The sequence below is a fragment of the Silvibacterium bohemicum genome (genome assembly GCF_001006305.1).
Lineage (GTDB): Bacteria > Acidobacteriota > Terriglobia > Terriglobales > Acidobacteriaceae > Silvibacterium > Silvibacterium bohemicum.
This window is the reverse complement of sequence record NZ_LBHJ01000012.1, coordinates 57,672-98,153: the sequence shown is the minus strand read 5'-3', so window position 1 is coordinate 98,153 and position 40,482 is coordinate 57,672. Positions and strand designations below refer to the sequence as shown.

Annotated in this window: 43 protein-coding genes (1 of these 43 cut by a window edge); 24 read left to right on the top strand and 19 right to left on the bottom strand. The window is 60.6% G+C overall.

The window, feature by feature from the left end; translation table 11 throughout:
- Both XX99_RS16835 and dcp read left to right on the top strand, forming a co-directional pair.
- The coding region (locus XX99_RS16835) for a hypothetical protein (protein ID WP_197081899.1) at positions 1-1,057 on the top strand (1,057 nt) is incomplete at its 5' end.
- 76 nt (positions 1,058-1,133) lie between these two features.
- On the top strand, positions 1,134-3,287 hold the full coding sequence (dcp, locus tag XX99_RS16830; RefSeq protein WP_050061110.1) for a peptidyl-dipeptidase Dcp: 2,154 nt from the start codon (positions 1,134-1,136) through the stop codon (positions 3,285-3,287).
- A 128-nt stretch (positions 3,288-3,415) separates the two neighbouring features.
- Here the strand turns inward: dcp and miaA are convergent, their stop codons facing one another.
- From miaA to XX99_RS16815, 4 genes are all read right to left on the bottom strand, one after another.
- Positions 3,416-4,417: a tRNA (adenosine(37)-N6)-dimethylallyltransferase MiaA gene (gene miaA / locus XX99_RS16825; RefSeq protein WP_231581447.1), complete on the bottom strand. Its 1,002-nt coding sequence runs from the start codon at positions 4,415-4,417 to the stop codon at positions 3,416-3,418.
- Entirely contained in the window at positions 4,411-4,545 is a 135-nt protein-coding gene (locus XX99_RS28415; protein ID WP_260315396.1) for a hypothetical protein, read from the bottom strand. The genes miaA and XX99_RS28415 overlap by 7 nt, the downstream gene beginning before the upstream one ends.
- Before the next feature lie 343 nt (positions 4,546-4,888).
- Positions 4,889-5,782, bottom strand: coding sequence for an RluA family pseudouridine synthase (locus tag XX99_RS16820; protein ID WP_050060579.1), 894 nt, complete (start codon positions 5,780-5,782; stop codon positions 4,889-4,891).
- Positions 5,783-6,125: 343 nt separating this feature from the next.
- On the bottom strand, positions 6,126-7,202 hold the full coding sequence (locus XX99_RS16815) for an energy transducer TonB family protein (RefSeq protein WP_050060578.1): 1,077 nt from the start codon (positions 7,200-7,202) through the stop codon (positions 6,126-6,128).
- A 162-nt stretch (positions 7,203-7,364) separates the two neighbouring features.
- Between XX99_RS16815 and XX99_RS16810 the strand changes: the two genes are divergently transcribed.
- Positions 7,365-7,943 carry a MogA/MoaB family molybdenum cofactor biosynthesis protein gene (locus XX99_RS16810; protein ID WP_050061108.1) on the top strand — a complete coding sequence of 193 codons (579 nt, stop codon included), beginning with the start codon at positions 7,365-7,367 and terminating at the stop codon, positions 7,941-7,943.
- Positions 7,940-8,566: a YqaA family protein gene (locus XX99_RS16805; RefSeq protein WP_050060577.1), complete on the top strand. Its 627-nt coding sequence runs from the start codon at positions 7,940-7,942 to the stop codon at positions 8,564-8,566. Before XX99_RS16810 ends, XX99_RS16805 begins: the two co-directional genes overlap by 4 nt.
- Before the next feature lie 277 nt (positions 8,567-8,843).
- Here XX99_RS16805 and XX99_RS16800 read toward each other — a convergent pair whose 3' ends face one another.
- The 6 genes from XX99_RS16800 to XX99_RS26785 form a co-directional block, all read right to left on the bottom strand.
- Positions 8,844-9,179: a cell division protein ZapA gene (locus XX99_RS16800; RefSeq protein WP_050060576.1), complete on the bottom strand. Its 336-nt coding sequence runs from the start codon at positions 9,177-9,179 to the stop codon at positions 8,844-8,846.
- Between the two features lie 36 nt (positions 9,180-9,215).
- Complete coding sequence (locus XX99_RS16795) at positions 9,216-9,581, bottom strand: hypothetical protein (RefSeq protein ID WP_050060575.1); 366 nt, start codon at positions 9,579-9,581, stop codon at positions 9,216-9,218.
- Positions 9,582-9,716: 135 nt separating this feature from the next.
- Positions 9,717-11,843 (bottom strand): phenylalanine--tRNA ligase subunit beta, encoded by a 2,127-nt coding sequence (gene pheT / locus XX99_RS16790; protein WP_050060574.1) that lies wholly within the window; start codon positions 11,841-11,843, stop codon positions 9,717-9,719.
- Positions 11,840-12,955, bottom strand: coding sequence for a phenylalanine--tRNA ligase subunit alpha (pheS, locus tag XX99_RS16785; RefSeq protein ID WP_082125656.1), 1,116 nt, complete (start codon positions 12,953-12,955; stop codon positions 11,840-11,842). Before pheS ends, pheT begins: the two co-directional genes overlap by 4 nt.
- 56 nt (positions 12,956-13,011) lie before the next feature.
- Positions 13,012-13,227: a type II toxin-antitoxin system HicB family antitoxin gene (locus tag XX99_RS16780; protein WP_050060573.1), complete on the bottom strand. Its 216-nt coding sequence runs from the start codon at positions 13,225-13,227 to the stop codon at positions 13,012-13,014.
- A complete protein-coding gene (locus tag XX99_RS26785; protein ID WP_156186046.1) occupies positions 13,224-13,394 on the bottom strand; it encodes a type II toxin-antitoxin system HicA family toxin in 171 nt (56 codons plus the stop codon). Before XX99_RS26785 ends, XX99_RS16780 begins: the two co-directional genes overlap by 4 nt.
- Positions 13,395-13,531: 137 nt before the next feature.
- Here XX99_RS26785 and XX99_RS16775 point away from each other — a divergent pair, with 137 nt between their 5' ends.
- Positions 13,532-14,056 (top strand): gamma carbonic anhydrase family protein, encoded by a 525-nt coding sequence (locus tag XX99_RS16775; RefSeq protein WP_050061106.1) that lies wholly within the window; start codon positions 13,532-13,534, stop codon positions 14,054-14,056.
- A 3-nt stretch (positions 14,057-14,059) separates the two neighbouring features.
- Here the strand turns inward: XX99_RS16775 and XX99_RS16770 are convergent, their stop codons facing one another.
- Both XX99_RS16770 and XX99_RS16765 read right to left on the bottom strand, forming a co-directional pair.
- Positions 14,060-14,470 (bottom strand): PIN domain-containing protein, encoded by a 411-nt coding sequence (locus tag XX99_RS16770; RefSeq protein WP_050060572.1) that lies wholly within the window; start codon positions 14,468-14,470, stop codon positions 14,060-14,062.
- An 8-nt stretch (positions 14,471-14,478) separates the two neighbouring features.
- A complete protein-coding gene (locus tag XX99_RS16765; RefSeq protein WP_184085014.1) occupies positions 14,479-14,712 on the bottom strand; it encodes an AbrB/MazE/SpoVT family DNA-binding domain-containing protein in 234 nt (77 codons plus the stop codon).
- 82 nt (positions 14,713-14,794) lie between these two features.
- On the opposite strand from XX99_RS16765, the gene hemL reads away from it, so the two are divergent.
- The gene (gene hemL, locus XX99_RS16760; protein ID WP_050060570.1) at positions 14,795-16,114 is read left to right on the top strand and encodes a glutamate-1-semialdehyde 2,1-aminomutase; all 1,320 of its coding nucleotides are present in this window, start codon (positions 14,795-14,797) and stop codon (positions 16,112-16,114) included.
- Between the two features lie 31 nt (positions 16,115-16,145).
- On the opposite strand, the gene XX99_RS16755 is transcribed toward hemL, so the two are convergent.
- Complete coding sequence (locus XX99_RS16755) at positions 16,146-16,592, bottom strand: hypothetical protein (protein ID WP_050060569.1); 447 nt, start codon at positions 16,590-16,592, stop codon at positions 16,146-16,148.
- 347 nt (positions 16,593-16,939) lie between these two features.
- Here XX99_RS16755 and XX99_RS16750 point away from each other — a divergent pair, with 347 nt between their 5' ends.
- Both XX99_RS16750 and XX99_RS16745 read left to right on the top strand, forming a co-directional pair.
- Positions 16,940-17,164: a hypothetical protein gene (locus tag XX99_RS16750; RefSeq protein WP_050060568.1), complete on the top strand. Its 225-nt coding sequence runs from the start codon at positions 16,940-16,942 to the stop codon at positions 17,162-17,164.
- Positions 17,161-17,625 (top strand): putative toxin-antitoxin system toxin component, PIN family, encoded by a 465-nt coding sequence (locus tag XX99_RS16745; protein WP_050060567.1) that lies wholly within the window; start codon positions 17,161-17,163, stop codon positions 17,623-17,625. The genes XX99_RS16750 and XX99_RS16745 overlap by 4 nt, the downstream gene beginning before the upstream one ends.
- Positions 17,626-17,651: 26 nt before the next feature.
- On the opposite strand, the gene hisS is transcribed toward XX99_RS16745, so the two are convergent.
- The gene (gene hisS / locus XX99_RS16740) at positions 17,652-18,929 is read right to left on the bottom strand and encodes a histidine--tRNA ligase (RefSeq protein WP_050060566.1); all 1,278 of its coding nucleotides are present in this window, start codon (positions 18,927-18,929) and stop codon (positions 17,652-17,654) included.
- 137 nt (positions 18,930-19,066) lie between these two features.
- On the opposite strand from hisS, the gene XX99_RS16735 reads away from it, so the two are divergent.
- A complete protein-coding gene (locus tag XX99_RS16735) occupies positions 19,067-19,330 on the top strand; it encodes a hypothetical protein (RefSeq protein WP_050060565.1) in 264 nt (87 codons plus the stop codon).
- Positions 19,331-19,346: 16 nt separating this feature from the next.
- Here XX99_RS16735 and XX99_RS16730 read toward each other — a convergent pair whose 3' ends face one another.
- Positions 19,347-19,610 (bottom strand): antitoxin, encoded by a 264-nt coding sequence (locus tag XX99_RS16730; protein WP_082125655.1) that lies wholly within the window; start codon positions 19,608-19,610, stop codon positions 19,347-19,349.
- A 146-nt stretch (positions 19,611-19,756) separates the two neighbouring features.
- Here XX99_RS16730 and XX99_RS16725 point away from each other — a divergent pair, with 146 nt between their 5' ends.
- Positions 19,757-20,311 carry an RNA polymerase sigma factor gene (locus XX99_RS16725; protein WP_156186045.1) on the top strand — a complete coding sequence of 185 codons (555 nt, stop codon included), beginning with the start codon at positions 19,757-19,759 and terminating at the stop codon, positions 20,309-20,311.
- Between the two features lie 55 nt (positions 20,312-20,366).
- The gene (locus XX99_RS16720; protein ID WP_156186044.1) at positions 20,367-21,326 is read left to right on the top strand and encodes an energy transducer TonB; all 960 of its coding nucleotides are present in this window, start codon (positions 20,367-20,369) and stop codon (positions 21,324-21,326) included.
- Between the two features lie 4 nt (positions 21,327-21,330).
- Here the strand turns inward: XX99_RS16720 and XX99_RS16715 are convergent, their stop codons facing one another.
- Entirely contained in the window at positions 21,331-21,987 is a 657-nt protein-coding gene (locus tag XX99_RS16715; RefSeq protein WP_050060563.1) for a deoxynucleoside kinase, read from the bottom strand.
- A gap of 148 nt (positions 21,988-22,135) precedes the next feature.
- Here XX99_RS16715 and XX99_RS16710 point away from each other — a divergent pair, with 148 nt between their 5' ends.
- From XX99_RS16710 to XX99_RS16690, 5 genes are all read left to right on the top strand, one after another.
- Entirely contained in the window at positions 22,136-22,909 is a 774-nt protein-coding gene (locus XX99_RS16710; protein WP_156186043.1) for a hypothetical protein, read from the top strand.
- A gap of 231 nt (positions 22,910-23,140) precedes the next feature.
- Entirely contained in the window at positions 23,141-23,899 is a 759-nt protein-coding gene (locus tag XX99_RS16705; protein WP_231581446.1) for a polysaccharide deacetylase family protein, read from the top strand.
- A gap of 163 nt (positions 23,900-24,062) precedes the next feature.
- Positions 24,063-25,529, top strand: a complete 1,467-nt coding sequence (locus tag XX99_RS16700; protein ID WP_050060560.1) for a DUF418 domain-containing protein — start codon at positions 24,063-24,065, stop codon at positions 25,527-25,529.
- Between the two features lie 164 nt (positions 25,530-25,693).
- Positions 25,694-27,565, top strand: coding sequence for an aspartate--tRNA ligase (gene aspS, locus XX99_RS16695; protein ID WP_050060559.1), 1,872 nt, complete (start codon positions 25,694-25,696; stop codon positions 27,563-27,565).
- A gap of 455 nt (positions 27,566-28,020) precedes the next feature.
- Positions 28,021-29,781 (top strand): M20/M25/M40 family metallo-hydrolase, encoded by a 1,761-nt coding sequence (locus XX99_RS16690; protein ID WP_050060558.1) that lies wholly within the window; start codon positions 28,021-28,023, stop codon positions 29,779-29,781.
- A 191-nt stretch (positions 29,782-29,972) separates the two neighbouring features.
- On the opposite strand, the gene XX99_RS16685 is transcribed toward XX99_RS16690, so the two are convergent.
- The gene (locus XX99_RS16685; protein WP_050060557.1) at positions 29,973-30,863 is read right to left on the bottom strand and encodes a LysR family transcriptional regulator; all 891 of its coding nucleotides are present in this window, start codon (positions 30,861-30,863) and stop codon (positions 29,973-29,975) included.
- Between the two features lie 79 nt (positions 30,864-30,942).
- Here XX99_RS16685 and XX99_RS16680 point away from each other — a divergent pair, with 79 nt between their 5' ends.
- The gene (locus XX99_RS16680; RefSeq protein ID WP_050060556.1) at positions 30,943-31,563 is read left to right on the top strand and encodes a hypothetical protein; all 621 of its coding nucleotides are present in this window, start codon (positions 30,943-30,945) and stop codon (positions 31,561-31,563) included.
- A 191-nt stretch (positions 31,564-31,754) separates the two neighbouring features.
- On the opposite strand, the gene XX99_RS16675 is transcribed toward XX99_RS16680, so the two are convergent.
- Positions 31,755-32,258, bottom strand: a complete 504-nt coding sequence (locus XX99_RS16675) for a TspO/MBR family protein (protein WP_050061104.1) — start codon at positions 32,256-32,258, stop codon at positions 31,755-31,757.
- 138 nt (positions 32,259-32,396) lie between these two features.
- Between XX99_RS16675 and thrS the strand changes: the two genes are divergently transcribed.
- From thrS to XX99_RS16655, 4 genes are all read left to right on the top strand, one after another.
- Positions 32,397-34,439, top strand: a complete 2,043-nt coding sequence (gene thrS, locus XX99_RS16670; RefSeq protein ID WP_050060555.1) for a threonine--tRNA ligase — start codon at positions 32,397-32,399, stop codon at positions 34,437-34,439.
- A gap of 273 nt (positions 34,440-34,712) precedes the next feature.
- Positions 34,713-35,084 carry a hypothetical protein gene (locus tag XX99_RS27320; RefSeq protein ID WP_156186042.1) on the top strand — a complete coding sequence of 124 codons (372 nt, stop codon included), beginning with the start codon at positions 34,713-34,715 and terminating at the stop codon, positions 35,082-35,084.
- A 162-nt stretch (positions 35,085-35,246) separates the two neighbouring features.
- A complete protein-coding gene (locus XX99_RS16660; protein ID WP_231581445.1) occupies positions 35,247-36,884 on the top strand; it encodes a trehalase family glycosidase in 1,638 nt (545 codons plus the stop codon).
- A gap of 117 nt (positions 36,885-37,001) precedes the next feature.
- Positions 37,002-37,439 carry a peptidase inhibitor family I36 protein gene (locus tag XX99_RS16655; RefSeq protein ID WP_050060552.1) on the top strand — a complete coding sequence of 146 codons (438 nt, stop codon included), beginning with the start codon at positions 37,002-37,004 and terminating at the stop codon, positions 37,437-37,439.
- Positions 37,440-37,562: 123 nt separating this feature from the next.
- Here XX99_RS16655 and XX99_RS16650 read toward each other — a convergent pair whose 3' ends face one another.
- Positions 37,563-38,186: a thymidine kinase gene (locus XX99_RS16650; protein WP_050060551.1), complete on the bottom strand. Its 624-nt coding sequence runs from the start codon at positions 38,184-38,186 to the stop codon at positions 37,563-37,565.
- Between the two features lie 195 nt (positions 38,187-38,381).
- Between XX99_RS16650 and XX99_RS16645 the strand changes: the two genes are divergently transcribed.
- The 3 genes from XX99_RS16645 to secD form a co-directional block, all read left to right on the top strand.
- Positions 38,382-39,521: a tRNA guanosine(34) transglycosylase Tgt gene (locus XX99_RS16645; RefSeq protein WP_050060550.1), complete on the top strand. Its 1,140-nt coding sequence runs from the start codon at positions 38,382-38,384 to the stop codon at positions 39,519-39,521.
- Positions 39,522-39,924: 403 nt separating this feature from the next.
- Positions 39,925-40,233: a preprotein translocase subunit YajC gene (yajC, locus tag XX99_RS16640; protein WP_221302493.1), complete on the top strand. Its 309-nt coding sequence runs from the start codon at positions 39,925-39,927 to the stop codon at positions 40,231-40,233.
- A gap of 37 nt (positions 40,234-40,270) precedes the next feature.
- Positions 40,271-40,482 carry the 5' end (the start) of a protein translocase subunit SecD gene (secD, locus tag XX99_RS16635; RefSeq protein WP_050060548.1) on the top strand. It continues 1,402 nt past the right edge of the window, so only the first 212 of its 1,614 coding nucleotides appear in the window; its start codon is at positions 40,271-40,273; its stop codon lies off the right edge, out of view.

The window sequence follows — 40,482 nt, the reverse complement described above, 5'->3', positions numbered from 1 at the left end:
AACTGGCACCGGCTCGGGCTCTGATAAAACCGCCAGCAACGCGCCGCCTGTCGATCCCGACCGTCCTACGCTGCATAAGCGAACGGATTCGGGCAGCGGGTCGAACTCGGGAAACACGTCCAATGCTGGCGGCAGCTCCGGTTCGAATAGCGGCTCGGGTACGGGTTCTGCGTCTGGAAGCGGTTCGACTTCAGGCAGTGGCGATTCCGGAAGCTCCTCGGGCAGCGGCAATGCTCCTTCGGTCGATCCTGATCGTCCCACGCTGCACCGTCATGGGAGTTCCGGGAGCAATTCCAGCGACAACGGCGCGCCGGTCTCGGCCACCATGGATGTCGATCCCGATCGACCGCGCCTGCGCCGGGGCGTCCCGACGAATCTCGAATCGCTCGACGTGCCGTCCAATGTCGAGATTGCCAAGCTGGCCGGGAAGCCGGAAAATCTTGAGCAGATGGTCGCGGTCTCCGACATAAAGACCCGGGAGCCGCATAACTTTGTTTATTCCTGGACCGATCCCGACACCGAAAAGAAGATGCAGTCCGCGCTCGAGGACATGGCGAAGAACCTGCTCGCCGGGAAGCCGATGCAGCCTGCCATCTCCAGCCAGCCTGCCCCGGCCAAGAAAACAACCACGGCGGCTGCAAGTCAGACCGCGACTCATCCTGGGACCACGCACCGGACGGCGAAGAAGCCTACTGCGCCGGCGCTGCCCGAGCTTGCGAACGAGCAGTTCAAGGCCTACGCGCTGACTTTTGGCGGCGGCGCCACGCTGGTCTTTTCGGCGCAGAGCACCATGCCTGACGGCAAGGTGAAATACGTCCTGCTTATCGCGCAGCCGGACTTCAACGGCACGCCGCAGGTGATCTACAAGCAGGTCACCAGCGAAGATGAACTCGATGTAATCCCGCGCATGCAGCTGGTCGATGCAGCCGACACCGACGCCGACAATCGCGCCGAGCTGATCTTCGAATTGGCCGGAAAGAAAGACCGGCAATATGCCATTTATAGGGTCGCCGGTGGCTCGGTCGAGCAGGTCTTTTCCACCGCGGGAAGTAGCTGACGGCTGGATTCGAAGCCCGCTACAATCTGCTGCAGTGAAATTCATGCTCAATTCAGCCTCGCAGGATAGACCTGGCATGGCACATCTCCGCATTCTGACCGCCGCTGGCGTGCTCGTCGCCGGCATACTCTTTTCCGCTCCCTCCCCCGCAATGGCGTTTACCACTATGGACTTCGGCCCCAGCAATCCCTTCTACGCTCCCAGCACGTTGCCTTTTCACGCGCCGCCCTTCGACAAGATCAAGGACAGCGATTACCAGCCTGCCATCGAGGCCGGCATGGCGCAGCAGCTTCGTGAGATCGAAGCCATCGCCGACAATCCCGCGCCTCCTACCCTCGAAAACACGCTGGTGGCCATGGAAAAGAGCGGCGAGCTTTTCAACCGCGCCACGCAGGCCTTCGATGGCGTCACTGGCGCGAACACCAACCCCACGCTGCAGGAAGTGAAGAAGATCGAGGCGCCCAAGCTGGCTGCGCACGACGACGCGATTTACCTGAACGACAAGCTCTTTCGGCGTGTCGAGGCGATCTACCAGCAGCGCGGTTCGCTGCATCTCGATGCCGAATCGCTGCGCCTGGTCGAGATCTACTACCAGAGGTTCGTCCACGCCGGCGCGAAGCTCTCCCCGGCCGACAAGGCCACGCTGAAGAAGCTGAATGAGGAGGCCTCATCGCTGTCGAATGCCTTCTCCTCCAAGCTGCTCGACGCCACCAAGGAAGCTGCGTACTTCACCCCGGACAAAGCTGCGCTCGCCGGCCTCAATGACGCCCAGATTGCCGCCGCGGAGCAGGCGGCGAAGGGACGCGGCAAAGAAGGCTACCTGCTGCCGCTGCAGAACACCACGCAGCAGCCCGATCTCGCCGGGCTGAGCGACCGCGCCACCCGGCAGGCGTTGTTCCAAGCTTCATGGACACGCGCCGTACGCGGCGACGCGAACGATACGCGCGATACGATTGCGCGCCTGGCCCAGCTTCGCGCCCAGAAGGCCAAGCTGCTCGGCTATCCCAGCTTCGCGGCCTGGAAGCTCGAAGACCAGATGGCCAAGACGCCCTCGGCCGCGCTTGCCTTCATGGATGGGCTGGTGCCGGCGGCAACCGCCAAGGCTGCCGGCGAGGCCAAAGACATTCAGGCTCTCATCGATAACCAGCATGGCGGCTTCACGCTCCAGCCCTGGGATTGGAATTTCTACGCTGAGCAGGTACGTAAGGCTCGTTACGATCTCGACGAGTCCCAGGTGAAACCCTATTTCGAGCTGAACAACGTCCTTGAGAACGGCGTCTTCTACGCGGCCGGCCAGCTCTACGGGATCACCTTCGAAGAGCGCAAGGATATCCCCGTCTATCACCCGGATGTGCGCGTCTTCGAGGTCTTCGACGCCGGCCACAAGCCGCTCGCGCTCTTCTATTGCGATTACTTCAAGCGCGACAACAAGAACGGCGGCGCGTGGATGAGCGAGTTCGTCGGCCAGTCCAGGCTGCTGGGCACGCTGCCGGTGGTCTACAACGTGGCGAACTTCACCAAGCCTGCGCCGGGCCAGCCTGCGCTCATCAGCTTCAGCGATGTCACCACCATGTTCCACGAGTTCGGGCACGCGCTGCACGGCATGTTCTCCGACACCGAATATCCGCTGCTCGCGGGCACCGACGTTCCCCGCGATTTTGTTGAATTTCCCTCGCAGTTCAACGAGCACTGGGCGCTCTATCCCTCCGTCTTCAGCCATTACGCCAAGCACTATCAGACGGGCGAGCCCATGCCCGCCGAGCTGGCGGCGAAGATCAAACAATCCTCCCGCTTCAACCAGGGCTACGCGCTCACCGAGCTGGTCGCTGCTGCCGAGCTCGATATGCAATGGCATACGCTTCCCGCCGATGCACCGCTGCAGCATCCGGACGAGTTCGAAGCCCAGGCGCTGAGCAAGACGCACTTATCGATCAGATATGTGCCGCCGCGTTATCGTTCTTCCTACTTTTCGCACATCTGGGGCAGCGGTTATGCGGCTGGTTATTACGCGTATCTCTGGAGCGAGATGCTGGACGACGACGCCTACCAATGGTTCGAAGACCACGGCGGACTCACGCGAGCCAATGGCGACCGCTTCCGCAAGATGGTGTTGTCGCGTGGCAACACCGAAGATCTCGAAGAGCTGTATGCCGCATGGCTGGGATCGAAGCCGCGCATCGAACCGATGCTGAAGTATCGCGGACTGGACCAGGCTCCGGAGTCGAAGTAGCGCCGTTTACTCTACATAGAAACCGTCATTTCGACGACCAACGGGAGGAAGAATCTCGGCGATGATGGCCCAACCACATCGCCGAGATTCTTCGCTACGCTCAGAATGACGTGGCGATTGAGCGGGTTTTAAGTGGTCCGCATTGCCGCTTCAACCGCCATCTCCGCAGCGCGAACAACCTCCGCCTCGTCGCCGAAGCCTTTGAGCCACTGCACCTCCGGCTCGCGGCGAAACCACGTGAGCTGGCGCTTGGCGTAGTTGCGATGCCCCTGCTGCGCGGCGGGAATCGCCTCCGCTACCGTCATCTCTCCCTGGAGAACGGCGCGAGCCTGCTTATAGCCGAGTGAGTCCAGCGGTCCCCGCACAGGTCCTGCGGGTGGTTCCCCGAATTTCTCGATGAGCCGGCGCGTTTCTTCGACCAATCCCTCGGAGAACATCTGCGCGGCACGCTGGTTGATGCGCGCGTAGAGCGCCTTCCGTTCGGGATCGAGGCCGATGCGGAGAATGCGATATCCGGTGAGCCGGTCGCGGCCCGCCTGCCACGCCTCGGAGATGGGCAGCCGCGAGGCCAGGCACACCTCGATGGCGCGGATCAGCTTCGGCGTGTCGTTTGAGTGAATTCTTGCCGCCGTCACCGGGTCCAGACGATGCAGGATGCGCCACAGCCATGCTCCCCCATGTAGCGCACGGCTCCGCTCCAGCCGCGCCCGCAGATCCTCGGAGCGCTGCGGTCCGGGGAACAATCCGTCGATCAGGGCGCGCAGATACAGCCCCGTTCCTCCGGTCACAATGGGCAGCCTGGACCGCGATGCGATGCCGGCGAGAGCGGCGCGCGCCAGCCGCGCGTAATCCCCGGCCGTGCATTGCTGGTTCGGCGCGAAGACATCGATGAGATGATGCGGGGCGCGTTGCCGCTCGGCCGGCGAAGGCTTGGCGGTGCCGATCTCCATCTCGCGATAGACGGCTACTGAATCGCAGCTGACGATTTCACCGCCGAAGCGCTCCGCCAGCGCGAGGGAAAGCGCGGTCTTGCCGCTGGCCGTGGGGCCGAGGAGTACTACGAGCAGCGGGGCGGGAAGCGAAGAACCGGGGAGCAAGGACTCGGGCGAAAGGGAGTTGGGATTTACCAAAAACGCCACCATCCCGGCGCAAACACGGAGTGCGGAGCTGCCCGCCACAGCGCGAAGATCGCGATCAGTGCGGCAATCACCAGCAGCCCGGTCACCTGGCGGCGCTTCAATCGTTCCCGTACGTCCACAGGCTTATTCTATTGCGGCTCGCAGCCGCATACGGCCGTTCATAAACAGCGCACATTACTCCCGGCAGAATGTCATGCAGCTCCCAGCCCGCCGATTTCAATCGGTTTCTTCCGGCAAGCAGGCTTCCGGGGATCGATCCGGCGGCGTGGAATTGATATTACCTCCGGACAGCGGTTGCTCCCCGGCCCCTTGTGTCCGGAAAAATTGGCTCCGCCGCTGCCAACCGCTTCGTGGAACAGACCTGAAACTCGCTTCGTCAGAATTCGAAATGGCGGGATCGCGCAGGTTTCAACGATCGCGCAGATTTGATTCGCGCCAGGATTTGATTGGCGCCGGGAGCGACTACTGCAATGGGAATCCAGACGGCAGCGCTGCCTCAAGATGGATTTGTTCTCCGGTGATGGGGTGCTGGAAATTCAGAAATTCCGCGTGCAGGAAATATCCTCCATCGCCGGGGAGGCCGGGGTGATTTTCAAGAGGCTGGCCGGTTACGCCGTATAGAGGATCGCCAACCAGAGGATGGCCAATGGAGGCCAGATGGATTCTGATCTGATGAGGGCGGCCCGAAGATAGAGTCACCTCAAATGTTGTGGCGCTTGTGGTGCGTGTGAGCACCCTTGCCAATGACTTGGACGGTTTGCCGTTGGGGCTGGCGGCCCAGACGGAACCGAGACGCGGGTGCGGTACGAGACCGATGGGGGTGAGAATTTCGTAGACGTCCTGCTGTGCAATGTTTTGCGCCAGCGCGCGGTAGATCTTTTGAACTTTGGCCGTGTTCCAGCTTGCGGTTAGATTCGAGGCCGCCTGCGGTGTCCTGGCAAAGAGGACGATGCCGGAGGTGCACCGGCCCAACCTGTGGACGGGGTTTGCGTTGGGGGCATGCTTTTGCACCAGACGCAGAAGGGTGTTTTCCATGAAGCCGCCGCCGGGGAGGGTGGGCAGCCCGCTGGGTTTGCTGACGGCCAACAGGTAAGCGTCATCGAACAGGACTTCAAAGTGTTGAGGGGCGTCCGGCTCGATCCAGGGCGGCCGGTTCCAGACAAGGGTCTGGCCTGCCGCGACAGATTCGCTTCCATCGGCGGTGATGTCGTTGAGAGCGACTTCGCCGTTGTTCAGTGCCTGTTGCCACTCTTGTGGGCTTGAGTGGGGGTAAAGGCTTGCCAGGTGTGCCAGCAGGGTTTGCCCATCGTATTTGCCGCCGATGATTGTGGTATAGGCATAGCCCCGATTGAGCATCTTGTTCGAGTGTAGGCTTTGTATCTGCGGCGGCAGTTGCCTGCTTTCCCAGCGACATGGGATTCAGGCACCAAGCACTCCCAATGCGCCCGCTGTGTGGAGAGGCCGGATTCCGCGCTCACCGCGCGGCAATCTCTTTCGCCGCAGTCCAGACAGACGCGCCTCTCGCCACCTATAACGTAAGCGCGAAACACAGTCGCGAACTCGCCTGATATTCAACCAAGGATGACGGAACGACATCCGGGCGATCCAGAGGGCTTCGCGTTCGTCAGCATGACGCTATCGAGTTCCGAACCGCCTCGGGATCACTTCCGGCCCGGGCAGTTACTTCCGGTCCGGGTAGTTACTCCTGGCCGGGCTGGATGTTGTAGAGGAAGTAGAAGCGCAGCTCGAGAAAGGGTCCTTTGAAGTTCTTGGGCAGCTGCGGATAGGGCGAGGCCCCGGTGATGCCGCCCCAGGCTGCGCGGTCCAGCGATACGTCGCCCGAGGGCAGCTCCAGGTGCATCTCCTTCACGCTGCCGTCGGGCAGGATCTTGAAGCGGATGCCCACGCGTCCCTGCTTGTTGAGCGGCGGCTGCGCGGCTTCGGGAATGATGGGGTACCAGGCCCGCTTGGTGTCGAAAATCACCCGCTGGATATAAGGCCCGAAGTCGACGCCCATGGTGTCGCTGAGCACATCCACGGCGCCGTTCATGCCGCCATGCTGGGACGGCGCTCCGGCACCATCGTCGCCGCTATACTCGCCGCCGTGGCTGCGCGCATTGCGGGCCAGGTCCTGCAGCTGCTGGCCTACGGTAGTCTGACCGGTCTGGAAATTGGGCTTGGTAGGAGCCGGTGTGGGCGCCTCGAGCTTGGCCTGCTGGTTATTGGGCAGCGGCTGGGCCGGAGGCGTGGGCTGCTGCTGCGCTACCTGGGGAGCCGGCGGGGCAGGCGTCTGCGGAGCGGGAGGAGCAGGCTGCTGGACGGGCTGCGGCGGTCCCGCTCGCTTCATCGCCTCCAGCTCGCGCAAAGTCTTCTTGTCCAGCGTCGGGTGCGGCGACTGCTGAACCCGGTTCTTATCCGAAATAGCTTTCGCGTCCTTCGGCTTGATCTGCTTCAGCGCATCCGGCGGCAGCTCGAGGAAGGTCATCTCCTTCTGCCGGTCACGCAGGACCAGGGAGGGATCTTTCACGCGGATATTGAAGAGGTATCTGGGCCCGTAGAAGAGGAACCAGAAGATGACCATGTGAACGATCAGCGCGATCCAGATTTTCTCGCGCAGAGCCGCCCAGTTGCGATCGCCCTCGAGCTCCTCGATGACGCTCAGCAGCTCGTGAGGGTTCAGATCCTCATAGCGGTTGGTCGGCCGGAGGCGCGGGGGCTCAGGCGCCGCGGGAGGCGGAGGGCCGGGAGGGCTGTTTGGAACTACTGAGATCGGCATTCTAGAACGTTGGGCCTGCCAGGCATCCGCAAAGGACGCCGAAATTCGTCGCCGAAACGCAGATGGTCACGCGGGTGAAGCTGAACATATTCTCTCACCCTTTACGCCGGTTCCGCTGCGTTGTTTTATTTCCGCAATGTGGTTGGCCCTACAATCGAAGGGATGATTGAAGCGGCAGTGATTACTGTGAGCGACTCCTGTTCCCTGGGACAGCGGGTGGATCTCTCCGGACCGGCGGTTGCGACGGAACTGGCGACGCATGGGTTTGACGTAAGACTGCGCTTATTAGTAGCAGACGAACAGCAGGCCATAGAAGACGCGCTTCGATCCGCCGCAAATCAGGTCCCGCTGGTGGTAACTACCGGGGGGACAGGCATTTCCCCGCGCGACGTCACCCCGGAAGCCACCCGCGCGGTCTGCCATCGCCTGCTCGAAGGTGTCTCCGAGGTGATGCGCGCCGAAGGCCGCCGGGAGACTCCGTATGCTGCACTGAGCCGGGCAGTCTGCGGGACCGTGTATGTTCAGCGCTCTCCTGCAAATGATGCTAACCGCTCTCCTGCAAACGGAAATCAGCGCGATTCAGGCCATGGCGAGAGCCTGGTTCTGAATCTCCCCGGCAGCCCGCGCGGCGCGCTGACCTCCCTGCGGGCCGTGCTGCCCCTGGCAATCCACGCGCTCGAGCTGCTGAGCGGCCGCACCGAACCCTCCCTCCATCATGCCCAAAATGAGGGATCGCATTGAAGAAGCTGCTAGTTCTCTCGAATAAGTACCGGTTGCTCCTCCTCGCATTTCTCAAGCCGCTCGGTTTCTGGGGCGTGGGACTGATCGCCGCGCTCGACTCCAGCTCAATTCCAGTGCCCATGGATCTCATCGTGGCCGGATATGTCTGGAATGACGCCCACCACTTCTATCTCTATGTATTGATGGCATCGATAGGATCTTCGCTGGGCGGTCTCGTTCCCTACTTCATCGGCCGCGCCGGAGGCGAACTTTTCCTGCTCAAGCGCATCGATCGCGCGAAGTACGAACAGCTCCGCGACCGCTTCGGAAAGCAGGAGTTCCTGGCCCTGCTCATCCCCTCGATGATGCCCCCGCCCACTCCCTGGAAGCTCTTCGTCTTCGCCGCGGGAGTCTTCGAGATGCGCGTGGTGAATTTCATGCTCGCCATCTTTGCCGGCAGGGTGATCCGCTTCACCATCGTCAGCCTGTTGACCATCCGCTACGGTCCGGAGATCGTCCACGAGGTCGGGGAGCTGGCGTCGCGGCATATCGTGCCTGTGCTGGTTGTTTTGGGAGCGATCTTCGGCGTGCTGGCGCTGGTTGCGGTGCGCAAGAGCCTGGGCAAACGTCAGGTCGCCGGCTGAAGTGGCGCCGCGCGGACGGGCATGCGCTGCACACGCTTAAGGGCTTTCACCACAGAGGACACTAAGAGCACAGAGGACTTCGCTTGTGCCTTGCATCTTCGGAGATGTCTGGGAAAAAAAGGTATCTTCTATTTTTGAAGAGATTTAGTGGAGCCGCGTTGACGGGTATTTACCGCACGCGCTTAAGGGCATTTACCCCAGAGGACACGGAGTGCACAGAGGTCTTTGCTTGTGCGCTTCGTGTCCTCTGGCGATCGGGCAGAGATTTTGGTGTTCTTTAGCCGATCTTGCGTTCATCGCTCAGTACGTCGTCGAGCAGACCGGCCAGGGAGTGGGCGCGGGTGCGCAGCGATCCCTGGCTCTGGGTGGCGTGTTCGAGTGTGGCCAGCTCGTCGGCGATATTGAGCGCGGCGAGCACGGCTACGCGCAGCGAGTCGACCGTCTTGCCGTGCGAGGCGACGGCGCGCATCTTGGTATCGACCATCTCGGCCAGACGCCGGAGGTACTCCGGGTCATGGCCGCGCAGATGGTAGGTCTGGTCGTAGATATCGACGGTGATGGCTTCCATGGATTCGGCGCCGTTCGCGCTCTGGGGCTTTTGGTTCTGGGGCATCGGCTGACTCCTTCCGATAGGTTTAAGCCCGATTGATTACGCCGGGATCTCGTCCAGCTGCCTGAGCAGGCGTTCCACGCGTCCGCGAACGGTCTCCCGCTCTTTCTCGAGCGTCTGGATCTGGTCGTTATTCTGCGTGGTCTCAGTCGTGAGCTCGCCGATTCTGTGCTCCGCGTCTCCGAGCTTCTCCTGGAGATTCTCGGCGCGCTGCTCGGAGTTGAGTCCACTCTCCTCCAGGCTGCGCACGGTGTTCTCCAGCGTCTGCACGCGATGCTCGGCGGCGATGCGGGTTTCACGTTCATGCTTGAGCAGCTCCACCATGCGCAGCACACGCTGCTCGAGCGCGTTGAAGTCATCGGCGGCAATGGGGAGTTGAGCTTCTTCGAGAGCAAGCGTCGACATCTGGGGCACCTCTAAAACGGGGAAAATTTTGCGTACAGCTCTTCGCGCAGTATAGCGCTCCTAAACCCGTGGAAACCCCAAAAAGGGGCGGTTCGCGGGCCGGGTGTTCCTACTTGTGTACAACTGGCAACTGGATCAGCTTCGCAGCCGTCCGCCGATGAATTCCATCGCGGCGATGATCTTCTGCGAGAAATCCTGCAGCTCCTCTTCGCGAAGTGTTCGCTCGTTCGACTGGAAGACGGTGCGCAGCAGCAGCGAGAAATTTCCTGCGGGCACGGCCTTGCTCTGGGAGTCGCGCAGGATTTCTTTTGGCGCGAAGCTGCGCAGCTCGGGAATGGCGAGCGCCTGGAGCGCGTTCTCGATGGCCGCGTAGGCGACGGAGTCGGGAAAAAGCAGCGAAAAATCACGGCGCACGGCCTGGAACCTCGAGAGCTCGCGGACCAGAGGCTGACGCAGAGCAAGCCGATACAAGCGATCGAGAGAAAGCTCTCCGAGAAAACAGATCTGCTTTAACTTGCGCCGCTCGGCTTCGGCGGGATGGAGCTGGCCGAAGTATCCAACGGTGATTCCATCCACGGCTATGCGCGCTGCACGGCCGGGATGCAGCCAGGACGGCAGCAGCAGCGCGTCGAAATAGACGGAGCGCGAAGAGAATTTGCCGAGCAGCTCTTCGATGGTTCCCTTGAGGTCGTAGAAATTTACCTCGGCGTTGCCGAAGGCGCGGCCCGAGGCTCCGATGGCGAGCGACGGCTTTTCTTCCACCCTCTCGGTAGTGCCGCTGAACGCCGTTCCGATCTCATAGAGCGCCACGTCTTCGACATCGCGATTGAGATTGAGCGACAGCATGGCGACCATGCCGGGCAGCAGCGAGGGGCGCAGCATTCCCGCCTCTTCGCTGAGCGGATTGCCCATGGCCACGGCCGATGCAGGCTGTGGCGCGAAGAGCTCCGCGTCAGCCGCGGCACAGAAGGTCGAGGCGATGGCTTCGTTCCAGCCCAGCGCGAGTAGTGTGCGGCGGATGGTGGCTTCCTTTTCTGCCCAGGAAAGTTCGACAACGGAGCCCGAGAAGGCGGGTAGCGTGTTCTGGAAGCGGTTGTAGCCGTAGAGGCGCGCGACTTCTTCGATGAGGTCGATCTCGCGCTCCAAATCCAGACGCCAGCTGGGCAGCGTGACGTTGTAGCTCGCGGATTCGGTCTTCTGCAGACCGCAGCCCAATCCGGAGAGGATGGTCTCCGCCGCCGCAGCCGTGATGCCTTCGGGATCCTCGGTCGCGCCGAGGATGCGCTTCACCTCGCCTACGCTGAAGCTGACGCTCGAACGCTTCGCGGTGCGCGCTTCGCCTTCGGGAATAAGGACATCGGCGAATTCGCCTTGCTGGTATCCACCGGATTCGAGGATGATGCGGCTCAGCAGCGCGGACGCGATGGGCGCAGCGTTGAAGTCGGCTCCGCGCTCGAAGCGATGCGAGGCGTCCGTGTGCAGCAGGTGCCGCTTGGAGGAGCGGCGAATGCTGGTCTGATCGAACCATGCGGCTTCGACCAGCACGTTTTTCGTTTCGGCCGTGATGCGCGAATCCCATCCGCCCATGACGCCGGCCAGGGCGAGCGGCTTCTTTTCGTCGGCTACGATGAGGTCGTCGGGATCGAGTGTGCGCTCGATTTCGTCGAGTGTCTTCAGCTTCTCGCCCTTGCGAGCGCGGCGCACGACGATACCGCCCTCGATCTTGTCGAGGTCGAAGGCGTGAGTGGGCTGGCCCATCGCGAACATCACGTAGTTGCTGGCGTCGACCGCGTTCGAGATGAGCTTCTGCTCGAGCAGGCGAAAGCGCTCAACGACGATGCCGGTCGAGGGCTGGATCTTCACATCGCGCAGCACGCGGGCGGTGAAGCGTCCGCAGAGCTTGGGTTCTTCGATGAAGATGGGGTAGGCGGTCGAGGAAACTGCAGGTCCCTCCACTTCGCTTCGCTCCGGTCGGGATGACAAATCTTCGAGGGAAGCGTTGAGCGGTTGCAGGGCGAGTCCGTAGATGATCGCCGCTTCACGCGCGATGCCGTAGTGATTCATGGCGTCGACGCGGTTGGTGGTGATGTCCATCTCGAAGAGCGAGTTGTGTCTTGCCTCATCGGGATCGCCGTCGTGTCCTTCAACAAAATAAACGCCTTCCACGGCGATGCCACGCAGGGTCAGATCGTTGGCGAGCTGGCGATCGTTTACGTTGAGTTGCGGAAGGTAGGAGCGAAGCCAGGAGCTGAGAATTTTCATGCGAACTGCTCCAGAAAGCGCAGGTCTCCCGAGTACATCAAGCTGATGTCGCTGATGCCGTATTTCATCATTGCGATGCGATCGATGCCCATGCCGAAGGCGAAGCCGCTGATCTTCTTGGGGTCGTAGGCCGGCTGTTTTTGCTGCGCGAATCCGAAGACCGCGGGGTCGACCATGCCGCAGCCGAGCAGCTCGATCCATCCCGAGTGTTTGCACTTGCGGCAGCCTTTGCCGCCGCAGAAGGGACAGCTGATCTGCACGTCGGCCGAGGGCTCGGTGAAGGGGAAGAAGGACGGGAAGAAGCGTGTCTTCACGCTGGAGCCGAAGAGCTGCTTCATGGCGTAGTCCAGCGTGCCCTTGAGGTCGGCAAAGGTGATGTTGGTGTCGACGCAGAGCCCTTCGAGCTGATGAAAGATGGGCGAGTGCGTGGCGTCGGCCGCGTCGTTGCGGTGCACCTTGCCGGGGATGACGATGCGCACCGGCGGAGGCTGCTGCTCCATCGTTTTGATCTGCACCGGAGAGGTGTGCGTGCGCATGAGAAGGCGGTCGCGCAATGGCCTGCGCTCCTGGTTCGCGATGACGAGCGTATCCTGGGTGTCGCGCGCGGGATGGCCGGGCGGGAAGTTCAGCGACTCGAAGTTGTAGTAGTCGGTCTCGACCTCGGGACCCACTCCGACAGAAAAGCCGATGCGGGCGAAGATGGCCAGCAGCTCATTCTGCGTTTTGATGAGAGGGTGCTCGGCGCCAAGCTTGCGCTCTGTGCCGGGGAGGGTGATGTCGATCCGCTCGGAATCGAGCGCATGCGTGTGGCTGGCCTGGCCCGCTGTCTCCAGGCGCGTTTCGATCGCAGCCTTCAGCACATTGAAGCGCTGGCCGATGAGCTTTTTGGCCTCGACGGGAGCGGACTTCAGCCACGCGTCGCTGATGGCCTTGAGACGGCCCTGCTTGCGGCCCAGCCAGTGGAGACGAAAGGCTTCGACGGCGTCAGGAGTCGCAAGCGCCTTGGCCGAAGCGTCTACTTCAGCGGCGACGGCGGCGAAAGCCTGGTCCAGCTCGGCTTCGTTATAGCCGGGCAAAAGAGGGATTGCATCCCCAGAAACGTGCTCTGACATGATCTCTTCGAGGATAAATGATCGGGAGGGGAAGACTGGCTCAGACGTGCGGCGCGTCAGGCAGGTACGGCAACTTCGATAACCCGCGTCGTCGGCTCGGGGATGGGTTCGCCATCGGCTCGCAGGCCTTCGATATGAAATGCGACGCCTTCGCGGACGAGCTGCTCGGTCTCTTCAAATGTCGATCCGGCGACGCCCAGTCCAGGAAGATCCGGTACGTAGGCGCTCCAACCGGTTTCGGCCTTCTCAAAGATAACGGCGTATTCCTTCATTTGAGGCCTGCCTGCTTCAGAATGTTATTGTACGTCCCCTTCGCCATATCGGCAGATGGATGACCCGCGATCGTCACCTTGCCCAGTTTCAATGCGTGCTCGAATTGGCGATGACTTCCTCGCTGTGCCACCTGATGCCATCCTTCCCGCTCAATCAAGCGAAACATCGCGCACTTTCATGTGTTGTCGTTCCTTCGCACATGACATTACGCTCCGCTGCAACGGAGATTGGCTCAATACGGCTGGGAAGTTCGTGCGGTGCAAAACCCAAGTCACTTACGACGTCCGGCGCTACACTAATTTCATGATCCGCTCTTACCAGGGACACACCCCCGTCATCCCCGACAGCTGCTATGTCGACGTCTCCGCGCAGGTCCTCGGCGATGTGGTGCTTGGCGAGCATGCCAGCGTGTGGATGAATGCTGTCATCCGCGGCGATGTGCATTCCATCCGCGTGGGCGCGCACTCGAATGTGCAGGACTGCGCCGTGCTGCATGGGATGCGCTATCTGTATCCGGTGATCGTGGGCGAGTACGTCACCATCGGCCACAATGCCACGGTCCATGGCTGCGTCGTCGAGGATGCCTGCCTCATCGGCATGGGCGCGACCATCATGAACAACGCCCGCATCGGCGAGGGCTCGATTGTGGCTGCCGGAGCCCTGATCCCCGAAGGCATGGTTATTCCGCCGCGGTCTCTCGTCGCCGGCGTGCCCGGCAAGGTGCGGCGCGAGCTCACCTCCGACGACCGGGACCTGATCCTGAAATACGCAAAGAATTATCTCGATTACACCAAGATTTATCTGGAAGAGCAGACAAACTGGAAGTAGGTTTTACTTTGTGGGCAGGAATTCGATGTTGACGAGGTGGGCGGCGGGGCTGAAGCCAAAGTCAGCCGTGACCACGGTATCTTGCGGCGAGTCCAAAGCGAGCTCAACGCAGAACGCATCGGCGTAGGCAATTTTCGTGGTTGCCTTAATGATTGCTGCACGCACTGCGCGCTCCGGCGACGCTGGCTCAATCAGCAGCCCTAATCCATAAAGGCCCGACATCATGTATTCGTAACGGGCGCGGTCATAGCATTGGAAGAGTTTGCAGGCAATCTCCCCCCACTGCACCGCAGAAATCACAATTTTGATTTGGGCATTGGCATATGAGTCCAATAACTCGCGGACGCGATCAGAACCTGGCTCTTGATCCAAATAGCGAAGCAGGGCGCTGGCATCGAGCACGTACGTGGTCATTTCTCAGGTCAGCGCTCCTGCCAGCGGCGCTCGTCTTCCCGGCGTTCCGCGATCAGTTCGTCCGCCATCGATGGGCCGCCCTTGGTGATGCCGTGCAGTTCTTCAATCAACTGCTTCACGGGCTGCAGAACGATCTTTGATCCTTCCACGGTCACGGCGATCTTTGTGCCCGGCTCGATTCCCAGCTGGGCGCGGATTTCCGCCGGGATTACCAGCTGTCCCTTGGTGCTTATGGTCGTCACTTGGGTGCTCATGTCTTACATTTTATCAGAGGTAAGACGTTCAAAATTCTGTAAGGCGCGCCGCGCTTCATATACTGGTTGCATGAAACTGACCCGCTCCCGCACCCTGCAGCAGCGTGCTGAAAAACTTTTGCCCGGCGGAGTCGATTCGCCGGTTCGCGCCTTTCGCGCTGTGGGTGGAGAACCGCCCTTTGTTGTTCATGGCGAGGGCGCTTTCCTGTGGGATGAGGACGGCAATCGCTACATCGATTACTTCGGCTCCTGGGGGCCGATGATTCTGGGCCATGCTTTTCCTCCGGCTGTGGAGGCGATTCAGCAGGCGGCCGGCCGCAGCGCCAGCTTCGGCGCCTCGACGGCGGCGGAGGGCGATCTGGCGGAGCTGGTGGTGAAGGCCTTCCCCTCCATCGAGAAGCTGCGCTTCGTCAGCTCGGGCACGGAGGCCACGATGTCCGCCATCCGCCTGGCGCGGGCGTTTACGGGACGCAAGTATGTCATCAAGTTCGAGGGCTGCTACCACGGTCACTCCGATGGATTGCTGGTGAAGGCCGGCTCGGGCGTGGCTACCTTCGGCATTCCCGGTTCGGCGGGCGTGCCGGAGGAGATTGCGGGTCTCACGCTGGCGCTGCCTTTCAACGATATCGATGCGGTGCAGGCGGCCTTCGCCAAGTATAAAAATCAGATTGCCTGCATCATCCTCGAGCCGGTGGTGGGCAATGCGGGCACCATCGCTCCGGCGGAGGGTTATCTCGAAGCGCTGCGCGCAATCACCACGCTCGAAGGCTCGCTGCTGATCTTCGATGAAGTGATGACCGGCTTCCGTCTCGCGCTGGGCGGCGCACAGGAGCTTTATCGGATTCTCCCCGACCTTACGACGCTGGGCAAGATTGTGGGCGGCGGGCTGCCCTGCGCCGCTTTCGGCGGGCGTGCGGAGATCATTAATATGCTGGCGCCGCTGGGGCCGGTCTATCAGGCGGGAACGCTGAGTGGGAATCCGCTGGCCATGGCGGCTGGAATCGCCACGGTCGGGCATCTCATCGCGCACCGCGCCGAGGTTTACTCGCAGCTTGAGTCGATGAGCGAAGCGGTGGCCGAAGGGGTCGCGGTTGAAGCTGCAAAAGCCGGCGTTGCGCTGACGACAAATCGCGTGGGCGCGATGTGGACCTGGTTTTTCACGGCGGAGCCGGTGACGGATTTCGCGACTGCTGCGGCTTCTGACACCGCTGCCTTTGCGCGATTCCATCGAGCGATGCTGGAGCAGGGCGTGTGGCTACCCTGCTCGCAGTATGAAGCTGTTTTTCTCAGCACCGCACACACGATCGAGAACCTTGAGCAGACGATACAAGCGGCGAAGGCGGCTTTCGCTGCCGTTGCCGAAAGCCAGGGCCAGTCCGTTTCCGCCTGAAGGCAGATGACGCCGGTCCCGGCAAACCTATTTACTGAGCCCCGTAGAGCTCGACCTCAGGCCGGTTGCGATCACGCTGGTCGGCGCGTGCATACCAGAGCTCCAGGCTGCGGATGTGGCGCTCGCCGCCGGGCAGCGCGATCCAGCGGCTGGTTCCTCCGGGGCCGATGTATTGGTTCACGGGCAGCGGCTCGGAATCGCCATCACCGTAGTGAATCAGCACGTGATCGAATTGGATCGGCGCGTAGCGCACCTTGAGTAGAACAAAGTGAAATCGTCCCGCGTAGCGATCGACGCGGATGTCGTCGTGATCGGTAGGGCCGTCGACGTGCGCTGTTCCCAGGATGAATGACGGGCGCTGCTCCGGAACGGCGGGCGCGTAGGGGCGCGGATAATATTGCGCCTGCGCTGCGAAGGGCAGCAGCATCGCGGCAGCGAGAAACAGTTTGGAAGTAGTGGTGAAGCGGCAAAGGCTCATGGGTTACATCTCCTTACAAGTGGCACATGCGGATGGACCCGGATGCGCAAGCGAAGTTGCGATAAGCCTCTGCAAAAGCGGGAAGAATAAAGTTGCGTTTTTTTTCGTGGGCGGGTGAGAGACGTGTAAACTCTGCCTCAATTGTGCGCATGGACGGTTACAAATAATGCCTGGAACCAGTTTCACCTGCCAGGATTAGGGAAACCGAACACATTGCTCTGCAGCTAGCGCTGTGCCCCGATACGGAACCGCTTGTACAAGCGGCTCTTGAGTCGCTCCCATTCAACTTCTGCATAGAGAGAACTTTTTGGCGGGTAAGGAATCCTTGTTTCCTTTAAAATGAACGAATGCTGGCGAAGAAGACATCGAAGAACCAGATCACTCTTCCGAAAAACGTAGTGACACATTTCAGCGGAGTCGAATATTTCGACGTTAGCACCGACGGGGAATGCATTGTGCTGCGACCGCTGCAGAGGAGCCGCGCAGATGAAGTCCGAGCGCGTCTGGAGCAACTCGGAATCGACGAGCAGGATGTGACGGCTGCTGTTTTGTGGGCGCGTAAAGGCAAGTGAAGCCGCGCGTTGTCTTCGACACAACGACGGTTATTTCCGCTCTGCTCTTTCGGAGCGGGAAGCTGAGCTGGCTCCGGGATCACTGGCGCGAGAACGCCTGTGTGCCCCTTCTATCCCGCGATACTGCAGCTGAGCTCACGCGTGTGCTTGCTTATCCCAAGTTCCACCTGCTACCTGAGCTCACGCGTGTGCTTGCTTATCCCAAGTTCCACCTGCTACCTGAGGATAGGCATGAACTGCTGGCCGAGTATCTACCCTGCTGCAAAATTGTCGATGTCAGGAAGACGTGCCCAGTGCTATGCCGGGATGCAAAAGATCAACCCTTTCTCGATCTGGCCCAGAGTGGAAAGGCAGATATCTTGGCGAGCGGAGATCGAGATCTGCTGGTGCTGGCAGGGCGCACACCGTTTTCGATTCTTATGGCGGAAGAGTATCGCGTCGGGTTCGGCGATCGCGGGTAGGGCGAAAGGCCACATCTTCGCCTACGTTAATGGGAGCTCGTCAGGAGTTGTTCACGCGCAACCTTCGTCTGATCGCTAGTAGCGAAGTCTTTCACGGTGAGAATTCCGGACTTCACCTCGTCCTCACCCAGCAGAACGATCTTCTTCGCCAGCTTGTTTCCTATTTCAAACGACTTCTTCATCCGGAAGCTGCCGTCGCCTAGCTCTACGCGTAGCCCTGCGCGACGGAGCTCGCGGGCTAGTTCGAGCGCTGCTGGATTCTGATCCGGAGACAGTGGCGCGATGAAGAAATCAGCCAGGCCGGCGGCCTGCTCTTGCGCGGCCTGGAGCGTCAGAATCAGCCGGTCTTCGCCCATGGCGAAGCCGATGCCCGGAGCCTTCGGTCCGCCGATCGCTTCGGAGAGTCCATCGTAGCGTCCGCCGCCGAGCAGCGCATTCTGCGCGCCTAATCCGCCGTGGGTAAATTCGAAGGTGGTGCGAGTGTAGTAGTCGAGGCCGCGCACCAGTCGCGGATTCACGTGGTACGGCACGCCGCATGCGTCCAGCGCAGCGAGAACGGCGGCAAAGTGCGCTTTGGAATCGTCGTCGAGAAAATCGGCGATCTTGGGCAGCTTCTCGATGATCTCCTGATCCTTCTCGTCTTTGGAATCGAGCACGCGCAGCGGGTTGGTTTCGGCGCGCCGCTGGTTGTCCTCGCACATCAGGTGCTTCACCGGCGCGAGAGCCTCGCGAAGCGCGGCCACATAGCGCGGCCGGTCTGTCGCCGATCCGACGGAGTTGATGTCGAGGTGCCAGCCTTGAATGCCCAGCTCATCGAGGAAGGTTGCGAGCATTTCGAGAACTTCGGCATCGCGCAACGGCGACTCGGACCCCGCGCTGATGGGTCCGATGACTTCCGCGCCGATCTGCCAGAACTGCCGATAGCGGCCCTTTTGCGGCCGCTCGCGCCGGAACTGCGGCCCGATGTAGAAGAGCTTCTGCAGCAGGCCGGTGTCGCCGAGCTTGTGCTCGATGTAGGCGCGGACTACGCCGGCGGTGTTCTCGGGGCGCAGCGTGAGCGATTGCGCCTTCTCGGATTGCGGGCGCGCGCGATCTTCCCACGTGTACATCTCCTTCGAGACGATGTCGGTCTCTTCGCCGACTCCGCGAGCAAAAAGGCTGGTGTCTTCGAAGATGGGAGTGCGGATCTCGCCGAAGTTGTAGCGCGAGAAGACGCGCCGGGCGGTGGCCTCGACGTGGTTCCATAATTCTGTTTCGGGCGGAAGTAAATCCCGCGTGCCGCGTACGGCTTTCAGGGTGCTCATTGTTGTGTTCAGATTATCAGCTAGGCCGGGGTTGGCTTTGGGCCGGGCGGTTGGTAACGCGGTCGGCAAAATTCCTGCCGGCAAGCTTACTTGAGTGGTTTCGCGTTACTCTAATCGTCTATTCGAGGATTGTTCTCATGAGCCAGATTCCTGTTCAGACGGTAATCGTTGCTCGCACCAAGAGCGTCGCGCTCTCCCTGATTCTGACCCTCTTTTTCGGTCCGCTGGGTATGCTTTACAGCACGATCTGGGGAGCGGTGGTGATGATCGTGCTCTCCATTCCCGCATTCATCATCACCTTTGGGCATGCGGGATTCATCGTCTGGCCGGTTTCGATGATCTGGGGCGCGTGGGCAACGCACCGCTACAACCAGCGCCTGCTTTATCGCGCGGGACTTTAGGCGATCGGTATAGGCCTCAGGCGTGGCTCGTCCAATTTTCGATCACGAGATCGCGGACACATTGGTCCTGCACTGCAAGGTCTTCGACATTGCTCATGAAATCACTGGATGCGGCGGGTGCTTCTTCGAGGTAAGCGGACCAGTCGGAGGGGCGAGGCGAGAGAACGATGTCCTTGCCCTCCTTGCGGATGAAGACCTCACGCGAGCCCACCTGAAATTCTTTCGGCAGCCTCACGGCCTGACTGCGATTGTTCATGAAGATTTTCGCTGTCTTGCGCATAGGCTCTCTCCTCGTCCTGAGATATACGCAAGTCTATGCCGGTAAGCGTGGTCCAGCGTAGCGAATCATACCCCGCGCCCGTCTGGCCAACATTTTGCATTCCGCTCCGTCCCACCCTCCGTATAGAGGAGTGAAGGGCAAATCGGATGGACTCTTCGATTTGTTCAGACGGCAACGTGACGGCGAGCTTTTCACACCATCTGCGCTTTCGCAATCTCATGCTGGAGCACCAGTCGATGGTCTTCAGCATCGCGCTCCGCATTCTCGGCGACCGCTCCGCAGCCGAGGAGACGGCGCAGGATGTCTTCCTCGAGCTGCACGCGAAGCTTGGCGAGCTTGAAGAAGACCAGCATGTTCTTCACTGGCTGCGCCGCGTTGCCGTGCATCGGGCTATCGATCTGCTGCGCCGCCGCAAGCGGCGGCCGGAGGTGCAGATGGACTGGAGCGAGCTGCCCGAAATACCCGACCGGCAACCCGCTCCCGTGGACGACGACCCTCCCCTGAGCGCGCAGCTGCAGCAGTTGATCGGCTCGCTGCCGGCGGTGCCGCGATCCGTCCTGATTCTGCGCTATCAGGAAGACATGAGCCCGGACGAGATCGGCAGTGCGCTCAACATGCCGGTTGCGACCGTGAAGAGCCATCTGCAGCGCAGCCTGCGCCTGCTTCGCGAAAAGGCCGCGCGGGTGGTGCGCCAGAGCTGAGATGAAAGTAGTCGAGCGGTTTGGACATGAGGCGGCAAAGAAATCGAGACTGACGATGAACGAACGAGAGCTACACGAATTCGATGCCGAGATGGAGCAGGCGATGTATGGCGCGCTGGCGCGGGTCGCGGCTCCGGCTAGCTTGATCGGCAGAGTCGAGCAACATCTTCTTCAGGCGGAGAGGTCGCGCAGCATTCCTACCTTTCAGCCGCTGAAGCTGGGTGCGCGCAGCGCGTGGATGAGCTTCTGGTCCGTGGGCGCGCACGTCTCGGCGCTGGCCTTGATCGTCCTGGTGGTCTTTGCCGGAGGCAAAGAGATCGTAGCTCCCACCCGCATCGCGGTCACGCCCATTGACGTGAAGCCGTACCTGCCGATCACCCTCTCTGGCAAAGACGCCATGGGCGGAGGCGGTGGAGGCGGCGCGCACGAGCTCATCGAGGCCTCGAAGGGACATCTGCCCAAATTCGCTGACAAACAGATCACTCCACCGCAGATTATCCGCAATGAGGTTCCGAAGCTGCCGATCGAGGCAACCGTAGTGATGCCGCCTATCCAACTGCCTGATGCAAACATGCCCAATGTAGGCGTGCCGCAGTCGCCCCAGGTTTCGCTGGCCTCGCAGGGACCAGGAAGCAGGTCAGGATTGGGAACTGGCGACCACGGTGGAATCGGTCCGGGCAACGGTAATGGCGTGGGACCCGGCACGGGCGGCGACTACGGCGGTGGAGTGATGAGCGCCGGCGCTGGAGTCTCCGCTCCCGTGGTGATCTACTCCGTCGATCCGGAATTCTCCGACGAGGCGCGGCGCGCCAAGTATCAGGGCATCTGCCCGGTCGCGCTGATCGTGGATGAGCACGGCAATCCCACGCACATCCACGTGGAGCGCTCGCTCGGCATGGGCCTGGATGAGAAGGCCGTTGAGGCGGTGAAGCAATACCGCTTCAGGCCGGCGTACTATCACGGGCATCCGGTCGCGGTGGAGATGGTGGTAGTGGTTAACTTCAGAATCTTTTGACGGCTTACGGCCGCGAGGGTGAGTTCTCGCCCAGGGGCAGGAAGTATTGCGTGCCTTTGATCGGCTCCGACAGGCGCTTCAGCAGCAGTTGCAGGTCCTGGTTGTTGTGGACGAAGTCGATATCCGAGGTGTTCACGATCAGTAGGTCGCTTGCCGTGTAGTGGAAGAAGAAGTGTTCGTAGGCTGCGGCCACCTGTTCGATATATGCATCGCTGATCGCGCGCTCGCCGGCCACGCCTTTGCGTTTCAGCCGCTGTTTCAGCACCTCTGGCGTGGCTTGCAGATAGATGACCAGGTCGGGCGTGGGAAGCTGCTCGCGAAACATCTGGTAGTAGCGCTTGTAGAGGTCCAGCTCGGCGTCGCTGAGATTGACATAGGCAAAGAGCTTGTCTTTTTCAAATAAATAATCGGAGACCACCGGAGTCTCGAAGTCCGTCAGCTGCCTCAGCTGCTCGTACCGCTCCATGAGGAACCAAAGCTGCGTGGCAAAGCCTATCCCGGGCTGCGCCTGGTAGAAGCGGTCGAGGAAGGGATTATTCTCCGGCTCGGCGACGCGGCGGGCATGGAGCGATTCGGCCAGGATCCCGGCGAGCGTCGACTTGCCCACGCGCAGCGGACCCTCAACAGCGATAAAGCGGGGCGCTTCGAAGAGATGTGCCATCTCTCCAGATCCTATCGCTCGAGCGAATGAAAGTCGAAGAGCATCTCCTCATGTGTTTGGGCATGCCTACGTCGGCAGCAAATGCGATTGCCTTTCGATGGTGATCGAAGTAAGCTGGCCCGGCAGAGCGGTCGCAGAGGAGATACGGATGCAGAGTTGGTTGAGCCGGATATTCCGCGGAATTTTGTTCTTCGTCCTAGCCGTAGCTCTGCCGATTGTTGCGCAGAATCCACAGCAGCAGCCGCCACCGAATGCGAAGCCCGGCGACCGTCCTCAGCAGGGTGGGCAGCCTGGCAACCGTCCCGGTAATCAACCCGGAAACCGGCCCGGAGGCCAGAATCCGGGAAATCGTCCCAACCCCGGAGGTGGACGCCCGCAACCGTCGCGGCCAGGTCCCGGTCAAGGAAACGGCGGCCCTGGAAATGGAAAACCGGGCGGGAACGGCAGACCGGGCGCGGGTGCCCCGGCGAGGCCGCAGCCTGGTGGACAAAGACCTCGGCCGGTTGGCCCTTCACGCCCGCAGCCTTCGCGTCCTAACCCCGGTGGAAATCCGCCGCCGCGTCCGAACCCCGGCCAACGGCCTCCGGCACATCATCGGCCGCCGTCACATCGCCCGCCACAGTGGGGCAGGCCGCCGCAAAACCGTCCTTCGTACAACTTCCGCCCCGATAACCGCGACTATTTCCGCCGCTATTATCAGCACCGGCTCGGACTCATCAATCGCTCCAGGAGGCCGGTCTTCACGGTAGGCGGCTACTTCCCGTACGGAGACATCGGCTATCTCTCCGCGCTGCCGCCGGATCTCTACGGCCAGCTGCCGCCGCCACCGCCCGGCTACCGCGTGGGCTACTACGATGGATATGTGGTGGTCTATGACCCGCTGACCTACTTCATCGCGAGCGTGATCGATCTGCTGCAATAGAGGGCGATAGCTTCATCCACATGGCCCCGCCCTATCGGCGGGGCTGAGATTGATGACGAACCTTTGCAGCGCGAGCGGGGCGTTCCCTCAGCGGCTGAAGCCGCACTCATTCTGCTTGATTTATGTACGGCCGGAAGGCCGTACCCTTCCCCAGCCAAAACTTTGTCAACAATCTGGCCCACCAACATTGGCGGGGTTGTCTTTTTGCGCACAGAAGCGGATTGTCCGGCGGTGCGAGATCGTAAACTGGTGGGTATGCTTGCCGCCCTCAGCGCCGCGACCGCAACCACCGCTCTTGCCGCAGGAGGCTATCTCTACGCCGGCATGTGGCCTTCGTCGCAGCTCTTCGGGCAAGCCATCCTCGCGGGTCGCGATCCCCGGGAATTCGCTCTTACCTACGATGACGGGCCCAACGACTCCTGCACCGAATCGATACTCGAAATCCTTGCCCGCCACGATGTCCGTGCGACCTTCTTCGTGATCGGCCGCTTTGTCGCGCAGCGAAAAGAGCTCGTCCGGCGTATCCGCGCGGCGGGGCATCTGGTCGGCAATCACACCATGACCCATCCCGTGCTGCTCTTTCAATCTCCTCGACGCGTGCAGGAGGAGCTGGCCGGCGCCAATGCGGCCATCGAAGATGCCCTGGGAGAGCGCGTGAGCTATTTTCGTCCTCCGCACGGCGCGCGCCGCCCCGACGTGCTGCGGGCTGCACGCGAACTGGGGTTGGCTCCGGTGCTGTGGAACGCCATGGGCTATGACTGGAAGCCGACGACTGCGGAGAGCATCCTGGCCCATCTCGACAAAGGCATTCACCGCAATCGGAAACAAGGTAGTGGCTCGAACCTGCTCCTGCACGACGGCGGACAGGCCGGCATCGGACAGGACCGCAGCGCGACCGTGGGTGCGACCGCGCTGCTCATCGCCCGGGCCGCGGAGCAGAATATCCGCTTCGTCACCCTTGATGCCTGGAAGAGCACGCTGAAGGCGTAGCTCGCCGGCGCGCAAATTTCTTTTCCCCGCTCGCGGAATAAATCTGCCTCGCCCCCAGTTGTATCGATACAGGGCAGAGATCGCGGATTCGCTCCATCGCTCACGCTGCCCTGGTCGACCTCCCCCAGAAGTCTAAAAATTTCTTTTATCAAGGTTGCCTTCCATGGACAGCACTACTGCCGTGTCTTCTCCCATCGATGCTCCGCTTCCTCCCGACGCGAACGAGGAACTCGCCGGTCCTCCTCGCGAGCTTGCCCCGGTCAATCGCAAAGAACGTATTTCCAGCCTCGATGTGCTGCGCGGCTTTGCGCTGCTCGGAATTCTGATGGTCAATATCGACGACTTCAGCGGTCCGGAATCGCTTCATGACATTCCTGTGGGCGTAGGAAAGCCAGCCTTGACCGGTCCTCATGCTCATCTCAACCTGATTGTCCTGCTGCTGAAGTGGATGTTCATCGAGAACAAGATGCGCGGCCTATTTTCCGTGCTCTTCGGTGCTGGAGTGATTCTCTTCACCCGGCGCTCGGATCGCGGCGCGGAGAAGTCGGCCGACACCTATCACCGCCGCAACATGTGGCTGATGGTGCTGGGCGCCGTGCATGGGACGCTGATCTGGAGCGGCGACATTCTGTTGATGTATGGAATGAATGCGCTGCTAGTCCTTTACCCGCTGCGCAAGCTCAAGCCTCGGACCCTACTCATCGCAGGTACAGCCGTCTGGGTCGGCCTCACCGTGCTGGCGTATTTGATCTTCTTTCACGGGTTCGACAGCTTTGCTCTGCGCCGAAAGGCAGCGGTTGTGACCGCTGAGCAGCGAGCCGGGAAAACACTGACCGTCGAAGATAAAAAGACCCTGGAGCAATGGAAGCTGGTGCAGGCTCCTATGCACATTTGGGTGCGGACACCGGCCCCGGTGGCCATCGACCCTGCCAAGATACAGGAAGACATCAAAGCGAAAACCAGCGGATATTTTGCGCGGCTTAAGGAGGAAGGCACGGAGTTCTTCAGCCGAACTTTCATGATTGTCGCCCTCGGCGCGAGCCTCGATACGATTGGAGCGATGTTGGTGGGCATGGCCCTTTTCAAGAATGGATTTCTTACTGCCGAGCTCCCCTTTGGAACCTATGCTCTTACCGCGGTGATCGGTTTCCTCATTTCCATTCCGTTGACGGTCTTCGCCATTCTCAAGGCCTATGCGGCCGGCTTTTCGGTGTTGGCACTGAACGAATGGATCTTCACCACGCAGTACACCTCAACCGAGGCGGGTGTGCTGGCCATCGCGGCTACCATCCTGATGATGTGCAAGACCGGCTTCTTCCGGCCGCTGCTGCGGCCCTTTGCCGCGGTGGGGCAGACGGCACTGAGCAACTACCTGTTGACCAGCATTCTTTGCCAGTGGATCTTTTGCTTTGGACCGTTGAAGCTCTATGGACAGCTCGAGTATTACCAGGCGGTCTTTGTAGTTTTCGCGGTGTGGGCGATCAATCTGACCATCAGTCCACTGTGGCTTCTCGCCTTCGAATTCGGACCATGCGAGTGGCTCTGGCGCTCCCTCACCTACTGGAAGCTTCAGCCCATGCGCCGCTCCAGACAGGAAAAGCTGGCGGCCACTGCGGTGTTTCAGGCATAGGCCTTCATTCGCAGAGAGCCTGGATCGCCGTGCGGAAGTGCGGCGATCCCAGAGGCGCTTCTACAAATGTCGTCCCAACGTGGCGGCGGAAGGCGCGATTGCCTGGACGGCTAATCTTTCCCTGGAGGCTTTCATTCTCACAATATAAGTAGAATAGAAAAACTGTGACACTCGATTTTTTAGGCACCCTCCAACGCACGCATACCTGTGGAGAGCTCCGCGCTTCTGATGCGGGCAAGTCCGTTGTTCTTCTCGGCTGGGTTAACCGCCGCCGCGATCATGGCAACCTGATCTTCCTCGATCTCCGCGACCGCTATGGCATCTCGCAGGTGGTACTGGACAAGGATCTTGGCGACGCGGCCCATGCCAAGGCCGAGCAGGCGCGGCCGGAATATGTCGTCGCCGCTGTCGGCAAGGTGCGGCTGCGCGGCAAGGACGTGGTGAATCCCAAGATGGCTACCGGCGAGGTCGAGATCGTCGCCGAAGAGCTGCGCATCCTGAACGATGCCAAGGTCCCGCCATTCTCGCCGGCGGAAGACGCGATCGCGAATGAAGAGGTGCGGCTGAAGTATCGCTACCTCGACCTGCGCCGCCCGGAGATGCAGCACAACTTTGAGGTGCGCCACAAGGTCGCGCTCGCGGTGCGCGAGTACCTCTCGGGCCAGGGCTTCTACGAGATCGAAACGCCGTTCATGACGCGGTCGACGCCGGAGGGCGCGCGAGATTATCTTGTGCCCAGCCGTGTCCATCCCGGCAATTTCTATGCGCTGCCGCAGTCGCCGCAGCTGTTTAAACAGATTTTGATGATCTCCGGTATGGACCGCTATTTCCAGATTGCGCGCTGCTTCCGCGACGAGGATCTGCGCGCCGACCGCCAGCCGGAGTTCACGCAGATCGATCTGGAGATGACCTTTCCGCAGCAGGAGACGGTCTTCCGCATCGTCGAAGGCTTTCTCAGCGCGGCGTTCAAGGCGGTGGGCATCACGCTGCCTACGCCGTTTCCGCAGATCACGTATGACGAGGCGATGCGCAACTACGGCATCGACAAGCCCGACCTGCGCCTGCCCGGATTGACCGATGTGAAGTCCGCATTCACCGCGGAGAATCTGGCGGCGCTGCAGATCGACGCGAGCCTGCCGGTGGTCGCGCTGCGCATTCCCAAGGTTGGCGAGCTCTCGCGCAAAGAGCGCGACGACAACAAGCCGCTCTTCGATACGCGCAAGGGCGCGAAGTACATCGACGACCTCAAGCGGCTGGAAAAGGGATTTCCCGAGGCTGCTGCGAAGGTGCGCGAGCTGGCGCAGGGTGGGGCCGACGACCTGCTCATCGTCGTGGCGGGCGATGCCGCGACGCACATCAAGGCGTCGGATACGAAATCGGCGGGGCGGCTGTCGGAGCGTGAGATTGCAATCTATTCGGCTGCTGGCAATTTCCGCGTGGAGCTGGCGAAGAAGTATGCCGATCGCCATGGAGCCTTTGCCGTCACCGATGCTGCGGTGAACTCGCCGGAGCGCGACACGGGACTGACCGATGGCTCGGCTGCCTTCCGTCCTATCTGGGTTACGGACTTTCCCATGTTCGAGCATGACGAGGAGACCGGGAAGTGGATGCCGTCGCATCATCCGTTCACCTCGCCGCATGAGGAGGACATGGATCGCCTGGTCTCCGATCCGGCATCGGTGCGTGCCCGCTACTACGATGTGGCAATGAATGGGCTGGAGCTGGGCTCGGGCTCGATCCGTATCCATCAGCAGCAGGTGCAGCAGGAGATCTTTCGTGCGCTGGGCATGTCGGACGAAGAGGCGCGCGAGCGCTTCGGCTTCTTCCTCGAAGCACTGCAATACGGTACTCCGCCGCACGGGGGTATTGCGCTGGGACTGGATCGCATCGTCATGATCCTGGCCGGGGCGAATAGCCTGCGCGAAGTGATTGCGTTTCCGAAGACGGCGAAGGCCATCGATCTGATGGTCGACGCGCCTACTCCGGTCAGCGAGCAACAGCTGCGCGAGCTGCATATCCGGCCTACGAAAGGGTGAGGCTGCGATAACCGAAATGCGGCAACCGGCACGGCTGAAAACGCCGTAGTCCTATCCTATAGGCTCTAATCCCGGAGCGATCTGAGCTCTTTCAGAGTTCTCGCTTCGGGTGCCTATCATTGGCGAACATCTTCGTTGTGGCGCCCGTTGACATATTTTTGCTTCCAACGGGCGGCGGCTGCACGCGCCTGCAATGTGCAGTGGTGCATGCAAACAGCAGGTCCCTCGGCTCGCGGTGCTCGCTCGGGATGACAAATTTTGTTTCGGTCTCCTTGCGTGAACGTGTCTGCATTTTTTTAACGGTTCGCGCCGATGAGGCCTGCCGCGTTTGCGCACTTTGTTATTCTTCTCCGTTCTTGCATTTCTGGTTTTTTCCCCCGGTTGCGTTTTGGTTTTGTGTCCCGTCGTTTCACATTCCATTTCTTTGTTTCACATCTTTAGGAGGAACTGCCCGCATGCCGACGCTTGTCCGTCGCACCTTGTCTCTCTTGCTCATTGCCAGTGCTGTCCCGGTCTTTGCTGCTGATAAGCCCAAAGCGAAGCCCGAAGCCGAAGTCCCTGCGTGGGAGCAGCCGCAGCCTGCCGTCGAGACGATCGACTACGGGATGTACGCGCGCATTCGTGAAGAAGGCCTGCAGCACTCGCACATCATGGAATACGGCTCGGCGCTGGCTGACGCTATCGGTCCGCGTCTCACCGGCTCGCCAAATATGGCCAAGGCCAACGCGTGGACGCGCGACCAGCTCACCGCGATGGGCTGCGTGAATGCGCACCTGGACGACTGGGGCGAGTTCGGGCTGGGCTGGCAGCAGCTCAATACGTGGGTCCGCATGACTGCACCCGATACGGCGGTGTTCATCGCGCAGGCCACGCCGTGGTCGCCGGGCACGAACGGGCCGGTCAGCGGCGACGCTGTGTACGTGAACATTCAGGACGATAAGGATTTCGAGCAATACAAAGGCAAGCTGGCGGGCAAGATTGTTCTGCTGGGCGAGATGCGCGAGGTTCCACCGCTCGATAAAGCTCTCTTCGAGCGCTACTCGGACAAGGAGCTCGAGGATATCGCGGAATATCCCACGGACGACCGCCGCGGCGGCGATATGCAGGCGCGCATCAAGGCCTATCTGGCTCGCACTCGCATGGTGGATAAGATTGCGCAGTTCCTGGCCGATGAAAAGGCTGCCGGGGTCATCCGCCCCAGCCGTGACGGCAACAACGGCGGCGGCTCGGGTGGGACAATCTTCGATGACAACGGCGCGGCGCTTGGCCGCACGCCCTACAAGCGTGAGGGCGCGGTGAAGGTGCCGGTGGTGGTGATGGCGATCGAGAGCTACGGCCGCGTCTTCCGACTGCTGCAGGCGCATGTTCCCGTCACCATCGAGATGGATGTAGAAACCAAATTCACCGGCGACCATGAGCATGGCTACGACACCATTGCCGAGATTCCCGGCGCCGATCCGACGCTGAAAGAGCAGGTGGTGATGGTCGGAGGCCATCTCGATAGCTGGATCGCCGGGACGGGCGCGACCGACAATGGCGCCGGGACCATCGTGGCCATGGAGGTGATGCGCATCCTCAAGGCGCTCGATGTGCATCCGCGGCGGACTATCCGCATTGCGCTGTGGAGCGGCGAAGAAGAAGGTCTCTTCGGCTCGCGCGGATATGTGAAGGAGCACTTTGGCTTCGCGCCTCCGCTGACTACGCCCGAGCAGCAGGCGCTGCCGGAGTTCCTGCGCGGCACCGGTGCGCTGGAGTTGAAGCCCGAGCAGAAACTGATCTCCGGCTACTTCAACCTCGATAACGGCTCAGGCAAAGTTCGCGGCATTTATCTACAGGAGAACGCGGCGGTCGAGCCGATCTTCGCGCAATGGATCGCGCCGCTGAAGGATCTGGGCGTGACGACGATCACCATGCGCAACACCGGCGGCACCGATCATCTTTCCTTCGATGCGGTGGGCATTCCCGGCTTCCAGTTCATCCAGGATTCGCTCGATTACGAGAGCCGTACCCACCACTCCAACCAGGATGTCTTCGAACGGCTGCAGCCCGGCGACCTGAAGCAGGCGGCGACGGTCGAGGCCATCTTCGTCTATAACGCCGCTATGCGCGACCAGATGCTGCCGCGTAAGCCGCTGCCGCATCCCGAGCTTCGCCAGCAGCAGACCAAGCCGTTACCCGGAGTTTTTCCGGGCGCGGTAGAACCGGATGGGAAGTAAGTATTTTGCAGATACAGGCGGCGGCCGGAGGATTGGCCGCCGTTGGAGTTGTCCTGCGTTTAGGGAGCAAGAAGGCCGAAGGCTGAACGCCTCGGAATTTGATCGGCTTATTCGTGAGGCTGAAGCCTCACGCTCCCTCCGAAAAACAAGCCCTATCTGAAAACGAATCTTTGATTCTTCCTCAATGCAGATCAGTTGGCGTCGAGCGTTTTGGTGAGGACGCCGAGGAAGGCTTCCATGCTGGGCGACACCCATCGGTCGCGGTGCCAGAGAATGTGGGTGGCGATGTCGAGGCTGGGGCCATCCCAACGCAGGGCTTTGAGCTTCTGGGCTTTCAGCTCGGAGGCGACGACGATCTCGGGAAGGAGTCCGATGCCCATGCCGGCGGCGAGGCAGTGCTTGATGGCCTCAACGCTGGAGAACTCGGTGGTGCTGCCCGGCCGCACGCCTAACCGGGCGAGCAGGTCATCGAGTTTCTTACGATACGAGCAGCCTGCCTCGGTGAGCAGAAGCGTCTGTCCAGCCAAGTCTTCCGGCTGCACCGCCCTTTTGTCGGCGAGAGGATGCTCGGGATCGGAGATGAGGAAGACCGCCTCGGTCCGCAATCGCACCGACTTCAGATTCTCGCTCAAGACCTCGTCGGTCATGCTGATGGCCATATCGAGCTTGCCGTGTTCGAGCGATTCGCAGAGGGGCGCGTCCCATTGGGGGCGAAAGATCAGCTCCACCTTGGGATAAAGCTTGCGGAAGCGCTGCAGCACCTTGGGCAGGCGATAGGTGAGGACGCTCTCCGGCGCTCCGATGCGCAGCGGTCCGGCCGGTTCGAGGCCAAACTTCACAGCGAGCTGGCCCTGATCCATGGCGGACAAGGCGCGGTCGGCGTAGGGCAGGAAGCGGCGGCCGGCCTCGGTGAGGACGACTTTCTTGGCCAGCCGGTCGAAGAGCGGTATGCCCAGCTCCTCTTCGAGGGATCTGATCTGGGCGGTCACATTCGACTGCACCGTATTCACGCGCTCGGCGGTGCGGGTGAAGTTCAGTTCCTCGGCCAGGACGGAAAAGATACGGAGCTGCCGCACTTCCATAGGAGCAATCTCCCAAACAGATTTATTCCATACTAACAATCTATTGGACGGATGCTGCGGTGAGGCCGAGACTTGAAGGATGGGCTTTCGCCGCAAAGCACGGGGCATCGGACTGCTGGGCGCTGCCGCTTTCGCCGCATTGAATTTGTTTGCCGCGCCGGCGGACGGGCAGGGCGGCGGCGAGCTGCATCCTGCTGTCGTCTTTTCCTTCGATACGCCGGCGAGCGCGGGAATCTGGCCATCGATTGCCCAGGCGTTCGCCCGGGAGGCGCTGGATCCACGGCAGAACTATCCGCTGCCGGCCGATACGGAGCTGCTGCCTGCCTTTGCGCTGCATCCGGGCTCGGAATTCGGCCGGGCGATTCAGGTGCATCTGCTGGGGCGCTGCGATGTGGCCGAGCAGGCCTTCCGGCCGCTGGGGCCGGGACCTTTGGGGTGGGTGCGGAGCGTTTCCGGAGAGATTCAGCCGTTCGTCTACGTCGATTGTGCGAGGCTGGCGCAATTTCTAGATGCGAAGGTGCTGGGCATGGATGACGAGCAGCGGGTCGCGGCTATGTCCACCGCGATTGCGCGTATCACCATCCATGAATGGCTGCATATCACCCTGCAGAGTGCGGCACATACCGATCATGGGATTCGCCGCGCGGAGCTTACTCCGGATGACCTGGTGCAGCTGGCGCCTAGTTCGGCTGGAAACTGACCGGTTGCGTCGGCTGGTTTAGGCCAAGGTCCACGATGACCTTCTGGGCTTGTCATTCCGAGCGTAGTGATGAATCTCAGCCTGGTTGATACAGGCAAATCGCTGGGATTCTTCCCCCCTTTGGTCGTCAGAACGACGTGGCATTGGGGACAGTCAGAATAACGGGTGGATTGCGGGACCCGGCAAGTTCTCTAATTCAGCCGCCAAATCGCAAAATTGAGATATGCGGCGAAGGTGACCCAGGCAAGATATGGGACCAATAGCCAGGCTGCGGTGTGGCTCATCTTGCGGAAGGTCAGGATGGTGAGCAAAATCGCGACCCACAGCACCACGATGTCGGCGAAGGCCGTCAACAGCTGGTGAGTGTCGAAGAAGATCCACGGCCAGAGAAAATTCAGCCCCAGTTGCGCGAGAAAGAGCCGGAGGCCGCGATACCGGCAGGGGCTGGGGCGCGTCTTCCACACCATCCACACCGATACTGCCATCAGCGCATAGAGGATGATCCATACGGGCCCGAAGGCGGAGTCGGGCGGGTTGAGTGGCGGCTTGACGAGGCCGGCATACCACGTCGAAATGCTGTGAGCGCTGAAGACGGATGAGATCCCGGCCACGGCAAAGCAGAGAGCCAGCCATCCGGCGAGCGCCAGGGCAGGTCTGGATCTGGCTTTGGGCCTGGCTTCCTGTCCTGTTGCCATCGTCGCATCCCTCCAAATTGCATCGCCCAACATTGGATGCTAGCAGCATTCTCCATGCACGGCTCGACGGCGATGCGGCAAAGAAATATCCTTGAGAGAAATCAGTTAGCCGGAACAAACGAGAATCGATTCGACCCTATGAACGCTGTTCAAGACCCTATCCAGGTCCACCTTCCCGATGGCTCGGTAAAAGAGTTTGCCGCCGGAGTTACGCCCTTCCAGGTTGCCGAGAGCATCTCGCCCCGGCTTGCCGCGGCATCGGTGGTCGCGCGCATCAAGCCGCTGCATGCAGCCGGACAGACGGCTGCGGATGACAAAGAAGCCGGAGACGCCGCCGCGATGTATGCCTCGGAAGACGCGCAGGCCGAACGGCTGGTGGATTTGAGCACGCCGCTTCAGGAGAGCGTGACGCTGCAGCTGCTTACCGAAAAAGATCCTGATGCGCTGAAGGTGGTGCGCCACTCGGCGGCGCATGTGCTGGCGACCGCGGTGCTGGAGCTGTTTCCGGAGACCAAGCTCGGCCACGGTCCGGCGACGGACGCTGGATTCTTCTACGATTTCTATCGGCCGACTCCGTTTACTCCCGACGATCTGAAGCGCATCGAGGAGAAGATGGCGGAGGTGGTTGCGCGCGATGAGAAGTTCATCCGCGAGCAGGAGCCGCGCGAGAAGGGACTGCAGCGCTTCAAGGCCGAGAACGACTTCATGAAGATTCACTTCATCGAGCGCTTCACGCACGATGGAGACGACATCTCGCTTTACCGCAACGGCGCTTTCGTGGATTTCTGCCGGGGCCCGCACGTGCCTTCGACGGGACGGGTGAAGGCCTTCAAGGTGACGAACCTGGCGGGCGCTTACTGGCTGGGCGACGAGAAGAATCCCCAGCTGCAGCGTGTTTACGGAACAGCCTTCTTTTCGAAGAAGGAGATGGACGAGCATTTCGTTCGCCTGGAAGAGGCGGCGAAGCGCGACCATCGCGTACTGGGCAAGCAGCTGGATCTTTTTTCCATCCAAGACCTGGCCGGGCCGGGGCTGATTTTCTGGCATCCGAAGGGCGCCATGATCCGCAAGACCATGGAAGACTGGATGCGCGAAGAGTGTATCCGTCGCGGTTACGATTTGGTCGTGACCCCGCACGTGATGCGCACCGAGCTGTGGAAGACCAGCGGCCATGAAGGCTTCTATTCGCAGAACATGTTCACGCCGATGGAGCTGGACGATGCGGATTACCGGCTGAAGCCGATGAACTGTCCGGGCCACATTTTGATCTATAAGAATTCGCCGAAGAGTTATCGCGATCTGCCGGTGCGCTTCGCGGAGCTGGGGAATGTTTATCGCTACGAGCGGTCAGGGACCATGCATGGGCTGCTGCGGGTGCGCGGCTTTACGCAGGATGACGCCCACATCTTCTGTACGCCGGAGCAGATCGAGAATGAAGTCGTCGATTGCATCGATTTCGCGCAGGCGGTGCTGACCACCTTCGGCTTCAGCGATTTCAAGGTCGAGCTTTCGACATGGGATCCGAACGATCGCAAGAGCTATGCCGGTTCCGACGAGAAGTGGAACCTGGCCATTCACTCGCTTGAGAACGCCTTGCAGCGCAAGGGGATTCCGTACAAGACCATTGCTGGCGAAGCGGCGTTCTATGGTCCCAAGATCGATATCAAGCTGGTCGATGTGCTGGGGCGGCTGTGGCAGCTCTCGACGGTGCAGTTCGACTTCAACCTTCCGGCGCGCTTTGAACTGGAGTATGTGGGAGAGGATGGCGAGCGCCATCAGCCGCTGATGGTGCACCGCGCGCTCTTCGGCAGCGTAGAGCGCTTCTTCGGCGTGCTGATCGAGCATTATGCCGGAGCATTTCCGCTGTGGCTGGCGCCGGTGCAGATGGGGATCGTCCCAATCAGCGAGCGTCACCAGGCGTACGCGGAAAAAGTTCAGGCAGAGTTACAGAAGGCCGGCTTCCGCGTGGAGCTCGATGCGCGCAACGAAAAGATGAACGCGAAGATTCGCGACTTCACCATGCAGAAGGTGCCTTATGTTCTGGTGATGGGCGACAAAGAAGAAGCAGCGGGCGGAGTAAGTGTGCGCGCTCGCGGTAAGGGCGACCAGGGATCGGTTTCGCTGGCGGATTTCCTGGCGCGCGCGGGTGAGCTGGTCGCCGGTAAGTCGATGGAGCTGTAGATAGAACTCACCACAGAGGACGCAGAGGACACGGAGAAGTCGACGGGAGTAGGAATTCTTATCCGGTTGCGATCTCATAAATAATTCTGGTTGCCAACGCCGACTCTATCCGGGGCTGAAGCCCTCGAAAAATGGGTGTTTTATGGCATGGCTGAAGCCATGCCCTCCCTCCGGGTGCAAAAACACTATGGCGGTGAGAATGATTTCTGATAGCAGCCATTTATGAGATAGCTCGGCCGTAATAAGCCGCGCAACCGTATATCAGCAGCTGCATTGCCTCAAAAAGCGGCAAGTTTAAACCAAAGAGTTGGCTCCGTAATCTCGCGCGATGCGGTGCGTTTTCCTATCATCGTTCAGGTAACAACATTCTTGAGCACGATGCGGGATACGATGCGCTCTGAACCATTACATGTAAGTGCCCGATTTCACGCCGCGGTATTTACGGCTGCGATCGAACTGGAGCAACAGGCTGCACTCGATGAGCAAATGATCTCCACATTCGAGAATGCGGACCAGCGCCGCCGTCATCGTTTGCTGGTGGACGCGCAGCTTCTGAGGGCTTTCAAGCTGCGGGAGATGATAAAACAGATGCGCATCCGCGAAGATCATTTCGGGCCTGCGCAGAAGGCGCGATCGCAGAGGTAACGGATCAGCGCCCGGCCTGCGTAGGATGCGTGCGGCTCGCCGATTGGGGTAAGATACGTCCCGGTATCGCCCTAAGCCATGTGCCCACAGAAACGTCCCATCCCGCCATTCTCTTCCGCAAGCTTTTTATTGCTCAGTATGCTCGTCCTAACGCCAGCAGCGATGCCGGCTCAGGACGTTCATCAGACATCCGCTACCGCTCCCATCGACACTTATATTCATCTCGCCTGGGACACGCTCTCGCGTTCGATGAACGATTGCAAGTCCGTTGCCGATTCGAAGCTGGCGCGCGCGTCGGTGATGTATCTGCCTCACGACCTGCCGGAGCCCGCTGAGGTCAAGGCTCTGGAGAGCAGCTGCAAGGTCGAGGTGCGGCGTCTGCCGCGGCGCATCGAGCATCTCGGCGACATCAAGCCGCGGGATATCGCGCATGCCGGGCTTCTTTATCTGCCCAATAGGTATGTGGTGCCGGGCGGCCGCTTCAATGAGATGTACGGGTGGGATAGCTACTTTATTCTGCTCGGACTTATTCAGGATGGCCGCGTGGATCTAGCGCGGGGCATGGTCGAAAACTTTTTCTTCGAGATCGAGAATTACGGCGGCATCCTGAACGCCAATCGTACTTATTACTTCACGCGATCGCAGCCGCCATTTCTCTCGTCGATGATTCGCGCGGTCTATGACGCGGAGTCAGCAGCCGGCCGTAACCAAGAAGCGGCAGCATGGATCGCGAAGGCGTATCCCTATGCAGTGCGCGACCATGCGTTGTGGGAGAACGATTTTCATAAAGCGGGCGGCACCGGTCTTGCCCGCTACTACGATCTGGGCGATGGCCCGGTGGAAGAGATGGCGGACGACAGCACTTATTATCCGGACGTCATTCGCTGGCTGCTCGCTCATCCCCAGACGCATGCCAACTATCTTGTGGATGGACCGGAGAATCCCAATCCCGCCGAGCAGGCGAAGCTTGCCGAGACGAGCTGCGATGCGCGCATCTCCGAAGTCTGCGCTCATGCGCATGTCGACGGCCACTGGCTTAGCAGCGATTTCTACAAGGGCGACCGCGCGATGCGTGAATCCGGCTTCGATCCGTCTTTTCGCTTCGGGGTGTTCGACGGGTCGACGCATCACTATGCGCCGGTGTGCCTGAATTCGCTGCTCTACAAGTACGAGACGGATCTGAACTGGATGGCCGAGCGGCTGGGGAAGGCCTCCGAAGCGAAGCATTGGCGCGATGTTGCCGATGCCCGCAGGGTGGCGATGAATAAATATCTGTGGAACGCACAAAAGGGAACGTACTTCGACTACGACTTCGTGGCCAGCAAGCAGGCGGACTATGACTACGTGACCGTGCTCTATCCGCTGTGGGCCGGAGTTGCGGATGAAGCGCAGGCGAAGTCGGTGGAAGCCCACATCAACTTATTTGAGCGGGCTGGTGGCCTGGCCATGAGCGATTACGAGTCGGGCGTGCAATGGGATCTTCCCTATGGATGGGCGCCGGCCACGTGGGTCGCTGTTGACGGGCTGGTGAGAGCGGGAGATAACGCCGATGCGGTTCGAATCTCGCGCAAATTCATGGCCATGGTTCGCGAAAACTATCGCTGCGATCGGACGATCCGGGAAAAGTACGATGTGGTGACGGCCTCGACGGAGGTCAACGTGGCCAGCGGCTATAAGCAGAATGTCATCGGCTTCGGCTGGACCAATGCGACCTACGAAAAGATGCAGGCGCTGGTGAAAGAGGCGAAGGTTCCTGAGGAGAAGATCGTTGTGCCCCAGCGTAGCTGTGCAGATCAATAGGAATGTGTGCTCGATGGCTGTGGGCGGTGTTCAGGCTGATACGCAAGAGACGCTGGACGGGCTTCCTGGACTCAGCTACCATCTCCCCGGCAACAAAATCCCTGCTGGAGCAACCACATGAAGCGCTTCTCAGCCGTTCTCATCCTCTTCTTTGCCTTTGCCGCGATTGCCCAGAATTATCCGCCGCAGGGTCCTCCTCCTGGTGGGCCGGGGGGCGATCCCTGGGCTTACGGGCCGCAGAACAATACCTGGAACCCCGGGTGGAACCAGCGCCCCAATCCGCGCCGCGGGGCCTGCTTTTATACCACCGCGCCTTTCCGTGGTAACCGCTTCTGTGTGCGCGCCGGGGATAAGCTGCCGGGACTTCCGGCCAACTTCGGAGGGAATATCTCTTCCATCCAGGTCTTCGGAGGAGCGCGCGTGCGCATCTTCAACGACCGGAATTTCCGCAACGGAAACGCGGTGATTACCCAGAGCGTGCCCGACCTGCGGTCGGTTCCCTTCCGCGGCGGTCACACCTGGAACAATCGGGTTTCGTCGGTGATGGTGTTCTGACCTTTGTGTAGAGAGAACGGTTGGAGTTTGGTGGAATCCCACATCTCAGAATCGAGATGTGAGGCAGGACTGACCGTCCAGGCAATTGCGCCTTCGGCGCGGGACGTCTGGGATTTGGAAGCTCTAGGTTTCGCTGGTGGGCAGGTTGAGTTGGGCCGCTGGCTCATCGTGCGATGGCTGGAAGCAGGCTCGGCAGCGGGCCTCGTAGAGTCCTCCGGCGCCGACCATGACCAGGGTCTGGCTTGATCCCAGCCTTTGCGTGTGAATGGCGGGCGCGCCGCACTGCATGCAGACGGCGGAGAGCTTCAGGACGTCATCGGCAACAGCCATCAGGTCGGGAATGGGCGGGAAGGGGCGTCCGGCGAAGGTCATATCCAGGCCGGCGAGGATCACCCGTTTGCCGCGGCGGACCAGTTCGAGCGATAGCGGGATCAGGGACTTATCGAAGAACTGCACCTCGTCGACTGCGATGACGTCAGCCTGATCGATGACGGGGAAGAGCGCGGCTTTGAGCTCCTCGACGGTAGCGACGGTGACGGCGCTCAGGGTTTGCGCGCTGTGCGAGGCGATCGCGGTTGCATGGTAGCGCGCGTCGAGATCGGGTTTGAAGCAGATGACGCGCCGGCGGGCGATCTGGGCGCGTTTCAGCCGCCGGATCAGCTCCTCGGACTTGCCTGAGAACATGGGGCCGGTGATGACTTCCATGCGGCCGGGGTGGGATGTCTGGGGGGTGGGTGATTGTTCCATGAGTATTTGTGAGTTTAGTCGCGTGGGCTGTTGAAGACCGGGGACAAAGGTAGGTTGAGGATTCAGATGTCGTGGAATCCCACATCTCAAAATCGAGATGTGGGGCACCCGGGCCCGCTGGCCAAATCCACACCCCGTGATCGCCCGCTTCCTGGTGGTCGAATCATGTGGAGGGTCCGACGGTAGAATCTTCAAGTGTCTCTCGACTTTAAAATTCTGAAAACGCGCGGCGATGCGCGCCGGGCGACTATGACTCTGCCTCACGCTGCGGTCGAAACTCCGGTGTTTATGCCGGTAGGTACGGTGGCTTCGGTCAAGGCGGTGCCGCAGCATCTGCTGGAAGAGCTCGATGCGCGGATCATCCTGGGCAACACTTATCATCTCTACCTGCGGCCGGGGCACGAGCTGATCCGGCGGATGGGCGGTTTGCACCGGTTCATGAGCTGGCCGCGCGCCCTCCTCACCGACTCGGGCGGATTTCAGGTCTTCAGCCTCAATGCGCTGCGCAAGGTCACGGAGGAGGGTGTCGAATTTCGGTCCCATCTGGATGGCTCCAAGCATTTCTTTTCTCCTGAACATTCCATGGATGTGCAGATCGCGCTGGGCTCGGATATTGCCATGGCCTTCGACGAGTGCACCGAGTATCCCGCCGACTATGAGCGGGCGCGGCGCTCGCTGGATACCACGCTGCGCTGGGCGGAGCGGAGCAAACGGCATTTTGACGCACATAAGAATGAACGGCCGTGGGAGCAGAGTGTGGGGGGTAGGGGGCAGGGTGTAGAAGACCAGGCCGCATGCTTTGTTGGGCTCACTCCTAATCTCTTTGGCATTGTTCAGGGCGGAATGTATAAGGACCTGCGCCGGGAGTCGGCTGAACGGCTGGTGGAGATGGATTTTCCCGGTTACGCCATCGGCGGGCTGAGTGTGGGCGAGCCGCGGGAGCTGACGCGGGAGGTGATCGCCGAGACGCTGCCCTATCTGCCCGCCGACAAGCCTCGTTATGTGATGGGCGTGGGGTATCCCGATGAGATCGTCGAGTACGCTTCGATGGGCGTGGACATGATGGATTGCGTGCTGCCCACGCGGGCGGCTCGGCATGGGCTGCTGTTTACGTCGGAGGGGCGGCTCAATATCAAGAATAAGAAATTCGCCGAAGATCAGGGGCCTCCGGATCCGGAGTGTTCCTGCATGGTGTGCCGCAGGTATACGCGGGCGTATTTGCGGCACCTGATGACGGCGCAGGAGCCGCTGTCGGCGGTGTTGAATACGGTGCATAATCTGGCGTTTTATCTGGAGACGATGGCGAAGGTTCGGGCAGGGATTATTGGCGGGTAGCTTCCCTCCGCGGCTAAAGCCGCACTTCGTTTCTTACTGTTATGGACGGGCTGGAGCCCGTCCCTCCCTCCGAAAAATCTCTTAGAGCGCCCCTGATATGGCCTCCCGTTGCGCCCTTACGCGATGCTTGCGCCTTGACAGCGTCTATTCCGTACGCGATGCTTAGAGCCTAGGCGCTTCCCCGGCAATTTTGCGACTGTAGTGTTACAAAATGAATCGCGCAGAAAGCCCGGCAGGCAGCCTATGTAATTGAAGTAGAAGGAAGCAGCAGGCGCTGTTCAAAGCCCTCCGGTTGAAGATTCCCTTCCTGGGATTTTCCTCTGGGCCTGGGCCTTCCCTCAAATTTCTATTTGTAAGGGTGAGTGCGGTCTTTTCAGGCCGCTTCACCGAAAAGGATTGTGTGTTGACGTCAACAATACTTCTGGCCATCGCGCTTCCCCCTGGCGTGCTGCAGTTTCTTCCTTTTGTTCTGATCATCGGTGTCTTTTATCTGTTGCTGATTCGTCCCAACCAGAAAAAGCAGCAGACCTGGCAGCAGATGCTCAACGACCTGAAGGCGGGGGATAAGGTCACGACGAGCGGCGGTATTCGCGGGACGATTCTCAGCATTAAAGAGGACGCCATCCAGCTCCGTGTTCCGCCGGATAACATCAAGATCGAAGTGGTCAAAAGCGCGATCGCCTCGGTAACTACCGAGGATGCCGCTAAGTAAATGACGCGCCTAAGCTACTCCACCCCATACGAGTCCCATGCGTAAGAATCTCACCAGCAAAACTATTCTGATCGTCGCCGTGGTCATCGTCTTTGTCTTCGGCATCATCGGCCTTCCCGGCGGATTCAGCGGCGCAGCGCTTAAAGCCTCTCTGCTGAAGCGAATCAACCTCGGTCTCGACCTCAAGGGCGGCACCCATCTCATCCTGCAAGTGATGGTGGATGAGGCGGTGGGCATCGCCCGCGACAG

Coding starts and splice junctions, on each gene's coding strand:
- thrS (WP_050060555.1), top strand. CDS start 32,397: ATGAACGCTGTTCAAGACCCTATCCAGGTCCACCTTCCCGATGGCTCG.
- pheS (WP_082125656.1), bottom strand. CDS start 12,955: ATGTCAGAGCACGTTTCTGGGGATGCAATCCCTCTTTTGCCCGGCTAT.
- XX99_RS16690 (WP_050060558.1), top strand. CDS start 28,021: ATGCCGACGCTTGTCCGTCGCACCTTGTCTCTCTTGCTCATTGCCAGT.
- dcp (WP_050061110.1), top strand. CDS start 1,134: ATGGCACATCTCCGCATTCTGACCGCCGCTGGCGTGCTCGTCGCCGGC.
- XX99_RS16755 (WP_050060569.1), bottom strand. CDS start 16,592: ATGAGCCTTTGCCGCTTCACCACTACTTCCAAACTGTTTCTCGCTGCC.
- XX99_RS16750 (WP_050060568.1), top strand. CDS start 16,940: ATGCTGGCGAAGAAGACATCGAAGAACCAGATCACTCTTCCGAAAAAC.
- pheT (WP_050060574.1), bottom strand. CDS start 11,843: ATGAAAATTCTCAGCTCCTGGCTTCGCTCCTACCTTCCGCAACTCAAC.
- XX99_RS16725 (WP_156186045.1), top strand. CDS start 19,757: ATGGACTCTTCGATTTGTTCAGACGGCAACGTGACGGCGAGCTTTTCA.
- XX99_RS16710 (WP_156186043.1), top strand. CDS start 22,136: ATGCAGAGTTGGTTGAGCCGGATATTCCGCGGAATTTTGTTCTTCGTC.
- XX99_RS16820 (WP_050060579.1), bottom strand. CDS start 5,782: ATGCTCAATCGGGGCTATGCCTATACCACAATCATCGGCGGCAAATAC.
- XX99_RS16715 (WP_050060563.1), bottom strand. CDS start 21,987: ATGGCACATCTCTTCGAAGCGCCCCGCTTTATCGCTGTTGAGGGTCCG.
- XX99_RS16700 (WP_050060560.1), top strand. CDS start 24,063: ATGGACAGCACTACTGCCGTGTCTTCTCCCATCGATGCTCCGCTTCCT.
- XX99_RS16680 (WP_050060556.1), top strand. CDS start 30,943: ATGGGCTTTCGCCGCAAAGCACGGGGCATCGGACTGCTGGGCGCTGCC.
- XX99_RS16655 (WP_050060552.1), top strand. CDS start 37,002: ATGAAGCGCTTCTCAGCCGTTCTCATCCTCTTCTTTGCCTTTGCCGCG.
- XX99_RS16730 (WP_082125655.1), bottom strand. CDS start 19,610: ATGCGCAAGACAGCGAAAATCTTCATGAACAATCGCAGTCAGGCCGTG.
- XX99_RS16660 (WP_231581445.1), top strand. CDS start 35,247: ATGCCGGCTCAGGACGTTCATCAGACATCCGCTACCGCTCCCATCGAC.
- XX99_RS16810 (WP_050061108.1), top strand. CDS start 7,365: ATGATTGAAGCGGCAGTGATTACTGTGAGCGACTCCTGTTCCCTGGGA.
- XX99_RS16735 (WP_050060565.1), top strand. CDS start 19,067: ATGAGCCAGATTCCTGTTCAGACGGTAATCGTTGCTCGCACCAAGAGC.
- XX99_RS16770 (WP_050060572.1), bottom strand. CDS start 14,470: ATGACCACGTACGTGCTCGATGCCAGCGCCCTGCTTCGCTATTTGGAT.
- XX99_RS16775 (WP_050061106.1), top strand. CDS start 13,532: ATGATCCGCTCTTACCAGGGACACACCCCCGTCATCCCCGACAGCTGC.
- XX99_RS16720 (WP_156186044.1), top strand. CDS start 20,367: ATGAACGAACGAGAGCTACACGAATTCGATGCCGAGATGGAGCAGGCG.
- hemL (WP_050060570.1), top strand. CDS start 14,795: ATGAAACTGACCCGCTCCCGCACCCTGCAGCAGCGTGCTGAAAAACTT.
- hisS (WP_050060566.1), bottom strand. CDS start 18,929: ATGAGCACCCTGAAAGCCGTACGCGGCACGCGGGATTTACTTCCGCCC.
- XX99_RS16650 (WP_050060551.1), bottom strand. CDS start 38,186: ATGGAACAATCACCCACCCCCCAGACATCCCACCCCGGCCGCATGGAA.
- XX99_RS16815 (WP_050060578.1), bottom strand. CDS start 7,202: ATGCCGATCTCAGTAGTTCCAAACAGCCCTCCCGGCCCTCCGCCTCCC.
- XX99_RS16675 (WP_050061104.1), bottom strand. CDS start 32,258: ATGGCAACAGGACAGGAAGCCAGGCCCAAAGCCAGATCCAGACCTGCC.
- XX99_RS16795 (WP_050060575.1), bottom strand. CDS start 9,581: ATGTCGACGCTTGCTCTCGAAGAAGCTCAACTCCCCATTGCCGCCGAT.
- XX99_RS16800 (WP_050060576.1), bottom strand. CDS start 9,179: ATGCCCCAGAACCAAAAGCCCCAGAGCGCGAACGGCGCCGAATCCATG.
- XX99_RS26785 (WP_156186046.1), bottom strand. CDS start 13,394: ATGTTTCGCTTGATTGAGCGGGAAGGATGGCATCAGGTGGCACAGCGA.
- XX99_RS16685 (WP_050060557.1), bottom strand. CDS start 30,863: ATGGAAGTGCGGCAGCTCCGTATCTTTTCCGTCCTGGCCGAGGAACTG.
- XX99_RS16780 (WP_050060573.1), bottom strand. CDS start 13,227: ATGAAGGAATACGCCGTTATCTTTGAGAAGGCCGAAACCGGTTGGAGC.